This is a genomic window from Pseudomonas sp. PARCl1, from assembly GCF_947311875.1.
In the GTDB taxonomy this organism is placed as follows: domain Bacteria; phylum Pseudomonadota; class Gammaproteobacteria; order Pseudomonadales; family Pseudomonadaceae; genus Aquipseudomonas; species Aquipseudomonas juntendi.
Map to the genome: position 1 here is coordinate 1 of NZ_CAMZMX010000033.1, position 55815 is coordinate 55815.

58 protein-coding genes and 3 pseudogenes (1 of these 61 only partly in view) are annotated in these 55815 nt (G+C 56.1%); 26 read left to right on the forward strand and 35 right to left on the reverse strand.

Features of this window, described 5'->3' with window-relative positions; all coding sequences use genetic code 11:
- Positions 1-485: 485 nt before the first annotated feature.
- Complete coding sequence (gene rlmM / locus QME24_RS16920; protein ID WP_125855042.1) at positions 486-1550, reverse strand: 23S rRNA (cytidine(2498)-2'-O)-methyltransferase RlmM; 1065 nt, start codon at positions 1548-1550, stop codon at positions 486-488.
- A 224-nt stretch (positions 1551-1774) separates the two neighbouring features.
- On the opposite strand from rlmM, the gene acnA reads away from it, so the two are divergent.
- Together acnA and QME24_RS16930 are read left to right on the forward strand one after the other, a co-directional pair.
- Positions 1775-4516, forward strand: coding sequence for an aconitate hydratase AcnA (gene acnA / locus QME24_RS16925; RefSeq protein ID WP_232892864.1), 2742 nt, complete (start codon positions 1775-1777; stop codon positions 4514-4516).
- Positions 4517-4696: 180 nt separating this feature from the next.
- Complete coding sequence (locus tag QME24_RS16930; protein WP_029886187.1) at positions 4697-6262, forward strand: PAS domain-containing methyl-accepting chemotaxis protein; 1566 nt, start codon at positions 4697-4699, stop codon at positions 6260-6262.
- Between the two features lie 67 nt (positions 6263-6329).
- Here QME24_RS16930 and QME24_RS16935 read toward each other — a convergent pair whose 3' ends face one another.
- The 5 genes from QME24_RS16935 to QME24_RS16955 all read right to left on the reverse strand — a co-directional run bounded on the left by QME24_RS16935 (position 6330) and on the right by QME24_RS16955 (position 9693).
- Positions 6330-7214, reverse strand: a complete 885-nt coding sequence (locus QME24_RS16935) for a pseudouridine synthase (protein WP_054905084.1) — start codon at positions 7212-7214, stop codon at positions 6330-6332.
- A gap of 51 nt (positions 7215-7265) precedes the next feature.
- Complete coding sequence (locus QME24_RS16940) at positions 7266-7574, reverse strand: hypothetical protein (protein ID WP_009683997.1); 309 nt, start codon at positions 7572-7574, stop codon at positions 7266-7268.
- A gap of 65 nt (positions 7575-7639) precedes the next feature.
- Positions 7640-8071, reverse strand: coding sequence for a D-Ala-D-Ala carboxypeptidase family metallohydrolase (locus QME24_RS16945; protein ID WP_029886185.1), 432 nt, complete (start codon positions 8069-8071; stop codon positions 7640-7642).
- Positions 8072-8179: 108 nt separating this feature from the next.
- Complete coding sequence (locus tag QME24_RS16950) at positions 8180-8419, reverse strand: glutaredoxin family protein (RefSeq protein WP_009683999.1); 240 nt, start codon at positions 8417-8419, stop codon at positions 8180-8182.
- Positions 8420-8484: 65 nt separating this feature from the next.
- On the reverse strand, positions 8485-9693 hold the full coding sequence (locus QME24_RS16955) for an ammonium transporter (RefSeq protein ID WP_280091858.1): 1209 nt from the start codon (positions 9691-9693) through the stop codon (positions 8485-8487).
- 324 nt (positions 9694-10017) lie between these two features.
- On the opposite strand from QME24_RS16955, the gene QME24_RS16960 reads away from it, so the two are divergent.
- From QME24_RS16960 to QME24_RS16995, 8 genes are all read left to right on the forward strand, one after another.
- Complete coding sequence (locus QME24_RS16960) at positions 10018-10332, forward strand: YqjD family protein (RefSeq protein WP_009684001.1); 315 nt, start codon at positions 10018-10020, stop codon at positions 10330-10332.
- 9 nt (positions 10333-10341) lie between these two features.
- Complete coding sequence (locus QME24_RS16965) at positions 10342-10716, forward strand: phage holin family protein (RefSeq protein WP_009684002.1); 375 nt, start codon at positions 10342-10344, stop codon at positions 10714-10716.
- A complete protein-coding gene (locus QME24_RS16970; protein WP_009684003.1) occupies positions 10713-11042 on the forward strand; it encodes a hypothetical protein in 330 nt (109 codons plus the stop codon). Before QME24_RS16965 ends, QME24_RS16970 begins: the two co-directional genes overlap by 4 nt.
- A 156-nt stretch (positions 11043-11198) precedes the next feature.
- A complete protein-coding gene (locus QME24_RS16975; RefSeq protein WP_232892863.1) occupies positions 11199-12530 on the forward strand; it encodes a deoxyguanosinetriphosphate triphosphohydrolase in 1332 nt (443 codons plus the stop codon).
- Between the two features lie 444 nt (positions 12531-12974).
- Positions 12975-15116: a hypothetical protein gene (locus QME24_RS16980; protein ID WP_281690906.1), complete on the forward strand. Its 2142-nt coding sequence runs from the start codon at positions 12975-12977 to the stop codon at positions 15114-15116.
- The gene (locus QME24_RS16985) at positions 15109-17256 is read left to right on the forward strand and encodes a hypothetical protein (protein WP_281690907.1); all 2148 of its coding nucleotides are present in this window, start codon (positions 15109-15111) and stop codon (positions 17254-17256) included. The genes QME24_RS16980 and QME24_RS16985 overlap by 8 nt, the downstream gene beginning before the upstream one ends.
- Positions 17237-17791, forward strand: coding sequence for a hypothetical protein (locus tag QME24_RS16990; protein ID WP_281690908.1), 555 nt, complete (start codon positions 17237-17239; stop codon positions 17789-17791). The genes QME24_RS16985 and QME24_RS16990 overlap by 20 nt, the downstream gene beginning before the upstream one ends.
- A gap of 214 nt (positions 17792-18005) precedes the next feature.
- Positions 18006-19247: a hypothetical protein gene (locus QME24_RS16995; RefSeq protein ID WP_281690909.1), complete on the forward strand. Its 1242-nt coding sequence runs from the start codon at positions 18006-18008 to the stop codon at positions 19245-19247.
- A gap of 71 nt (positions 19248-19318) precedes the next feature.
- Here QME24_RS16995 and QME24_RS17000 read toward each other — a convergent pair whose 3' ends face one another.
- Both QME24_RS17000 and QME24_RS17005 read right to left on the reverse strand, forming a co-directional pair.
- Positions 19319-19738, reverse strand: coding sequence for a hypothetical protein (locus QME24_RS17000; protein ID WP_281690910.1), 420 nt, complete (start codon positions 19736-19738; stop codon positions 19319-19321).
- Entirely contained in the window at positions 19735-19932 is a 198-nt protein-coding gene (locus QME24_RS17005; protein ID WP_281690911.1) for a hypothetical protein, read from the reverse strand. Before QME24_RS17005 ends, QME24_RS17000 begins: the two co-directional genes overlap by 4 nt.
- Before the next feature lie 2657 nt (positions 19933-22589).
- Here QME24_RS17005 and QME24_RS17010 point away from each other — a divergent pair.
- On the forward strand, positions 22590-24200 hold the full coding sequence (locus tag QME24_RS17010) for a DUF6119 family protein (RefSeq protein WP_196185047.1): 1611 nt from the start codon (positions 22590-22592) through the stop codon (positions 24198-24200).
- 62 nt (positions 24201-24262) lie between these two features.
- Here QME24_RS17010 and QME24_RS17015 read toward each other — a convergent pair whose 3' ends face one another.
- Positions 24263-24472 carry a hypothetical protein gene (locus tag QME24_RS17015; protein ID WP_281690912.1) on the reverse strand — a complete coding sequence of 70 codons (210 nt, stop codon included), beginning with the start codon at positions 24470-24472 and terminating at the stop codon, positions 24263-24265.
- A gap of 579 nt (positions 24473-25051) precedes the next feature.
- Between QME24_RS17015 and QME24_RS17020 the strand changes: the two genes are divergently transcribed.
- Entirely contained in the window at positions 25052-25507 is a 456-nt protein-coding gene (locus QME24_RS17020) for a 3'-5' exoribonuclease (protein WP_281690913.1), read from the forward strand.
- Between the two features lie 27 nt (positions 25508-25534).
- On the opposite strand, the gene QME24_RS17025 is transcribed toward QME24_RS17020, so the two are convergent.
- Both QME24_RS17025 and QME24_RS17030 read right to left on the reverse strand, forming a co-directional pair.
- Positions 25535-25744 (reverse strand): hypothetical protein, encoded by a 210-nt coding sequence (locus tag QME24_RS17025; protein ID WP_196185044.1) that lies wholly within the window; start codon positions 25742-25744, stop codon positions 25535-25537.
- A gap of 62 nt (positions 25745-25806) precedes the next feature.
- Positions 25807-26037, reverse strand: coding sequence for a hypothetical protein (locus tag QME24_RS17030; RefSeq protein WP_196185043.1), 231 nt, complete (start codon positions 26035-26037; stop codon positions 25807-25809).
- Positions 26038-26312: 275 nt separating this feature from the next.
- Here QME24_RS17030 and QME24_RS17035 point away from each other — a divergent pair, with 275 nt between their 5' ends.
- On the forward strand, positions 26313-26543 hold the full coding sequence (locus QME24_RS17035) for a hypothetical protein (protein ID WP_196185042.1): 231 nt from the start codon (positions 26313-26315) through the stop codon (positions 26541-26543).
- A 198-nt stretch (positions 26544-26741) separates the two neighbouring features.
- Here QME24_RS17035 and QME24_RS17040 read toward each other — a convergent pair whose 3' ends face one another.
- The 5 genes and pseudogenes from QME24_RS17040 to QME24_RS17060 form a co-directional block, all read right to left on the reverse strand.
- Positions 26742-27032: a hypothetical protein gene (locus tag QME24_RS17040; RefSeq protein WP_108190524.1), complete on the reverse strand. Its 291-nt coding sequence runs from the start codon at positions 27030-27032 to the stop codon at positions 26742-26744.
- Between the two features lie 154 nt (positions 27033-27186).
- A pseudogene (locus QME24_RS17045) lies at positions 27187-28318 on the reverse strand (HAMP domain-containing sensor histidine kinase).
- A gap of 198 nt (positions 28319-28516) precedes the next feature.
- Positions 28517-28885, reverse strand: a complete 369-nt coding sequence (locus QME24_RS17050; RefSeq protein ID WP_196185041.1) for a histone-like nucleoid-structuring protein, MvaT/MvaU family — start codon at positions 28883-28885, stop codon at positions 28517-28519.
- Between the two features lie 151 nt (positions 28886-29036).
- A complete protein-coding gene (locus QME24_RS17055) occupies positions 29037-30212 on the reverse strand; it encodes a DUF3800 domain-containing protein (RefSeq protein ID WP_281690914.1) in 1176 nt (391 codons plus the stop codon).
- A 17-nt stretch (positions 30213-30229) separates the two neighbouring features.
- Positions 30230-30598 carry a hypothetical protein gene (locus QME24_RS17060; protein WP_196185039.1) on the reverse strand — a complete coding sequence of 123 codons (369 nt, stop codon included), beginning with the start codon at positions 30596-30598 and terminating at the stop codon, positions 30230-30232.
- Between the two features lie 202 nt (positions 30599-30800).
- On the opposite strand from QME24_RS17060, the gene QME24_RS17065 reads away from it, so the two are divergent.
- Complete coding sequence (locus tag QME24_RS17065) at positions 30801-31595, forward strand: OBAP family protein (RefSeq protein WP_281690915.1); 795 nt, start codon at positions 30801-30803, stop codon at positions 31593-31595.
- 666 nt (positions 31596-32261) lie between these two features.
- A pseudogene (locus QME24_RS17070) lies at positions 32262-32459 on the forward strand (general stress protein); the annotation flags it as partial.
- A gap of 296 nt (positions 32460-32755) precedes the next feature.
- On the opposite strand, the gene QME24_RS17075 reads toward QME24_RS17070, so the two are convergent.
- From QME24_RS17075 to QME24_RS17095, 5 genes and pseudogenes are all read right to left on the reverse strand, one after another.
- Positions 32756-33028 (reverse strand): PepSY domain-containing protein, encoded by a 273-nt coding sequence (locus tag QME24_RS17075; RefSeq protein ID WP_281690916.1) that lies wholly within the window; start codon positions 33026-33028, stop codon positions 32756-32758.
- Positions 33029-33085: 57 nt separating this feature from the next.
- Complete coding sequence (locus tag QME24_RS17080; RefSeq protein ID WP_281690917.1) at positions 33086-33520, reverse strand: NUDIX domain-containing protein; 435 nt, start codon at positions 33518-33520, stop codon at positions 33086-33088.
- 264 nt (positions 33521-33784) lie between these two features.
- Positions 33785-33973, reverse strand: a pseudogene (locus QME24_RS17085) (hypothetical protein); the annotation flags it as partial.
- A gap of 564 nt (positions 33974-34537) precedes the next feature.
- Positions 34538-34828 carry a hypothetical protein gene (locus QME24_RS17090; RefSeq protein ID WP_281690918.1) on the reverse strand — a complete coding sequence of 97 codons (291 nt, stop codon included), beginning with the start codon at positions 34826-34828 and terminating at the stop codon, positions 34538-34540.
- 379 nt (positions 34829-35207) lie between these two features.
- On the reverse strand, positions 35208-35597 hold the full coding sequence (locus QME24_RS17095) for an NUDIX domain-containing protein (RefSeq protein WP_281690919.1): 390 nt from the start codon (positions 35595-35597) through the stop codon (positions 35208-35210).
- Between the two features lie 226 nt (positions 35598-35823).
- Here QME24_RS17095 and QME24_RS17100 point away from each other — a divergent pair, with 226 nt between their 5' ends.
- Positions 35824-36204 (forward strand): NUDIX domain-containing protein, encoded by a 381-nt coding sequence (locus QME24_RS17100; protein WP_281690920.1) that lies wholly within the window; start codon positions 35824-35826, stop codon positions 36202-36204.
- A gap of 57 nt (positions 36205-36261) precedes the next feature.
- Here the strand turns inward: QME24_RS17100 and QME24_RS17105 are convergent, their stop codons facing one another.
- On the reverse strand, positions 36262-40404 hold the full coding sequence (locus tag QME24_RS17105; protein WP_281690921.1) for a CheR family methyltransferase: 4143 nt from the start codon (positions 40402-40404) through the stop codon (positions 36262-36264).
- A gap of 513 nt (positions 40405-40917) precedes the next feature.
- On the opposite strand from QME24_RS17105, the gene QME24_RS17110 reads away from it, so the two are divergent.
- From QME24_RS17110 to QME24_RS17120, 3 genes are read left to right on the forward strand one after another with little or no spacing between them, the layout of a single operon-like run.
- A complete protein-coding gene (locus QME24_RS17110) occupies positions 40918-42120 on the forward strand; it encodes a zinc-dependent alcohol dehydrogenase (RefSeq protein WP_281690922.1) in 1203 nt (400 codons plus the stop codon).
- 13 nt (positions 42121-42133) lie between these two features.
- Positions 42134-42367 (forward strand): PLD nuclease N-terminal domain-containing protein, encoded by a 234-nt coding sequence (locus QME24_RS17115; protein ID WP_196996714.1) that lies wholly within the window; start codon positions 42134-42136, stop codon positions 42365-42367.
- A gap of 32 nt (positions 42368-42399) precedes the next feature.
- Positions 42400-43725 (forward strand): SDR family oxidoreductase, encoded by a 1326-nt coding sequence (locus QME24_RS17120; protein ID WP_281690923.1) that lies wholly within the window; start codon positions 42400-42402, stop codon positions 43723-43725.
- A 57-nt stretch (positions 43726-43782) separates the two neighbouring features.
- On the opposite strand, the gene QME24_RS17125 is transcribed toward QME24_RS17120, so the two are convergent.
- Positions 43783-44061 carry a hypothetical protein gene (locus QME24_RS17125; protein ID WP_085677703.1) on the reverse strand — a complete coding sequence of 93 codons (279 nt, stop codon included), beginning with the start codon at positions 44059-44061 and terminating at the stop codon, positions 43783-43785.
- 266 nt (positions 44062-44327) lie between these two features.
- Between QME24_RS17125 and QME24_RS17130 the strand changes: the two genes are divergently transcribed.
- Both QME24_RS17130 and QME24_RS17135 read left to right on the forward strand, forming a co-directional pair.
- Positions 44328-44780: a response regulator gene (locus QME24_RS17130; protein WP_261240412.1), complete on the forward strand. Its 453-nt coding sequence runs from the start codon at positions 44328-44330 to the stop codon at positions 44778-44780.
- A gap of 136 nt (positions 44781-44916) precedes the next feature.
- On the forward strand, positions 44917-45135 hold the full coding sequence (locus QME24_RS17135; protein WP_004573951.1) for a general stress protein: 219 nt from the start codon (positions 44917-44919) through the stop codon (positions 45133-45135).
- A gap of 59 nt (positions 45136-45194) precedes the next feature.
- Here QME24_RS17135 and QME24_RS17140 read toward each other — a convergent pair whose 3' ends face one another.
- Entirely contained in the window at positions 45195-46538 is a 1344-nt protein-coding gene (locus QME24_RS17140; protein ID WP_196996717.1) for a cation:proton antiporter, read from the reverse strand.
- A gap of 166 nt (positions 46539-46704) precedes the next feature.
- On the opposite strand from QME24_RS17140, the gene QME24_RS17145 reads away from it, so the two are divergent.
- Entirely contained in the window at positions 46705-47121 is a 417-nt protein-coding gene (locus QME24_RS17145) for a low affinity iron permease family protein (protein ID WP_196996718.1), read from the forward strand.
- Here QME24_RS17145 and QME24_RS17150 read toward each other — a convergent pair.
- The 9 genes from QME24_RS17150 to QME24_RS17190 form a co-directional block, all read right to left on the reverse strand.
- Positions 47118-47552, reverse strand: coding sequence for a response regulator (locus QME24_RS17150; protein WP_196996719.1), 435 nt, complete (start codon positions 47550-47552; stop codon positions 47118-47120). The genes QME24_RS17145 and QME24_RS17150 overlap by 4 nt on opposite strands.
- An 82-nt stretch (positions 47553-47634) precedes the next feature.
- Positions 47635-48069 carry a DNA methylase gene (locus QME24_RS17155; RefSeq protein ID WP_281690924.1) on the reverse strand — a complete coding sequence of 145 codons (435 nt, stop codon included), beginning with the start codon at positions 48067-48069 and terminating at the stop codon, positions 47635-47637.
- Positions 48066-48290: a DUF2188 domain-containing protein gene (locus QME24_RS17160; RefSeq protein ID WP_281690925.1), complete on the reverse strand. Its 225-nt coding sequence runs from the start codon at positions 48288-48290 to the stop codon at positions 48066-48068. Before QME24_RS17160 ends, QME24_RS17155 begins: the two co-directional genes overlap by 4 nt.
- Before the next feature lie 16 nt (positions 48291-48306).
- Positions 48307-48465 carry a hypothetical protein gene (locus QME24_RS17165; RefSeq protein WP_280168064.1) on the reverse strand — a complete coding sequence of 53 codons (159 nt, stop codon included), beginning with the start codon at positions 48463-48465 and terminating at the stop codon, positions 48307-48309.
- 38 nt (positions 48466-48503) lie between these two features.
- Positions 48504-48797, reverse strand: coding sequence for a DUF6555 family protein (locus QME24_RS17170; RefSeq protein ID WP_060510441.1), 294 nt, complete (start codon positions 48795-48797; stop codon positions 48504-48506).
- 116 nt (positions 48798-48913) lie between these two features.
- Entirely contained in the window at positions 48914-50011 is a 1098-nt protein-coding gene (locus tag QME24_RS17175; protein ID WP_281690926.1) for a catalase family protein, read from the reverse strand.
- 55 nt (positions 50012-50066) lie between these two features.
- Positions 50067-51158 carry an alpha/beta hydrolase gene (locus QME24_RS17180; protein ID WP_281690927.1) on the reverse strand — a complete coding sequence of 364 codons (1092 nt, stop codon included), beginning with the start codon at positions 51156-51158 and terminating at the stop codon, positions 50067-50069.
- A gap of 72 nt (positions 51159-51230) precedes the next feature.
- On the reverse strand, positions 51231-52304 hold the full coding sequence (locus QME24_RS17185; RefSeq protein ID WP_281690928.1) for a M42 family peptidase: 1074 nt from the start codon (positions 52302-52304) through the stop codon (positions 51231-51233).
- A 32-nt stretch (positions 52305-52336) separates the two neighbouring features.
- Positions 52337-52861, reverse strand: a complete 525-nt coding sequence (locus tag QME24_RS17190) for a hypothetical protein (RefSeq protein WP_281690929.1) — start codon at positions 52859-52861, stop codon at positions 52337-52339.
- 196 nt (positions 52862-53057) lie between these two features.
- On the opposite strand from QME24_RS17190, the gene QME24_RS17195 reads away from it, so the two are divergent.
- Positions 53058-53915: an SDR family oxidoreductase gene (locus QME24_RS17195; protein WP_274072721.1), complete on the forward strand. Its 858-nt coding sequence runs from the start codon at positions 53058-53060 to the stop codon at positions 53913-53915.
- A gap of 53 nt (positions 53916-53968) precedes the next feature.
- Here the strand turns inward: QME24_RS17195 and QME24_RS17200 are convergent, their stop codons facing one another.
- Entirely contained in the window at positions 53969-54130 is a 162-nt protein-coding gene (locus tag QME24_RS17200) for a hypothetical protein (protein WP_162998278.1), read from the reverse strand.
- A 152-nt stretch (positions 54131-54282) separates the two neighbouring features.
- On the opposite strand from QME24_RS17200, the gene QME24_RS17205 reads away from it, so the two are divergent.
- The 3 genes from QME24_RS17205 to QME24_RS17215 are packed head-to-tail and all read left to right on the forward strand — an operon-like array spanning position 54283 to position 55757.
- On the forward strand, positions 54283-54786 hold the full coding sequence (locus QME24_RS17205) for a CinA family protein (RefSeq protein WP_281690930.1): 504 nt from the start codon (positions 54283-54285) through the stop codon (positions 54784-54786).
- Between the two features lie 11 nt (positions 54787-54797).
- A complete protein-coding gene (locus QME24_RS17210; protein WP_281690931.1) occupies positions 54798-55304 on the forward strand; it encodes a hypothetical protein in 507 nt (168 codons plus the stop codon).
- Positions 55305-55313: 9 nt separating this feature from the next.
- A complete protein-coding gene (locus tag QME24_RS17215) occupies positions 55314-55757 on the forward strand; it encodes a YetF domain-containing protein (protein WP_104886485.1) in 444 nt (147 codons plus the stop codon).
- 27 nt (positions 55758-55784) lie between these two features.
- On the opposite strand, the gene QME24_RS17220 is transcribed toward QME24_RS17215, so the two are convergent.
- Positions 55785-55815, reverse strand: the end of a protein-coding gene (locus QME24_RS17220) for a hypothetical protein (RefSeq protein ID WP_016711387.1). 110 nt of this gene lie beyond the right edge of the window; only the last 31 of its 141 coding nucleotides appear in the window; its start codon lies beyond the right edge, outside the window; it ends in the stop codon at positions 55785-55787.

Consider the following 55815-nt stretch of genomic DNA (forward strand, 5'->3'; position numbering starts at 1 on the left):
AGCAACAGCAGCACTTGCTTGGATTTCGCACCACGCAACCAAACCCCGCACAGCTTTTGATCTGGCTGTTGATCTTGATCTTGATCTTGATCTTGATCTTGATCTTGATCTTCGCGACTTCAGGAGGCCGAGCGGAGGGCATGCGGAGGGAGGTGACGGGCATGGATGCCCGTCAAGCGCTGAGGCCCCAGGGATGGGGCCTGCAGCGCGTACTCCCGGGAGCATGACCGTAGCGAGGGAACCCCGGAGCGCAGCGCAGGGGCCGGATGACGGGAGCGCAGCGTTTTTTGGTTACTTTTTGTCGCGTCTGACAAAAAGTGACTCGCCGTAAGGGCGAAAAGGTGACTATGCGTCGCTATCGCAGCTGGAGTTATCGCGCCACCAAAAACCAGCGCCCAGGATTCCAAGCTCTGCAACAATGTGGGCGTTGAAACCGCATAGGTATTCGTTCCCATCGGCCCCACCCTCAAGCACCAAGCACCGATTCAACGAGGTTTCAGATCAAGCCGCCGCAAATGGCATGTCACTTCCTCACGGTCGTGATACAGCTGCTTGCACGCAATCGAAACCCGTACCTTGCGCGCCTTGAACGTCGCCTCCATGCGCTCGAGCAGCCGCCTTACCTCGGCATAACGCTGCTTCATCGGCAACTTCAGGTTGACCACCGCCTCCCGGCATAGCCCCTCACCCAACCAGGTTTCGATCAGCGAAGTCGTCCGCGCCGGCTTCTCGACGATATCGCAAACCATCCAGTCCACCGGTTGCCTGGGTTGCCAGGTAAAACCATCGGCCATCAGGTGCTGGACCAAGCCGGTATCCATCAGGCTCTCGGCCATCGGCCCATTATCGATAGCCGTCACCAACATGCCACGACGCACCAGCTGGTAAGTCCACCCTCCCGGCGAAGCCCCCAGGTCGACGCCGGTCATATCATCGCCCAAGCGCTGCTCCCACTGCTCACGCGGGATGAAATGGTGCCAGGCCTCTTCCAGCTTGAGGGTCGAACGGCTGGGCGCCTCGCGGGGGAACTTGAGACGCGGGATACCCATGGGCCACAACGCGCTGTTGTTGGCCGCAGCGATACCCGCAAATACCCGCCGGCCACTGATGAAGGTCAGCAGCAAGCGTGGGCGGCTGGCGTCGTCAACCAGGCGCCCGGCCTTTTCCAGGGCCTTGCGCAAAGGCACTTCGAACTTGCGGCAGAACGTCGATAACGCCTTGCCCTCGTTGCTGTCCAGCACTTCCAGCCACAGGCTGCCGAACACCGGAAAACCAGCCAACTGCGCCAGCAGCACACTGATACGGTCACTTTCCGGCAGCTCGACAAACGCACCCCGGGCCCATTGCCGCGGGAAGATCAGCTGATTGAAACGCAGCTCCCCCATCAACCGCTCGGCACCGCCCTCCTCGCTACAGACAAACTCGGCGCTGGCACTTTGCGGCTTGCCTTTGGCATAGCCCGCGACACCCAGGCGGGCGGCATGTTCGCTGATCTCGGCGCACACCTCACCCTCGAAACCGGGCCGGCAATGCATGAACAGGGTATTCATCTCTCACTCCACTACGGCGGGCGCGTCACAGGCGCCGGCAGGGCGGCGATGATAAAGGAAGTTCGGAACCTGCGACACGCCCCGCCGGTCCAGAAAAGGGTCAGGTGGCCTAAACCGGTCTAACCTGACCTTTCAGCCAGGTCCGTGCCGTGCGGGCCGATACATAACGGTGCTACCGGCAAACCGCAATTCAATGCCGGGCACCGGCGCAGAAGGAGTTGGCAATGCCCTCGCTCGATAGCCTGAACACCCTCAAGCCGCTCAAGGTCGGCGACCAGACCTACCACTATTTCAGCCTCACCGAAGCCGCCCGCCAGCTGGGTGACCTGCAACGCCTGCCCATGTCCCTGAAGGTGCTGCTGGAAAACCTGCTGCGCTGGGAAGACGGCAAAACCGTGACCGGCGACGATTTGCGCGCCCTCGCCCAATGGCTGGGCGAGCGGCGCTCCGACCGCGAAATCCAGTACCGCCCCGCACGCGTACTGATGCAGGACTTCACCGGCGTACCGGCAGTGGTCGACCTGGCCGCCATGCGCGCCGCCATGGCCAAGGCCGGCGGCGACCCACAACTCATCAACCCGCTGTCACCGGTCGACCTGGTGATCGACCACTCGGTGATGGTCGACCGCTACGGCACAACGCAAGCCTTCAGCGAGAACGTGGAAATCGAAATGCAGCGCAACGGCGAGCGCTATGCTTTCCTGCGCTGGGGCCAGAACGCCTTCGACAACTTCAGCGTGGTACCGCCGGGCACCGGCATCTGCCACCAGGTCAACCTGGAATACCTGGGCCGCACGGTATGGACCCGTGAAGCCGATGGCCGCACCTATGCCTTCCCCGACACCTTGGTCGGCACCGACTCGCACACCACCATGATCAACGGCCTGGGCGTGCTCGGCTGGGGGGTCGGCGGTATCGAGGCCGAGGCGGCCATGCTCGGCCAGCCCGTATCGATGCTGATCCCGGAAGTGATCGGCTTCAAGCTGACCGGCAAGCTGCGCGAGGGCATCACTGCGACCGACCTGGTGCTGACCGTGACCCAGATGCTGCGCAAGAAAGGCGTGGTCGGCAAGTTCGTCGAGTTCTATGGCGACGGCCTGGCCGAGCTGCCGCTTGCCGACCGCGCCACCCTCGCCAACATGGCCCCGGAGTACGGCGCTACATGCGGGTTTTTCCCGGTCGATGACGTCACCCTGGACTACCTGCGCCTGTCTGGGCGGCCAGAAGCGACCGTGCAACTGGTCGAGCAGTACTGCAAAACCCAAGGCATGTGGCGCTTGCCCGGCCACGAGCCGCTGTTCAGCGACACCCTGGCGCTGGACATGCACGACGTCGAAGCCAGCCTGGCCGGGCCCAAGCGGCCGCAGGACCGGGTCGCACTGGGCCAGGTCAGCCAGGCCTTCGACCACTTCATCGAACTGCAACCCAAGCCGCTGGCCAAGGAAGTCGGCCGCCTGGAAAGTGAAGGGGGTGGCGGCGTGGCCGTTGGCAATGCCGACCAGGCCGGCGAGATCGACTACAGCCACCAAGGCCAGACCCACACCCTGCGCGATGGCGCCGTGGTGATCGCCGCCATCACCTCGTGCACCAATACCTCCAACCCCAGCGTGATGATGGCTGCCGGGCTGGTAGCCAAGAAAGCCCTGGAAAAAGGCCTGCAACGCAAACCCTGGGTGAAAAGCTCGCTGGCACCGGGCTCCAAGGTGGTCACCGACTACTTCCAGGCCGCCGGGCTCACGCCTTACCTCGACGAACTGGGCTTCGATCTGGTTGGCTATGGCTGCACCACCTGCATCGGCAACTCCGGCCCGCTGGATGAAGCCATCGAGAAGGCCATTGCCAGCGCGGACCTCACCGTGGCCTCGGTGCTGTCGGGCAACCGTAATTTCGAAGGGCGCGTTCACCCGCTGGTCAAGACCAACTGGCTGGCTTCGCCGCCCCTGGTCGTGGCCTATGCGCTCGCTGGCAGTGTGCGCGTGGACCTGACGCGTGACCCGCTGGGTACGGGCAAGGACGGCCAACCGGTGTACCTGCGCGATATCTGGCCCAGCCAGCAGGAGATCGCGGCGGCCGTGGCCAAAGTCGACACGGCCATGTTCCACAAGCAATATGCCGAAGTGTTCGCCGGCGATGCCCAGTGGCAGGCCATCGAGGTACCCCAGGCCGCTACCTACGTGTGGCAGGCAGACTCCACCTATATTCAGCACCCTCCCTTCTTCGACGACATCGGCGGGCCGCCACCGGCCATCACCGACATCCGAGGCGCCCGCGTGCTGGCGCTGTTGGGCGACTCGGTGACCACCGACCATATTTCCCCTGCCGGCAACATCAAGGCCGACAGCCCCGCGGGGCGGTACCTGCGCGAAAAAGGTGTGGAGCCACGCGACTTCAACTCCTATGGTTCGCGGCGCGGCAACCATGAAGTGATGATGCGCGGTACGTTCGCCAATATCCGAATCCGCAACGAAATGCTGGCGGGCGAGGAAGGCGGCAACACCTTGCACGTGCCCTCGGGTGAAAAACTGTCGATCTATGACGCGGCCATGCGCTACCAGCAGGAAGGAACCCCGCTGGTGGTGATTGCCGGGCAGGAATACGGCACCGGCTCCAGCCGCGACTGGGCGGCCAAGGGCACCAACCTGCTGGGCGTGAAGGCAGTGCTGGCGGAAAGCTTCGAGCGTATCCACCGCTCCAACCTGGTGGGCATGGGCGTGCTGCCGCTGCAGTTCACGGCCGGGCATGACCGCAAGGCGCTGGGGCTGACCGGCAAGGAGCAGATCGACGTGCTGGGGCTGGACGGCGCACCGATTCACCCCGGCATGCCGCTACAGGTGCGCATCACCCGCGAGGATGGCCAGCAGGAACAGATCGAGGTGCTGTGCCGGATCGATACCGTCAACGAGGTGGAGTACTTCAAGGCAGGCGGGATTCTGCATTATGTGCTGCGCCAGCTGATTGCGGGTTGAGGGCGCAGCCGCACCGAAAAACCTGCGACACCTGCCAATCGAGCGCCGCCCACACGGCGTTCGATTGCTCAGGCACCCTTGCACCAAAATCGAACACCTTTTGTCACGCATGTTAAATAATCACTCAATAATCCCGGTGGCTTGCCGATACCCATCCAAAGCCCTGCGGACTATCACCCCATGCGTAACAACCAGCCGATTACCCAGAGAGAACGGACTTTCCCTGCCCAGCAGCGGTTGATCTCCACCACCAACGCCAAGGGCGTGATTACCTACTGCAATGATGCCTTCATCGACATCAGTGGGTTCACCCGCGAAGAACTGACCGGTGCGCCGCACAATCTGGTGCGCCACCCCGACGTGCCGCCTGCTGTGTTTGCCCATATGTGGCAAACCCTCAAGCAAGGCCAGCCGTGGATGGGTATCGTCAAGAACCGCTGCAAGTCGGGCGATCACTACTGGGTCAACGCCTACGTCACACCGATTTTCGACAACAACCAGGTGGTCGGCTTCGAGTCTGTGCGGGTCAAACCCACCGCCGAACAGATCCGCCGCGCCGAGGCGCTGTACCAGCGCATCAATCAGGGCAAGCCGCCGGTACCGCGCCGTGACAAGTGGCTGCCGGTGCTGCAGGACTGGTTGCCGTTCATCCTGATCAGCCAGGCGGGCTTCCTGATTGGCAACTGGCTGGGCCATTCCTGGGGCTTCGCGTTGGCCGCCGCGCTTTCCGTACCGCTTGGGTTGATCGGCCTGAGCTGGCAGCAACGCGGCCTCAAGCGCTTGCTGCGGCTGGCTGAACAGACCACCTCCGACCCGCTGATCGCGCAGATGTACACCGACAGCCGTGGCGTGCAGGCCCGCCTGGAAATGGCCATGCTCAGCCAGGATGCGCGCATGAAAACCTGCCTGACCCGCTTGCAGGACAGCGCCGAGCACCTCAGCGACCAGGCGCGGCAGTCCGACGCCCTGGCACACAAGAGCTCTTCGGGGCTGGAACGCCAGCGGGTCGAAACCGAACAGGTCGCCGCCGCCGTCAACCAGATGGCTGCGACCACCCAGGAAGTTGCCAACCACGTGCAACGCACAGCCGATGCCACCCAGGAAGCCAACCGCCTGACCAGCCAAGGCCGGCAGATTGCCGGGGAAACCCGCGAGGCCATCGAACGCCTGTCGACAGCAGTGGGCGAAACCGGCCAGACCGTCACGCAACTGGCCAAGGACAGCGACGAAATTGGCGGTGTCGTCGATGTGATCAAGGGCATTGCCGACCAGACCAACCTGCTGGCATTGAATGCCGCCATCGAGGCGGCGCGGGCTGGGGAAATGGGCCGTGGCTTTGCCGTAGTGGCCGACGAAGTGCGCCAGCTGGCTCAACGCACCGCCGAGTCCACCGGGCAGATCCACAGCCTGATCGCCAAGCTGCAGCAAACCGCCAGCAACGCCGTACTGACCATGGAAACCGGCCACCGTCAGGCGCAGGAAGGCGTTGATCGTGTGATGCAGGCTGACGAAGCGCTGGTCGGCATCAGCGAAGCGGTCGCCAACATCACCGACATGGCGACCCAGATTGCCGCCGCGACCGAAGAGCAGACCGCCGTGGCCGATGAGATCAGCCGTAACATCAGCACCATCGCCGAACTGGCCGACCAGACCGCCGAGCAGGCACAGCACTCGGCGCTGTTGAGCGAAGAGCTGACCACTACGGCCGGGAGCCAGTACTCACTTGTGGAGCGCTTCAACCGCTGACCGCAGACCTGCGCGCCGCGAGGGGTTGCACAGCAGCCCCTGGCTGGCAACGCATGCCCAGGCAGGGTTACCAGTCCAGGCTCAAGCGGCTCTCGAAATAGCGCTCTTCGCCGCTCAACGGGTCGGTGAAACGCAGGCTCTGCGCCAGCAGTTTCAATGGCCGCTGGTAATCGTCTGCGGTGTCGAGCAACTGCGGATAGAACGGGTCATTGCTGATGCCCGCGCCCAACGCAGCCATGTGCACCCGCAACTGGTGGGTCTTGCCGGTGACCGGCGACAACCCGTACCGCCACAGCGCTCCGCGCTTCTCCAGCACTTCGGCCAGGGTTTCACTATTGGCCTCACCCTCTACCTCATGCATGCGGAAAAAGGGCTCGCCATGCACCAGGCGGCTTTTGTGCACCAACGGAAACGCATGTTGCGGCAAAGCGGCCGCGATGGCCTGGTAGCGCTTGTCGATACGTCGCTCGGGGAACAGCCGCTGATAAGCGCTACGCGTAAGCGGGTTGGCAGAGAACAGCACGAGCCCGGCGGTATGCCGATCGATGCGATGCAACGGCACCAGGTGAGGGTTATCCAGCCTGCGGATCAGGCGGCGCAGCAAGGTGTGCTCAACGTACTCGCCAGTCGGTGTCACCGGCAGGAAATGCGGCTTGTCCGCCACCACCAGGTGCTCGTCCACGTGCAGCACGTGCTCCTGCACCGGAATCGGTCGCTCGTTCGGCACTTCGCGAAAATAGTGCAAGCGCATGCCCGGTTTGTAAGGCAGCTCGGCAGCCACTGCCTGCCCCTGGGCGTCCAGCACCCGCCCCCTGGCAAAGCGGTCGAGCCACTGGGCACGGTCGATGGCCTTGAAATGGTCACACAGGCAATCGAGCACCGTTGCCCAGTGACCGGGTGGCAGGCACACGGTGCTGGCTTGCTGGCGGGCGGGGTCGAAAGGCGTGGACATGGCAGGGCTCGGAACAGAAACGGCCGCGCATTATCACCCAACCCCGCCCCATCAACCAGCCTGGGCCAGCGCCTCGCTGCGTTCCTTCAACCAGCGCAGCACCTGCACAGGCTCCCAGCGGCCAGGGTCGTAAAGTGCGTAGAGCGCCCCTTGGTACCCGACCACATCGAGCCCACGGTGGTAGCCGGCCCGCTGGAACAAGGCTTCGATCTCGGCAAAGCAGGTATTGAAGTGCACCTTGCCGAAGGGGGTGCGGTCATCGGTCACCAGGCCCTCGAGGCGCAGTTCCAGAACGGCGTCGGCCACCCGCTCCACAGGCATGCGGTTGACGCTGTACTTGAGTTGCTCGACGTTGAGCATGGCTTTACCTCGATACTGTATTTATATACAGCATACGAACATCCTCGCGTCGCAGTCAATGCGCTTCATTGCAGCCCCGCCAGATAGCCGCTGCCCTTGCGGATGGTCAACACCTGGCGCCGCGGGGTGCCCCGCGCCACCGACAGGTGCACCCACTTGTCGAATTCCAGGATGAGTTGATCGAAGGGCACCGTACTTTCGCTGATCCGTTGCACGGTCTCGCGCGGGCTGACCTCGATGACCGTGAAGTCAGCCGCCAGCCCTTGTACATGCTGGCTGTTGGCGGCACCGCCAATCAAGCGGTTGACTTTCTCGCTACGGTAGCCACTGCTGACAATGATGGGCACGCCGAACAGCGCGCGCACCTGCTCCAGGGCACAACACAGCAGTTGCAGGTTGGCCCTGGCTTCAGGTGGCGGGGTGTTGTCGAACCCATCCCTGGCCGCGAGCTGGGAAACGGTCAGTTCAGCGAGGGTGAAATGTGGTGTGATCAACATGGCAAGCGGTTCCGATGATGGCTAGGGGCACCGGCACTGGTGCGCCGGCGCCTGATCATCAGCGCGCATCACCTGCCATGGAGCAGGGTTGTACCTCCCCTGTCGGTGTCATTGCCCCAGGAACGCCACCACCTGCTCGGCATCGAACGGCCAGTGCAACTCGGCACCGTTGTCACAGCGCCGGAGCACCGGAATGACCAGCCCATAGCGTTCGAACAAAGGCTGGCTTTCGGCAACATCGACCAGCTCCACCAGCAGGCCATGATCGACGAAGGGCATCAGCACCGACTCGGCCACTTCACACAGGTGGCAGCCGAGGGTGCCGAACAGTTGGCATTCAGGCAGCATGGGGCGGCTCCCGATGTGGCATGCAGAGAAACCTATTCTAGGACCACCACGGCCATCGTGCACCTTCAATCCTGGCTGGTGGCGCCGATACGGTGCAGCGACAGGTCGGCGCCCTGGAACTCCTGTTCATGGCTCAGGCGCAGGCCATGCACGGCGCGCAGCGCACCATACACGGCAAAACCACCGGCGAGTGCCACCACCACCCCCATCAGGCTCTCCAGCAGCTGGCTGACCAGGCTCACGCCGCCCATGCCGCCCAGTGCCGTCTGGCCGAAGATGCCGCAGGCAACCCCACCCCACACGCCACACAGGCCATGCAACGGCCAAACACCCAGCACGTCGTCGATTTTCCAGCGGTTCTGGGCCGCGGTGAACGTCCACACGAACAGCCCGCCCGCCACCAGGCCGGTAGCCAGCGCACCGATCGGGTGCATCAGGTCTGAGCCGGCGCAAACCGCCACCAACCCGGCCAACGGCCCGTTATGCAGGAAGCCAGGGTCGTTGCGCCCTGCCAGCAACGCCGACAACGTGCCGCCAACCATGGCGAGCAACGAGTTGATCGCCACCAGGCCACTGAGCCCCTCCAAGGTCTGGGCGCTCATCACGTTGAAACCGAACCAGCCAATGATCAGGATCCACGAGCCCAGGGCGAGAAAGGGAATGCTCGAGGGCGCAAAAGCCACCAGCCGACCATCGCGATAGCGACCGCGGCGCGGGCCGAGCAGCAGCACCGCCGCCAGCGCCAGCCAGCCGCCCATGGCATGCACCACCACCGAGCCGGCAAAGTCATGGAACGGCGCGCCAAAGCGGTCCTGCAACCAGGCTTGCAGGCCCAGGTTGCCGTTCCACACCACGCCCTCGAAGAAGGGGTAGACGAATGCCACGATCAGTGCGGTGGCACACAGTTGCGGCACGAAACGCGCACGCTCGGCGATGCCCCCGGAAATGATCGCCGGAATGGCTGCAGCGAAGGTCAACAGGAAGAAGCACTTGACCAGCGCGTAGCCATGGTCGGCAGCCAGCGTTGCAGCAGGCTGGAAGAAGTTGACCCCATAGGCGATCCAGTAGCCTATAAAGAAATACACCAGCGCCGAAACGGCGAAGTCGCTGAGGATCTTCGACAAGGCATTGACCTGGTTCTTGTGGCGTACGGTGCCCACTTCGAGAAACGCGAAGCCGGCATGCATGGCCAGCACCAGAATGGCGCCCATGAGAAGGAACAGGGTGTTGGAACCGTGGACCAGGGAGTCCATCGCGCTGTGCATGTTATCCATGAAATAGGCAGACCTGCTGAAAAAGGCACCAGGACAGTTCAAGAACCTGCATCCCTGCACCGAATCGGTGCCAGCCATCACCCTGTTTCAGTTGCGTGGGCGCGACCTGCGTGGTTTTTTCTTGGGTTTGTCGAGGATTGCGTTAAGGTTTATCGATATTCGCCGCGTGGGCGCCCCGAATCGGCGCAAGAACAGCCTGAGGTGCCCCGCAACGTGGCAAACACATAGCAAGGCGCATACCAGCACACGCGGGTGTACGGTCACTTGAACCTTCCGCGCCTGCTATCACTCGAACTACCAACATTCATCGACAGGGAGAGACACATGGCCAGCAATTCGGCAAAGACTGCACAAGAGATATTGATGGCTGACTTCCAGGCTTTGGTGCGCGACACCGAAAAGCTGCTGGCCGACACCGCCAACCTGGCAGGCGACCAGGCCGAGGAGTTGCGCGGGCAGATTCACGAGCGCCTGGCCCAGGCCCGCGAAACCCTGCAGTTGACCCAGGAGTCGGTACGCGACCGCGGCCAGGCTGCGCTGGGCAGCGCCGAGCAGTACGTACAGGAAAACCCATGGCAGGCCATCGGCATCGCTGCCGGCGTCGGCCTGTTGATCGGCCTGCTGGCCAACCGGCGTTAAGGGGTTCCCATGGAGAACGAAGCCAACGGCGCCGGCGCATCGGGCAGGCGCCTGGGCGCAGCCGCGCTGGGGCTGCTGCACAGCCATATCGAGCTGTTCGGTATCGAGCTGCAGGAGCAGAAAGGCCGCACGCTGAGGTTGCTGTTGTTCGCCGGCCTGGCACTGGTGTTCGCCCTGCTGCTGCTCACTGCACTGTCGGGCTTGCTACTGGTGCTGCTGTGGGACAGCTATCGCCTTGCCGGCATCATCGGCCTGTGCGTGTTCTATAGCCTGGCTGCACTGTATTGCGGTGTACGGTTGAAGGCAGCGGTGTTCGACGAGTCATCTCCCTTCAACGCCACCCTCGAAGAACTCGCCAAGGACCGGGAGCGCTTGTTGCCATGAACCTGCCACAACTGCCGAACACACGAAACCCACGCGAGCTGCGCAAGGCGTTGCTGCGCCTGCGCATGGAAATGCACCGCCAGGAGATCCGCCACGAATCCGGGCAACTGCTGGCACCGTTGCAGCGCATGCGCGGCATGGGCAGCTCGCTGCACGACGGCTTGGGCATCAAACACGCGCCGCTGTGGGGCATTGGCGCTGTGGTAGCCCTGGGCTTCATGACCGGCAAGGGCGTGCGCAGCGGCAACCTGGGCAGGCTTGTGCGCCTGGGCACCAGCCTGCTGCCGCTGGTGCGCCTGTACCTGCAAGGTAGCCGTCGCCGCTGAAGGCGGTGCATGGGCGCAGGCTCGACCGCGAATGTGTCGGTGCCGCCACCGGCCATTCGCGGGTAATGCGTGCCAGCGGCCAGCGTTGCCCCTGCCACTTGCGCGCAGGCACAGCACACCAGAAGCTATAGCCTTTGACCCCCTGGAGACCGCGCCTTGGACTGGCACACCCTGCTCACCCGCGAACGTCTGGGCAAAGCCCTGTATAGCGCCGAAGAACTCGGGCGCAGCCCCTTCCACAAAGACCACGACCGCATCATTTTCTCGGGCGCCTTTCGCCGCCTGGGGCGCAAGACCCAAGTGCACCCCGTCACCAGTAACGATCACATTCACACGCGCCTGACCCATTCGCTGGAAGTCAGTTGCGTGGGGCGTTCGCTGGGCATGCGCGTGGGTGAAACCCTGCGCGAAAGCTTGCCAGACTGGTGCGCGCCCAGCGACCTGGGGATGATCGTGCAGTCGGCCTGCCTGGCCCACGACATCGGCAACCCGCCATTCGGCCATTCTGGCGAAGACGCCATACGTCACTGGTTCCAGCAGGCGGCCGGGCGCGGGTGGCTGGACGACATGGGTGATGACGAGCGTGCCGACTTCCTCAATTTCGAGGGCAATGCGCAGGGCTTCCGCGTGCTTACGCAACTGGAGTACCACCAGTTCGACGGTGGCACCCGGTTGACCTATGCCACCCTCGGCACCTACCTCAAATACCCCTGGAGCGCCCGCCATGCCGACGCCCTGGGCTACAAGAAGCACAAGTTCGGCAGTTATCAGAGCGAGCTGCCACTGCTCGAACAGATCGCCCTCAAGCTCGGCCTGCCACAGCTGGAGCACCAGCGCTGGGCGCGCCACCCGTTGGTGTACCTGATGGAAGCGGCCGATGACATCTGCTACGCGCTGATCGACCTGGAAGACGGCCTGGAGATGGACTTGCTGCAATACGGCGAAGTCGAAGCCTTGCTGCTCGACCTGGTCGGCGACGATCTGCCGGAAACCTATCGCCAACTGGGCGCCGGCGATTCTCGCCGGCGCAAGCTGGCCATCCTGCGTGGTAAGGCCATCGAGCACTTGACCAACGCTGCCGCCCAGGCTTTTGTCGAGCAGCAGCACGCGTTGCTGGCCGGGCAACTGCCAGGCGACCTGGTCGAACACATGCACGGCCCGGCCAAGCGCTGCGTCCTGCAGGCCAAAGACATGGCGCGCAACAAGATCTTCCAGGACAAGCGCAAGACCCTGCACGAAATCGGCGCCTACACCACACTGGAAATCCTGCTCAATACCTTCTGCGGCGCGGCGCTCGAACAACACGGCGGGCGCACACCCTCGTTCAAGAGCCGGCGCGTCATGGACCTGCTCGGCAACAGTGCACCAGACCCACACGGCTCGCTGTACAACGCGTTCCTGCGCATGATCGATTTCATCGCCGGCATGACCGACAGCTACGCCAGCGAAATGGCCAGGGAAATGACCGGGCGCTCGGGCCCGGGCTGAGCCATGGCGGTGCAGACCGGCCAGCGTGCCGGTCCTGCACCTGGGTTACAGGAAACTTCCTACATATACCGAGGGCAAATTAAACAACACGTTTAATTTGCCAACGAAAAGTTACCAAATGCACTTTGACATTGGGTCGCGCACGATTATCTCGTAGCCCGTTTTGCTTTATCTTGTAAGCCATTTCCCATATGGGGCAAACAGCCCTTCCTTGCATGCCCGTTGACTTCCAACTGCGATAAGGTGCCGCCTGTCACCCACAATTGACCGCAGGCAAGTTGAACATGCATTCTATTGGTTTTGTGGACACACGCACCAAGGTGGAATTTTATAATTTCTTATAATTCAGTATGTTACGCTATAAAAAAGCCGATTTTTGACACCTCAAATTTGACACCAAGCACATGACGGCTACGATTTCATCATGATCTCGGAGGCACGCCAATGTACTCGTATCGTTTGACTCCCCAGCAGGTTGTTTTCAGGACGGAATGGCCTAACAAACAAGGATACAGAGAGACGGTAGTTCCGCGTCCGAGCCAAGCCTCCGAGGAGAGCATGCATCTGATGTGCGGAGAAGTCTTAAAGCTCTGCAGGCGCGGCACAAGATTCAGTGGAACGGCGTGGATTGAAGTCGCAAAACGCATGTTTCAATACGCCTCCGAAAATAACAAGGACATTCCTCCACCTAAAGACCCCGAGTGGAGGAGATTTATTTACGAGCACTTCATACATCATCTATCCAACCCCGAAAAACTTAGGGGAAGTGGTGATAGAGATGAGATCACGATGCGCGCCCACTGGCGCAGAAACGCAGACCTTTATAAGCACTTGAAACAAGCAGCGATTGTTCCTTACAACATCCTGCTACCTTCAATGAAGCTTCCAGACGTTCTTGAAGATCGAAGCGATTCGAACATACTCGACTCTACCGAAGAGCAGCTTTGGGAGCTTACGGACACTGAAAATCTATGGCCAAAAACTTACCTTATCGACAAAGACCTTAACGTACCAACTGATAAGTTCCTTGAAAATTTGCAAAGCCAGTTGGAGACACGTTCCAAAGGTATAATCCGCGCCTGCCAGAAATACTGGGACAATGTGGTTGCCTGCCATGCAATTGGCGCCGAATTAATTGACTCAATTCCCCCCGAGAAAATTGATGAAGTTCTTAGCTCAGGAGAGTTTTACGCAAACGGCAAGCATCTTGCTGATCCAATAAATCCTGACGGAGTGGCATGGTTCTTAGCGGTTGTAGATTATTACTTTATGAAAACTGATAAACTGCAATACATCAACTACGAATTAATGAAGGAAATCCCATTCCTGCGTCCTATTTGCAACAACGCGAAAATTCAAGCCCGAATGAATGAAAGAATTAAAGAAGTCGCTGGTGGATATAGGGCACCAATGGCTCGCACCAATGAAACTCTGAATCGCTTGTTGGGGCACATATCCGCGAGAGATTGCGCTGCAGCGGCAGCAATCATTATAGCCGACAATCCAAAATTCACACCTATATCCCTTCAAGAAGCGGATTACTATTCTACTACGGATGTACCTATTCATTACTTCAATAGTGACTTAGATCGCCTGATGTGGAGCGTTAGCAAGCCACGCGCGAACAGTAGAAAAGTTTCCGCTTTATCACCTGCCAGCAGAGAAATGTATTGCGTTCTTGTTCGGGCCACTTCTAAAGCCCGACTCCGACTTATGCTTGATCGCGACCCAAATTATAGGAAGCTTTTCCTGACATCAACATTCAACTACGTCGGATTATGTACAAACATAGACAAAATATTCACTGGGCCGCTGGGAATCAACCTCTATACCGTGCTGGAAGATGAGCTGAGCAAGGCAGGAGTATCAAAAGATAGTTTTTCACTAAAGCGAATTCGCGGCACGCAAGGCCTGATTGCGTTTCTCAAAGAAGGAACTTATCAAGCAGCCGCTAACGCCTTAGGAAACTCCATCGCAGTAGTTAAGACCCATTACATCCCGAAGTGGCTAATACTGCGTTGGAATATACGAATCCTTAGGATCTTCCAAACTAAGTTGATTGTCCTAGCAACTAAGGGGCGACCATGGCGGGTGGAGGCTAGTGATTTCACTTGCGAAGAAGACCTTTTCAGGTTCGTAGTAAACTCTGCGAGAGAGGCAGAGACGTCAGACCCAATTTCAATTGACCTTAAAAAGTACGCTACCGAAATCACTGAAGATGCTTCTAACTTCTTGGCCAAGCCCCTGCTGGTTCATAATCTTTTGTTGAAGCTCTCACCCTTATCCCTAGCTGCTACTTTTCTTTTCGCAGAAACACACAATACCGCACACACCCAAAAGTCACAATACATCGATAAAAGATCTGGCATGTCGGCAGAGTCCATCATTACTCTTTCAAATCTTATCCATGCCGCTTATTCTTATACCACTGAATCGAATCAGGAAAACCCTATCATAAGAAATATTGCTGGGATTTCCGTACACAGCTTTCAACAAATATACAGAGAAGCGCTCAAAATAAAATCTGAGCTTTTCACTACAACCACATCAGTGGCACCTCACTATCACGAGGCGTTGAATGGCTAACAAGCGTGCAGACACTGAGCGATCTAGAGTTTTTTTTGCTGCTCTCATAGCTCATACCAAAGATAGCCTAGAAACTTCTATTGATTACACTGCCAACTGGTTGATCGAAGGAGGAATTGGATCGCCTTCATGGGTGGTGCGGGGAAATAACAATTCGATTGAAACAATTAAATTTTCTCACCCGCTTGGCAATCTTACGAATCTTACTGATCCTGAAAACACAGTCATCTTAGAAGCGATTCAAAAACAGGCATTTCTCTTAAGGGCAGGGTACCTTCAGAAGAAGATCGGGTTTGATGTCTGGATCAAACACATCCGGGCCTACATTAACATCGCGAGCTGGACATCTCTTCATGAAAAGCAGTACAACCCCCAAAAGTATGGCTTTCGACAAATCAATCAGAACGCATGCAAGCTGTTATGTGATGGCTACTCCAAAGGGGGATGGGCAGGTGTTTTGGAATTCGAAGACAGAATCAGTGAACTGCTTTGCCAAGCAGTGAGCGAATCGTACAACGGACACAAACTGACACCCAATCAAGTAGCAAAAATTTGCGAATTTCTGAAGAAAGAAAAACTATATATCAGCAACCACAACGGAGATTCAAGCGACTCAGGATTAGTCTCCCGCATATACCTTGCGGAATTACTGGGCACCAATCATTCAGCTTTTCAGCATGATTCTATGCGGGCCTTTCTGAGGCAGTTCGAAGATTCTCTACAAGGCCCGCTATTAGTCGAAGGGAAGACAAGGCGTGCGAAGCACCAGTCACAACGTGCCGCAACCTCCCAATCCGCTCATGCGTCTGTGACTAAAAAATCCCTTAAACAGTTCCTAATTATCCTAAAGTCTCTTGCCGCTGGGAATCAAATGCTCCCAGAAGTTATGCCGAACTTTGAATTCGAAATCAATGACCTTCTCAATGAGGCAAACCATAGATCCGATGGGCATACGAAAAAAATACCTCACTCAATTGGCATGCTCGCACTTGACAGGGCCATTGAGTGGGTGATGGTTTTTGGCAAGCCAATAGTCAATGCCACCATTGAGTTAGTGAAAGCCTTCAACTCTCAAGAATTCATAGATAGCACCACCCCCCGCTATATGACCTTAGAGCGTCAAAAATTATTCGAACTAATAATAACGCGCCATGATACATCACCATTCAACGAACTTCCCGCACAGCAATTGTCAAGCGCATTAGGCATTACGAAATTAACGAGCTCATCACCCAGATCCAATACAGCTGAAAGCATGACTTTTGCGGTAGCACTCGAATGTTTTGTTGCTGCCTGCGCGATTATCATTGGCCTAACCAAACCGATCCGAGTAACTGAGCTCGCAAAAATAAAGAGAAACGCTCTAGTCGCCAGAACCAACGGTGAAGGTGCTTTTTTAAACCATCCTTCTCTGAAAAAGGGATTGGAGAACCCACCCATCATCAGCCGTCCTATACCTTACATATCTTCGGTGGCCGTGGAGCTTCTCGCAGTTTTGGGTAACAACTTAAGCCTTATCTACAATGATACTTCTACGCACTCGAACGATCTGTTTTATTTCCCATCCTCTAAAGGTTTCAACCGTCCTGGTGGCCAAGAGGTGTCCGTCCGAATCGATAATGCGATCAGGTCTTTCTGCGACATCATTGAGATCCCAATAGATACGCATGGTCGACGTTGGTACATAAAAGTTCATGAGATGCGGAAATTCTTTATTTTATCAATGTATAGACACGAGCGGTTCTTCACTGAAGATGCGCTACGACATCATGTCGGGCACGCTGATAGAAAGCATTTAGATGACTATTTAAGTGGTGACATCCCAGACGAAGAATTTATTCAGTACACGGTTGAGTGCATTGAAGATAAACTCATTGATCTCGAACTAGGCCAAATCGATGAGAAGGATCACCAAGGGCTTTCAGCAGTATATAAACACGCCCTAGAAACCCTAGAATGCAAATCAATAAAATCAACTAACCAATACAAATTTGATCAATTCGTTAGAGCACTCTTGAACCATGATGGATTCTTAATTTCTACATACACGATACGCCTAACTACTTACGAATCCACCGTGATTGATACCGACATCGCCATAAAATTCGGAGATCTTCAAGATGAAAGCTTCGACAATTGAAAACATTCAAAAGCGCCATGAATGGTTAAATGGAGTTCTCAACGGGACGACCAGAGCTTCTCAATTGCAGCAGTCCAAGTTGACAGACATGAAATCATTTTGCGACCTAGAGATCTCTAACACTTTTCAGAAAATTAGTTATAACACGCTAAAAAAATTCTGCATCTCCAACCGGATACCAGGTGCTGATCCCAGTATTGAAAATCACTGGGAGCTTCTACTTTCACTTCGAGAAAAAATCTACACAACTTTCTCTACAAAGACATCGACAGCTTACAAATCATCGGAACCAACAAGCAACGAGAAAATAAACGAGGCATTCAACCAAGCTCATCTAGCGGCACTCGCATACTTGGAGTTATTCCAATTCGTCAAAAAAACAACTGAGTCTGACGTATCACTTAGCGACGCAACAAGGCAGAACCTTTCTAACTTTCTGTTTGAATCAAGTCTAAAATTTGATAATATTACATCTTACACCCAGCACAACCCAAAACCTTGGAGTGTCATTCAAGGGGGTAAGGCAAATGCCTAAATTTCAACTCTACCACACGGGAGTGCGCTTCACACTACCCTGGAGCGTTAATTATTCGAGGAAAACTGGCGAAGCAACCTTAAAAAGTCGAATCACAAACAATAACGTTCATACCTTCTGGCCTAATGGGGCTCCTTGTCTATTAATCAACTTGTGGCTTCAAAGCATCTCTTTGAATTCGACCGGCGCAAGCGCGGAGACTTTCGCCTCTCACATGAGTCACTTCATTCGCGATATCTACCACTTTAACATCCAGCTATTCGAAGTGGATGACCAGTATCTACACGATTTCGCCGAGCGACTCGAAAATGAAAAGAAGCTAAAGAGCAACACCTTACACAATGCGAGAAATAATAATCATATCGCGTACACCCTAAGGCGAGTCATTGACTTTTATATCTGGTATCAAGTCAACTACCGACTTAGCTCTCAACCAAAATTGATTGGCGAATTGGGCACTGGTGCTAAGATAACAGTCCAATGGAAAACAGACAGCATGGGTCGGCCATACCTTTACCATCCGGCAATCCCTACCAAAGCCCCTTTGGTGGGTGATAAAAAACCGATGCCTGACGATTTTATGGGGAAGCTCGCAGACGTCATTGAAGAGCTAAGAACCAAGCCGAGGAGGCCATTCGGCATTTCAAACGGCCCTAAAAGTGAAGAGCTTAATGCTCAAAATGAGTATCTCTACAGCAGGCGTAATATTACCCTAAAGCTTCAGAGCCTTACAGGCCTCCGGCCCGATGAGCTTAACAAAATACCTATCGACTTGAACTCTGACCCAGTTAAAACTCGAAAGCTATTAATACCTACACTGAAGCGTCGACAAAAATCTCCGCCCCTCAGGGAGTTTCCACTGACACTAGAGGACGCTCTCGAACTCTCTATATATCTTCATGACCGCCAGAGCTTCATAGAACGAATTGGTGCCAAAGTTGAGACACCAACAGCTTTTCTATTGAGCCAGAGCGGAACCGCAATCCAAACACGCTCAATCGCCAGAGACTTTAAAAGGCTTTGTGAGCTTTCAGGCCTGGGAGACGTCCAGGTGTGCCTTTCGATGTTTCGACATCGCTTCATCACCACTCGAATAGCATACGAAATAAAAAATGAACTTAGACGCGATATAGCACAAAAAGATCTGTGGCTAGAGGCAGTACAAAGAAAAATACTGTCCCGCGTAATAAAACTTACTGGTCATCTAGACCCAATGTCGTTAAAGCATTATTTTGATGAGGCCTTTGCCATCACCCTAACACTTGACACCAATCAAACCCCGAACAAAATTAAATCACTCTTAAGAACCCTAGAGAATGACGTAGCCGAAATAACAAAAACTTTCGACCTCACACAGAACCCAGACCTAGCCAGAAAAATAGCTTCAATGGAAAAAACAATAAATCAACTTAAGAACTTTCAGCTCCGAAGCCCGAATAAACCCACAACCACATAGATTTCAACTTCGAGAAATTCAATCAAGCGGTTCATACTCTCGCGTCAAGCATGCGAGAGGAACGCTATCACTCAGCTTTCTTTGAATTCAGGGGGCAGTCGACGTCGCCTCAACTCTTGCCGCTCATTTTCTATGAAAGCACTTTCTCTTGCAGTGCGATTTTTCTTGTCTATCGACCTCACGGCACTCAGTAACTTTACGCGCTTTTTATTAAACTCAATTCTAGATCGCAGCTCAATAGACATTGCCGTCGCTGGCCATGACATCAGCCGTGCGTTATCGAGGAACACAGCACCAGCGACCATTCCCCCAGCCCACAGGTTATCGATGTAATCGTCCACTGAACGGCAGGACAATGCGAACTCATAGGTGTCATATCCCAGGCAGTTAGCCACCATTCTATAAGCCAACATTTGCCGCAGCTTGCCGCCAAACGCTGCTACGAGCTTAATTATTTTTTTCCCCTGGTACTTTAACTGACCAACTGTCATGCCTTGGTGGTGCCAAGTAATATCAGTACGTCTGCGACGTTTTCATCTCTCAGCAGGTAGCTGTCATTTTGAGCCCAACTCGAAATATTATTAGCGTTCAGAAAAGCATCGAAATGTGCTCCTAAGTTCGCAATTGCCACCTTGGCTGTCAACTGTTTATCTACAGGCTGCGGAGCATACAAAACATGAACCATTACAACCACCTTTTCCCCGAGAGATTTTGCCAGCCTAGACAAACAGAAAACATCCGCAAGCACGAATTTTCCGCACCCGCCAATAAGTATCTAAAGTTTTCTATATATATTGTCAGCAGCATCGGCGGGCGCCACGCTAGAGGTCGAAATTGTGAGATAACCCTATAATCTGTGTCATGCTTCTGTACTATTAGATGGATCTTCTCCCCGTCCGATACCACAGCGAGCGAAAAGCCATGAATGTCCTAAGTAGATTATGGAGAAGGTTGTTCAGAGACCAGCGTTCGCAGTGGGAGGTTAAGCGGGAGCGGGAGTTTATCGAGGCGGTGAATGGACTAAAAAACTACACAGTGACGGATCACGGTGGCGTCTCGATGGATCCTGAGGAGATCAGGGATTACGTAATTGCTCGCCGGCAGGAGCTCAGCCACCTGGTTGACCCGAAGCATCGAGATACGCCCTCCTTCGGCACTGGTCATGTGTCCGGGGCATGTGTGGAAGTAATCTCCTGGCGTGGCTTGAGCGACCAGGCTGCCATTCGGTACGTGTGCCTGCAGGCGCTTGATGCTCGAGGTTTTTGCGTTGCGTCTGCCCGCTACTACTCAGCGGAGGACACGGTATCAGCCCCAGACGACGTTCAGCGGCAGGTTGCACAGAAGGTGATGGGCACGTCCGGCGAGTTGCCTCTAGAGTGGCACCCTACGCTTGCGGCTGCGCTAGAAGCTCACGAAAGGGCCATTTGAGCCTGATGGGTTGGGCGCGCCCGCTGGGCCGGCTGGCGTAAACCGAGCCCAGGCTGAAGCCCGGTCTCGTCCCTTTCGGGCTGCCATCCTCGCGCCTCCGGCACAAGGCCTCCGCGCTCCGCTTGGCAGGTATATATCTATGCCCCTCCCCACTTCCTAGACAAGCCTAGCTTCGATGATGACAGGCTAAGTCTGCTGCGCGTTTCTATGGCATTCCACATGGGCCATTTCTGCCTTCCACTCCGACACGAACTTCTGCCAGTTCTCTAGGTAGGCGCCTTCAGCTACTCGGGTCGAGCCTCGGCTCGCGCATTCGAATCGTTCTCGCCACGGCTGTGGGATGTTTTCATCTCGAACGATGGCCATGCCAATACGGTGCGACTCCGTGGGCACGAGATTCACAACCTCATCAGCGCCCAGGGCCTGTCTGTAGATGGGTAGGAATTGCTCTTGGCACTTAATGTCGTCTAGGGCTTGGATTACAGCGTCAGCACGTGGATCGCCGGGCATCAGGTGAGCGAGTGCCCAGAGAGCCTTCCGTCTTGCAACCTCGAGAAGATGCAGGTCGCCATCAGCAGCACTGCTGTGCAGCGTTTCTTGGACATCTCGGCTCATAAATCCTCGGACTCGTTTCCACTCACGACTCTGGGCGCGCGCTCCACTTACCGGAGGTGTGCAGTTCGAAATGCTGAAGCCCGCCTCTACACCTAACAATAGCTCGGTGGCCAGAACATTTGGGCGAGGTACTCGTGGTTGCATGCGCCCACATGCGCCAAATTGCCTAGAAATGGTCGTTGTAACGTACTTTTTGGAATGTAACAGCGACGACGTTACATTCCGAAAAGTACGTTACACAGGCTAGGATCACGAGAGGCATGATCATGACCTTGCGTTGTTTCCGGAGGCTCACCTACCAAGCTGTGAGCTGGTGTACTCTCAAAAAAACGGCAGATCATCGCTATTCATAATGATCCCATTTGGGGACATTAACCCATCAACACGCCATTAATGTTCCATTTTGGGAACATTACGGGAGACGTTGCGTCTTTGCTCAAACGCGGCAGAGCTTTGCAGAAAGCTTGCCGGCAAGCAGACTAGAACTTTGTTAGTCGACTGTTCTTTGGGGGATGGAATGGAGCTGGTCATGAGCAAGAGCCAAGCTCGGCGCCGGTGGCGTAGGATCATGAAGCTCGTCCAGCAAGGCGAGACGTTAGTGGTCACCAGGCTCGGCAAGCCAGTATGTAAGGTTTGTCCACCTGATTAAGCATCGGAGCACATTTGTACTCCTTCAGTGAACAAGCCCCCATCGACTGGCCGGTTCCAGATGCATTTACAGAACCTTGCTACCGAAAGCCCCACCCCGCAGGTATCCCACCCGCTTCCGCTTCATGGTCATTTTCTTACGTCGGGAGAGGCAGGGAGGTGTCGATGACGATGACCCGGTGCTTTTCAGTCCCAGGATCTTCAGGTTCCCCAGGGAACCAGCTCAGCGACTCGTAGCCCATGATTTGCCCTTCGCGGACTACATCCGGATAACACGCAACAGCGTCTTCCAGCGCTGAGCAGTCCGAACGAGGTATCAGAACGGGTAGGTCAGGGTCGTACTTTCGCAGCTCTTCGATCAACTCGCCCACGTTCACGAGGCTCTCCCTAAAGTTTCAACTACCAAGGTACACGATATTCGTTTATTTATACGCACCTGTCACCGCCAGCTCCAAATCTGGTACGCCTGTCCATCGTCTCGCTGCTGGAGGCGTCATGCTGGCTAAATCGGAACGCAGCAAGGAGGTGGCTGAAGCCTTCTAAGCATCTGATTTTACTGAGGAATATCCTTGTAAAAATTAGGGTATTGCGCTCCATGCTGGCAAATGGCAATTTCTTAATCGGATCAGGCCATCACCGAATGGAAACAACATGCCAAACACATACAACATTTACAAAGTTAAACACCACAAAATCAAAGAACTAAAGGACAAGCTTAAGTCCGTAGGCCTGGTCGAACAGAAGACACTTCCCACCCCAAATTACTCTAAGACATTCTATTTTTCTGAAAACATTAAAGGCAATGACGTCTGGTGGTGGAACACATACAGAGAGTTCTTCAACGACAACGTGAAAGAACCAAAAAACACCTTTAATTTTGGTATGCTATTATGCCAAAACTTAGAAAACGAAGAGCAAATCTATGCAGTGAGCCTGGGGAAGTCTCACTTTTATCTCTCCAAATTCATTCACCTAGATTTCGGGATTGATCTTGCGATACGCGTTGCGGATGAAAACTCAATCCTGCTAAAAAAAAGCCGCTACTTCACAGGTACAAAGCGTCAAGATGTGTCTTCGTATCAGCGCTTTCAGATAGATAGCTATGAAGCTGGCGAATCTGTCGATCACTTGAAACTCAAAGCCGCCAACAAGGAAATTTGGGGCGAGCGAAACATAATTTTTGCCGACTCCATCCAGATGGACATGGATAAACAACCATTAGAATTGTCGGCAATCTTTCAACAGATTGATGAGAGTTTTCGCGGTGAAAAAATCATCCATTTACCCAAGCTTGAATCTGTAGGCGCCGAAGCAGCAAGCGAACTTGATAACTTATTACTCAATCACCTAAAAAACGCGGACGGGCAAGTTCTCATTGAAGAGTTTCATGTTCACGGAATAGCCATATGCTTCAGCTTCCATGATTACGACTATGAAATCAAAGCAAAAGTAGACAAGGGCAATCATCGACAGGCTCTAGGCAATACCATTGATATCCAGGCTATCTCGAAATTCTTGAGCAACCACCCTGACATCACTGACATTAATAGTATTTCCGTTCAATTTAAAAACGAAGACTCTGGCCGTTTCACACGCCCTCTCAAGGAGATTCTTGACTGCCCGATTGAGTACGAAGACCAACAATACTTCCTTAAAAATGGTGAGTGGTTCGTCTTCAATCAAACATTTATGACTTATTTAAAACGATCTCTAGGCAGTATTGAAATCAAGCTGGAGGAGCCTCTGATCGAATCTGCGTTCATTGCCTGGCAAACAGAGAAGCGGAAAAATGCGAAGCCTGAAGATGACAAGATTGACTATCGAGAGGCTTATTTTAATCAAAAAATATGTAATGACCGGGACTACCAACTCTTAGACCGGGTTCTGACAGACATTAAGTCCCTTGAACAAAAAAGGCGAAACTACCAAGTAGAAGTCGCCGACCTTTACAATAAAGGAGAAATCATCTCAGTAAAAATCTCCAAGAAAAAGCCCGAGCTAATCTACAACATCGAGCAATCCCGGGACGCCATCACACTAATAAAAAACAAGACAATAAAGTTTGATAATGAGCTTCACAGTGCAGCCCTTTGGTTCGTATTTGAAGACGACGTAGAAAAAATTACCGACGTGAATTCCATCCAGTTCCTTTTAGCCGTAGAGTCTTGGCACAAATTAGTTAGAAACCATGGGCTCACCCCTAGGATCTACATATCAAAACATGAAAGAGATGTTGAGAAAAAAAGAAAGAAAAAACTGTAATCACCAACAAAGACTTTGGAGCTCATTAAAAGTCCCCCACGATTTTTTAAGCGTTACCACGCTCAATGTACAGGCTCATCGAGCGACCCGGCCTTAAAGAGCTGATAGTCAATAACAGTTTGGTACACGTGTTCAGCCTCAAGCCGAAGGCGCTCGATTTCAGCATCAGGCCGACCTTCGGCCTGCGCTGCGTGATAGGCACGGATGGCCTGGAGGGCTTGCTGCAAAAGCGGCTCTCCGACCTCAGCCACTCCCAAGATCGTTCTCTTCATTTTCAGCACCCATCCTGCCGGCTGTCACGGGGTGTATCCAGGCACTCCATCTCGACATTCCAGGTCATACCGAATTTCTCAAGGTCGAGGCCCGACAGCCAAGTGCGCAGAGCCAACGCTCGCTGCCACAAGATTTCCAGGCTGCGCAGTCGATGACGAATCACCACGTCCCGCCCCTCCTCCGTCACCAATATCAGCTTACATGCCCAAGTCATCATCGAGGCGATCTCCCCTCAGCTTTCTCGTGAGCTGCGTTAGCGGCAGTCGAGCCAGAAGCCCATCAGCCAGATCACTGGCGTGGCGTGAGTACAGAGTCACCGTCCCTGGTACCGCCTCACGAAGGGGGACGAACGCACCTACTCTGGTCTGGGCAATACTCACTATATTCAGCACCTGAGGGTTCAACGTAGCCGTAGAAAGGTGATCCACTGCCGTTCGCTGCGGAAATTCGAGTGCCCCCCAAAGCTCAACGACAATTTGAAGCAGTTGCTCAGGGCCAAAGTGGTTGAGTGCAATTTCCCAAAGCTGGCCTTCCTGTGCGAGTGTTAGGCGATTTCTAGGCATGATGGAGATTCAAATGTGAGGCTCTTTCTGGACTGCGAATTCACTCAGCTCACCGCACAGGCGAAGCTGATTTCCTTGGCGCTGGTCGCCGAGGATGGCCGGGAATTTTATGTCGAACTGCTCGACTCTTGGCGACTGGAAGACTGCAGCGATTTCGTGAAGGAGATTGTGCTGCCACAGCTCTGGGGCGGTGAGTACGCCATGCCGGTGATGGAGGCCAGGTCAGCGCTCCTACGGTTCTTGGCAACTTATGACGAAGAGCTCGAGGTAGTCACAGACGCACCTATCTATGACTGGGAGCTGTTTTGCGAGCTCGCTTACGACGCTGGGCGCTGGCCTCGAAATGTCCGAAATCGTCCGACTGATGCGACCACACTGTTTCCGACAGACGATGGAGAAGAGCTGCCGCATCATGCTCTTCTTGATGCCAGGATCATCGCCGGCATGTTTTCTAGTCCAACCCTTGGATAGAACTCGACTAGCTCGGAAGGTCAGGTGCTAATGGCCTTGCTCTGCCGGGCCGCCAAGGGCTCGGAGCTGGTAATCAGTGACGGCTTGAAAGCGATGTTCGGCCATCAGCTTGAGGCGCTCCAACTCCGCTCCAGCCACCCCATCAGCCTGGGCTTGGAGGTACAGCTTGAGCGCTTCCACAGCCTCGGTGTAAAGGGGGTGGTCAGGCATGAGTACCTTGCTCAGATCTCTTTTCACGACCTCTCCCTTTCACCATTGCTATCCCACGCGATGCCATGCCATCAAGGCGTGTGTTTAGCCTACCACTGCTGATCAGCTTGGACGGAGTGGGCGTACATCAACGCTTCATCAGCGAGCTCCAACATGTCAGCCAAGGTTCCTGAGTCTACGGAATGGGCATCACGTAGCGCATATGCGTGATGCAGAAGCTCCCTGTGATGTTTCTTAGGTGCGATGAGCAGAGCCTCGGTGTCGTTGAGCAGCTGCCGCCACTCTTGGATCGACATTACGGGCAGATTGGTGCCTGTCATGGCGGCATCCTCCAATGCTGTATGTGCATACAGTATTAGGAAAATGCCCGGCTGCATAGTTACTGCGGACGAAATGCGCCTCCGATGAGAACGGATCAGTCGCTGTAACCTGGCAGGTTTTCATTGGGAGTGGCGATGCCTCGCCCAAATCGAAAGATTGTTCCAGGTGACGGAACGTTACGCCGCAGTGGGGAGTGTAGGGTCGAGATTTGTCACGCTTCGATGGCGTCGATTTCAACGTGTTATGTTCGGGCTATCACCCAAGGAGCGGAGTCATGGATCAGATTACCCAACTCGACGACAGCATCGAGCGTTTGGCCCGTATCGCGGATGTGCTTGAGCAACAGGTCGCGCCGTGCCCCGCATCCCGATTGAGATTGATCACCTGGGTCACCGACTGGGTAGGTAGTCCATCAAAACTGGCAGAGCTTGAGCAGGGTTTACCAAGCATTCCGCAGAGCCTGGTTTCAGCTTACACATCTTGGATTCACTCAAACGGTGGGTAGTAGCCAGTCGCTTCCAATAGTCTTCACGGCTTTTTCACATGCAGTATGGGAGCGTTAGATATCCCTACGTGTGATAGATCTTGCCCGCCTAGCAGCGGGCTTTCTTTTGCCCGCAATTACCCTCATCGCAGGGCGGCCCAAGAATGCGTGATCACTGGCATCTGTGCACAGCGACCACCGGATTGCTGATTTTGACGTCTATGCCACCTGCTGCACAGCAGGCCGCTGATCGGTCGCGAGTCGTCTTGCACGCCCCACTCCCCAGGCCAAGGCCCGAGTCATCGACTCACCTGGCCGAGAGTCGAATGCCTCTTCGTGAAGAGCCATGCCACAGCCCGCATACACACCGATGAACATCTGTGTTTGGCCAGTTCGGGAAAGCCTCACCTGGACATCAATCGAGGTGCCGTCATCCAGCTCCTCGTCATGGCTCCGGTGATGAAGCACAGGATCGGCCCAAGCCCAAAAAACCTCACCGCGTATACGCATGCCGCCCTCCTACGACTTTAGTCTTATAGTCCATCAACCATAGCGCGGGATGATGACGTTTCAACCCGCCAGGAGATTGGCTGCCCTCATTCAGACAGTTGGTTGGAACCCTCTACAAACAAGGCCATATGCCCAAACCCCAGGCGATGAGTGATCACCCAGCTGAAGAGAGCAGAACTACCTCGAATGTCGTCCCGTCCTCAGCAGACGACTCGACCTCAATTCGGCCACCGTGGCTTGCGACGATTTCCGAAGCGATGAACAGACCGAGACCAAGCCCTGCCGCAGACCCGCGCTCCCCGGCTGAATAGCTTGAATACCTCCCCTCCGGTTTGAAGAGATACGGCATCACCTCGGCAGGAATAGGCTCGCCAGAATTCTGAACGCTAACCCGTGGGACACCATGCGCACTGGCTACCGTCACCTTGATGGGAGCCGTTGCATCACCATGTCTCAGAGCGTTACCTATCAGGTTGGAGAACACCTGGGAAATACGGTCAGGGTCGAATTGACCAATGATGTGAGCCTGCTCCTCCAGGAAGATCTTGGCCTGCGGGAACGCCGTGCGAAGCTCGTCAATCACAGCACGGCAGATCGAGTTCAACTCGACCCTCCGCAAGTCCACCGGAATGCCAGTACCCAGATTGCAGCGGGCGAGATCCAGCAGATCGTTGATCATGACGTTTGCCCGGCGTGCGCTGGTAGAGACCAGGGAAGCTAGTACCTTGCCCTTGTCATCTAGACCCGCCTGCCGCTGGATCATATCTCCTGCCATGAGAATGGCGCTCAGAGGAGATCTCAAATCATGACCAAGCACGGCGAGTACCATTTTTCGCGTCGACTCGACTGCCGATCCATACGCGGCTATTGATTCTGCCAGTGCTTGGTCAATGGCCTCGTTGAACCGGATCATGTCTCGGATGTGATCGGCCTGGCCGAGCGTTTCCTGGTTCAGCCACAGCGACAAGACACTTGCACGAAGCGCCCTGTATTCGGACACCATCTGATCCATTGAAAATCCAGTTACCAGACGAGCAACCGCGTGAATTTCCGCTGCTGTATCGCTGGACTCTCTGGGCCCTCTCCCCTGTGCCTTCTCGGTTTGCTCGTACCTGGTCTGGGGCGTTCTCATGTCAGCTGCGACAGTGCGCAGCATCTTCTCGGCATGGTCTCGCAAACCCACAGAGTCCTGCTTCGGCAGGTCTGTTTCAACCGAACGAGCGTAGTTCTCCCAAAGCCTGGAGAATGGACTCCATGCTGTTCTCAATAAAATCGGACAGTCTCATAAGGGCCGAACCCTGTTCTCAAAGGCGTCAGCAAAGCCTAGTCCATTAGGAAAACAGGTGGAATCGCGGCCAGCCAACTGTGTGATGGCAATCGTCCATCGAGCACCTCGGATCAGCTACAGGGCTGGTAACAGGTGGCTGGCTCACCAAAGAAAAAGCCCCCGTGAGGGGGCTTTAGCAAACCATCTGTGGAGCGTGTTACTGGGCGAGCCAGCCTTCCACCACATCAGAGCCGTACTCGGCTTTCCATTCCTTGAGCAGCTTGTGATTGCCGCCCTTGGTCTCGATGATTTCGCCGTTGTGCGGATTCTTGTACTGCTTTACTTGGCGGGCACGACGTGGGGCTTTCTCTGCAACAACAGGAGCGGCGGCGCGACGGCTAGCCTGGGGATCCAGGATGTTGATGATGTCACGCAAGCTGTAGCCGTACTTGTTAAGCAGGTCACGAAGCTTGGTTTCAAATTCGATTTCTTTCTGCAGTTCGGAGCTACCTTTCAGCGCTTCCAGCTCTGCGAGTTGTGCTGCGAGTTGCTGTTCAAGCTGACGAAATTCTGCCAGACGAGACATATTCGATCCTCAAAGTTAAGGGAAACAGGCGGAACATCCTAAAGCATCCCGCGAGCGATGTCCTTTAATAGGACGTTGATGCTGGATTTTCGTTCGGTTTAACTAGCCTGGAAACTTCTCGAGACGAGGAAATTATGCCTGGCCTTATCAATCATTTGTCTGGGGCGAAGGCATCAAGTGAGGATAAGAGCTTCTCCAGATCCATAAGCCTTGACACCTTGATGATATCGTACTCACCACGACTACTCAGCTTATAGACCTCACGGGCCTTTTTGACACGCTCAAGCAATGGCACGACCACGCCAGATGCCATCTCCAAAAAGTCATTGATATCGGCTCTTGTCTGCGGGATTTTGTAGCCTTTGGACGTACTTGTGATGATGACATCGGCGTCCCGCAGCTTCGCGATACCACTTGATCTGACCCGCTGCTCCGAGAGATCGCCAAAGCCTTTGTCACCGAGATGGGCCAAGATCGCGGCTGTAGGAATGTAATCCTTCGTGACGAACTCACTCTGAAATCTCAGGTAATCCAGGATGCTGACTTGTAGACGTTCGTCCTCGTCCGGGTGTTGGCCGGCCTTTTCGACGAAAAGTTCTGCTTGGCGGAGAGCTTCCTGATGCACCTGGTAGTCCGCGTAGCTGGACTCATCCATCGGCGGAGCAAGCAGCGAATTGAACTTGGGTGGCCACTCCAGAAGGCCGAGGGTCTGCTCGCGAAGGATCGTTTTATAGACCTCAGCAATATCGCCAACAGCCTTCTCCTCATAGATCTGGGCTACAGACCCCGCGAAAAAATCAGCGACCTGAATCAGGACATCATCCCTGCTGGATTTCGTCTGGAACGCATGGTCATCCCCGAAGAGATCATCGACGTAGCGATCTTGTACGTAGGCCTTCAGACTCTCCTGGAACTCAACTCCGCCATGCTCATCCACCGTCATCTGTAGATTGCGGCAGTTCCTGAAAAGCCGGCTGTAGAGCAATCCGTTGATATGCTTTACGAACGAGGTCTTGAATTGCAGTCCCCCGTCCTTGTAGATGCGCTCCTTGTCCACGACCACGAAATAGAGCTTGATCGGAAGCTTCGCCAGGTCGGTTAAGATGCGGACGCGCCGGTCAGCATCCTTCGCACGCACCTTACTGGACTTGATTTCACCTGTCTGGAAGTGCTGCCGGCGAAGCTCCTCGGCACGCTGGTAGGCGTCCCGCAGATCTTTCTCAGCCACAAGGATGGAGCACACTACGAAGAAGCCAGAGCTCCCAGCCTTGGATGTGTCTAAGTCAGAATTACCCGACTCATCAACATAGGCATACGTTCTGTCCAATCAGGAGTTCCCCCTCATCAGTAGGTGGCAGTGCTGCTACCTGGTGCGGGGCCTTCACTGAAGGTGTAATTGATGACCACATCATCGCGGATCAGGACATCTAGGGTCTTCTGCGTGCCAGTGGTGGTCACCTTCATAGTCACCACATAGCTCTGAGCATGGGCAGAGGCATTCGTGTACGTGTACACCCATTTCTCATCGGTCTCGCTCACGGCGCTTTTCGCGTAAGGCTCTCCAAAAAGCGCCTTTAGCTCAGTCGTCGTGGTCTTTCCTTTGGTGATGCTCGCCACACTTGCCGATGGGAAGTCGCGCCCTGCAGTGTAGTGGGAGGTCGCACACCCCCCGAGTACAAAGCAGATACCTACAGCAGCCAGGAATCTTTTCATTTGTCTTCCTTGATTTGTAAGCATTGAGCTTATCCCGCAAATAGGCCAAATGCCATCATTGCGACCAGCGTTTGAGAGAACCCGCCTGGCAGCGGGCTTTCTTTTGCCCGCAATTCCTCATCCACGCTGGCCATCCGTCCGTTGGGCTGTCCGCTTCATCGGCCAAGGCTGTCCTCTAAGGACACCAGCCAGAGCCTTCCTCATGCGACAGCTATTCCAGACGATAAACCTTCCCCTCGCCTGCACTCTGCTGTGGGCCTGCTCCGCTCCCGAAACGAAGTCTCCTGTGGAGTCACCAGGCAGGCCCGAGTCTGCTAAAACCCAACTACTGGAAGCCGGCGCCGCGACGCTGCAGTCGAAGCCGCCGATTGAGGCCATCAACGCCTACTTGGATGGCTTCCATTTTTACAACGGGCATCCGGACGTGCAAATGGAAGCGCACCACTACTGCTCCATCCTCAACGAGGATGTGATTCAGTGTGTGATATTCGACGGCAATACCAAGGGTGCGAAGATCATGGGCGTCGAGTACATCATCGACGAGAAGCTTTTTTCCGGATTATCTCCCAAGGAGAAGGCGATGTGGCACAGCCATGGCTATGAGGTCTCCTCTGGGCAGCTGATTGCACCAGGCATTCCAGCACCTGCTGAGCATGTCCTGATGGATCGCCTGGCGCATACCTATGGGAAGACATGGCATACCTGGCATACCGATCAGGACAAAGCGCTGCCAGTGGGTGTGCCGCAGTTGATGATGGGCTTTACCGCAGACGGGCAGGCTGACCCGGCGATGGTCGAACAGCGCAATCGGCGCTTGGGGGTGGATGCTGCGAAAACCAAAGCCGAGCGGGCTGACATTCGTATTCCTGATGCAGATCCACAGGCGGATGGCTGGCAGCACGGTAATGTCATTCAAATTAACGATCCAACCGGCGCGCATCTGCACCGCCCCGCTGCATCGACTCCAGCGAATAACAACAGCCGCTCCAGCCAATAGCACTTGAGACAGTCGTATGTAGCTATGCCTTGGGCGTGCCCCTATGGGGACGGCTGTCGTAAACCGAGCCGGGCTTGCCGGTCTCGGCCCTATCGGGCTTCCATCCTCACGCCTATGGCCCATCCTTGGGCCGGCGCGCTCCGCTTGCTAGTTGCCATCACCCAACGCCCGGCCTTGTGTCCTGGTCTCAAAGTGAACGTTCAGCAATCCACACCACTCCATGTACCGCACCGTGTTTCGCGACTACACGGCAAGGGAAGGATCCTGATCGGCATTCATGGAGAACAAAGCGGTGAGCGTCACTTTGAGATGTCTTAAATGCGGTGGGCAAGACCTTGTGAGACCACTGAGGTTGAACAAGAAGGCCATCCTAACGTGCCGAGGGTGTGCCGCCATTGCCAATTACGGCGATCTGATGGAGGCAGAAGGTCGGCGGCTCATCGCCGACATCCGGCAACGCCTGCCTCTCTTGGAAGCTGGGTAGTCGTACACCGAGCGCGGACAACCGCCCAAGCTTATGCAGCAATCTTTATTACACGATTCGTTGCGCTCCAGGATCTTTCGCGCACCCGGTCAGCTAATTCAAAGGTAAAGGGAGCGTCCCGAATTCGCTCAGCATCTGAACAGAACACAGGCTCTCTGTGTGAACACACGAGGTGCGAGATCATGGCGAACGATCAAGACAAGACAGGTCAGCAAGGCGGCACCGCACAAAACAATCCTGGTAATTTTGCAAACGACCGTGAGAAGGCTTCGGAGGCCGGTCATAAAGGCGGCCAAGCCTCGGGCGGCAATTTTGCCAATGATCCTCAGCGGGCATCGGAAGCCGGCCAGAAAGGCGGTCAAATGTCCGGGGGGAGATCTGAGGATCAACAAACAGGGCAAGGTAGCGGCAGTAACCTTCAGGAAGACGATCCTCAGCGTGCCGGTGGCGCAAGTCAACGCGGGGGTCAGGGAGGACATACCACTGGCAGTAAAGCTGACCGGGAGCAAGGCATGGATGAAGGGTCGCAAGCTATTCAGGATGAAGACAGCGGGATGACGGAAGACAACCGCTGAGCAAAGAGCCAGGCAAACGGATAGGCCTGGTTTACCCAATTGATAGCCGAAAAAAGCCCGCGCAGGAGGCGCGGGCCGCTCAGAGAGCAAACCCGCCCTGATTAGTTATCCAGCTCGTCTTTGATGATTTTCCCGTCGTGTGGGTCGACCTGGAACTCATATTGCTTGCCGTCAGCTTTCATGCCCTCACCTTCCCAATGCCCATCATCGGCCTCGATCTTGGTGATCTGTGTGTAGCCGGCACCTTTCAAGGTGGCTTCGGCCTGATCTTTGGTTACCTTCCAATCAGCCCCAGGCTGATCCGCCCATGCTGTCGTGGCTCCCAAGGCACCCACCAGAGCCAAACAGGTGAACAGTCGAGTTATCGCTTTCATCGCTACCGTCCTCTTTCATGGCATTTAACGATCCGACCGGCTCGATGATCTCGCCGTTCAGTTTGTGTTGGATGCCAATTCGGAGGCACTGGGCTCATCACGATGGACAAGCGCTGATAGATCTCGTGACAGCAAAGCAGCGGCTGTAGGCTTCAGCATGGTTGAGCTCATGTCCTCCCAGCCGATCCACTTACACTCGACAATGCCTCTGCCAAGCGAAACACTGCATCCGTCAGCAAAATCGGTGGTGAAGATATGGTGGAGAACACTGCCAACCTCAATGGTGCCCACGGCGTTCAGATGCGAGCAATGCATCGATAGCGCCTTCCAAAGCTCTCTAGCAGCAGCCACGATTGGGGCCTCACCTGTCGCAAGCAGACCGCTTGGAAACTTCCATTTGGCGCCCCTCCTGCGAACCAGAAGAACCTGGTCATTGCGAGAACAGATGATCGTTACCTTTGCCTTGGTTGGACGATGCTTGATGACGCTCATGAGGGATCGCACCTGGAGAATGGGCGACATCCTGAACGTTGACGTGGGCTTCCTTATGGTGATGACCAGCACGTTCGAAAACGCGTTCCGGACGCCTGTCCGGGCATAACCCTGAGGTCGTTTCGGGAATGATCGCCCGGGTGCAAGTACGCCCCATTATCCATGCCCTGCACACCTGGAACCTCGCCCTTCAGGGCTCGACTCGCGTTCCACGCACCTTGATCCCGCTTCTGCATTGCTCGACCCGCTCGCGCTGCTCTGGCCGTTACGACGAGCACATTCGTAATCCGCCTCGGCACGCGTGGGGCAGTTCAAGGCAAGCCGTGTCTTGCAATGGGTATCGTACAGGTCGAATCCTGCCCCAGAAGCGCCGGGGACGCCGATTGGACGCGGGAAAGTCTCTCTTTCCGTGGGTACAGCGGGAACGACGACGAAGCGTGTCTGCATGATGATCCCTCTTCCGGCAGACCTAAGTATTAGTCTTTTTATATATAACCATCAAGTTAACTCATGTTTATTTGCACACCAGAATTTTGGGTACCCAATGACGCTAATGAGGTAGATTGCAAGTTGTTAGCGAAGCCAGGTAGCGGCGTAGCCGCCGGTCGGTATAGGGTCGAGAGAACGAGAAATTTGTCCGGTAACTGTTAGTGTGGACAGGACTGAACCCGAATCGCTTAGTCCTCTGGAGGCATCTGAAAATGACTAAGGCGGACTCGATTCGAATAACGGCACAGCTGAACGCCTGCAGCCAGGCCATGAGATCGCTGCGAGCCTATGAAAGGGGACTATCAGACAGCTGTTGTACGGATCTTGAGAAACTGCGCATCCGAGCGGAGTTCCAGTTCAACGCCTTGAAAGCGTTGGACGACGCTGAGAGACCAGCTGACCCCACCGCCGCTGGATGGGCTTGGCTTCTGGAAAAATTAGAGTGAAGTCCAAGTGAGTTGCTTTGAGAACAGCGGTCGGTGTTACCTGTTGACAACGACCGCCGTTGAGATCCTGTGCTTGTAAAAGCTACGCAACCTGTTTCACTGCAGGCTGCTGATCTGTCGCCAAGCGCCTTGCCCGTTCCACGCCCCAGGCTAAGGCCCGAGTCATGGACTCGCCTGGTCGAGAGTCGAAGGCCTCTTCATGACGAGCCATTCCACAGCCCGCATAGATTCCGATGAACATCTGAGTCTGGCCCACCCTTGAGAGCCTGACCTGCACATCGATTGAAGTGCCGTCATCTAAGTTCTCGCCGTGAGACCGATGATGAAGCACTGGATCCGCCCAATCCCAAAAAACATCACCACGAATACGCATACCGGCCTCCTACGACTTTAGGCTTATAGTTGTGAACCCTCACCATAGCCGATGAACGCGACCATTCAATGACACCGGCAATGAATCGCGGGAGGAGTTAGGGATTTCGCCTTGAGTCGGGCCCCTCCCGTGAGGGGCTAGGTCAATGAAAAGTGCTGAAATAGAGCGGTTTTGTGCACGTTACATTCTGAAAAGATCCGCCACCCTGCGCGCGCCAAAAAATCAGCAAGGAGCAGGCGGCTGGCCTAGACAGAGGTTGAGCTGAAGAAACTGCAGAAACTGCTACCGCCACTGTCGAAGAAAACCCGTCCAAGGCCAGCACCCGCCAATGGAGAGGCCTCTCAACACAGGTTTCGTAACCAACGGAAAATTGAACCTATCAGGCACAGCGTTTAAGGATCGTCTTGATCGGTCGCCGCACCCGACGCTTCGAGACGTCCCTGGCCTTTATCCAGCGGCAGGCATCAATCTCATTCCGAGGGCGTGGCTTGTCATCCGTTCTCCGCGCTTCAAACAGGTAGTGGATGACCTTGTCCTCGCGGTACATCGTGAGGTAGCGAAGCTCATCGAAGGCAAGCCCGGTTTCCTCAGCCATCTCGCGCATCGCCGCCTCTAGCGGTGTCTCGTCTCGCTCGACACGCCCACCTGGCAGATTCCACTTGGCGTTGCGTTTGCGTACAAAAAGGACTTCTCCGTCCTTGCGATAGATCACAGTGGCGCGCAGCTTGATGCCTTTGCGTCTAGCTGTAGCAGTATCCATTCCCTTCATGCTCTGACCCTTATTGTTGTCTCGAGTGGATACGGCAGGTTCCTTCCGAGCCTAAGTCGTACTAGCGTCGCTTAGATGACCATCAGGGCGGCGCCAGGGTTCAGGTTGATTAAGGCGCTTGGAATTATGTTCTTGAGGGTGGAGGAACGAACCATCAGGCCATTCACCGAGCGGAGTGAACTTCGGTGTGCAGGCATGGCCTTCCGTTCATACGGGAGGAGCCGTCATGAGCCAATCGAAAGAGCTGCACTCAACTGTCATTTGCCTGCAAGCCGGCAAAATTCTAATGGTGCGCAAGGAAGCCCCTGAGTGGTCACTACCAGGAGGGAAGATTGATCCTGGCGAGACCCAGTTCGAAGCGGCATGTCGAGAGTTGCGTGAAGAAACTAGCCTACAACTTACCGACGGCCAGTTTCTGGGACACAGCGTGCTGTCAGAGGAGGAGCACTGGCTCTATCGAATGACCGTCCCGGCGTCTATTCAGCCTCGAGCGTCACACGAAATCGTGGAATGTCGATGGTTCGCTGCCGCAGAACTCAATCAAGTGGCGGTAAAGCCAACGAATATGGAATTACTCAGACGAGAAGGCTTCTTGGAGCCCGAATAGATGGGCCCTGCTCCCCCCCGCTCTGAGAGTTCAGAGCGAAGGGCTTGCTGATACACGTCAGGACGATGCGCTTTTACACAGCGACTCGATGGTACCCACCAGGTCGTCATACTGCACAGGCTTGGTGAGGTGTCGGTCGAACTGCATGTCCTTGCCCTTGTGAGGATCCGTCGCCACGCCATAACCGCTCAGTGCAATCGCAGGCGTGTACTTATGAACCTTGCCGGCCCTAAGGGCACTGATCAGCTCATGTCCATCCATCTCCGGCATTCCGATGTCGGTAAGAATGACATCGAAGCGCTCCTGGAGTGAATGCTCAAGCGCCTGGGCAGGATCGCTGTAGCTCTTGACCTGGGCACGCTCCATTTCAAGCAGCATACGCATCACCTCCAGGACTTCTGGCGAGTCATCGACCAGCAAGACTTTGAGACCCTTCAATCGTCCTTGGGGCTCGCCGGCTTCATCCCCATCCTTCGGCTCTTTGATCAGCTCCTGAGAAAGCGGCAGCGAGACACTGAACGTACAGCCATGACCGATACCCGCAGATCGGGCAACGACGGAGCCCCCATGCGCCTGTACCAGCTGGCGAACCAGCGACAGGCCGATACCCAGGCCGTCTCGCTGGTGGGTGGCATGCTTGGGTCTGGCCTGCTTGAACAGGTCGAACACGTTTTCAAGTTCGGCAGTAGGCAATCCTACACCGTTGTCGATGATATCGATGTGGGCGTGCTTGTCCGCCTTGCTGAGCACAATACGTACCTTGGCCGCTTCACCGCTGAACTTCAGCGCATTTTGCAGAAGGTTCCAGATCACCTGTTCCAGGCGGGTCGGGTCGCCGTCGATAATCATCGCCGGCACTTCCGCGCTCGGTTTCTCTAGGGTGATCTCTGCGTTGGGATACTCGTCGATAACGATTGAATGGATTTCATTCAGCATGGCACCGATATCGAGCAAGCGGGTCTTCAACTTCAGTTTGCCGGTACGAATGCGAGCGACATCGAGCAAGTCATCGATAATTCGAGCCTGGCTTGTAACAGCCTCGCCAATGGCGCCGACCGCCTTGCTGGCATTCTCGGTGTTGCGAACGGAAGGGAGCCTTCGAAGAATTTCTGCGTTCAGTTGAATCAGGTTGAGCGGGTGCTTGAGCTCATGGGACATGATGGCAAAGAATTCATCCTTCATGTGGATGGTGCTCTGTGTCTCGGCAAGCTTTCTGCTCTGCTCATCGTGCAGCCGTTTATGCCCCGTCAAGTCACGAGCGATCTTCACGTAACCAAGAGCGCTTTCGGCACGCAGCAACGCGATTTCTCCACTGCAGAAGAACCGACTACCGTCCTTGCGCACGTGCCAACGTTCATCCTCTCCGCGCCCATGCTCACGGGCATGACGCATCTCGGTCTGGGGGACACCCGCGCTGCGGTCTTCAGCGGAGAAAATCAGCTCGTGGGAGGAGCCGATGACCTCTTCAGCGGTGTAACCGAAGATCAGCTGAGCACCGGTGTTCCAGTCCGTGATCTTGCCGTGCTCATCCAGGATGATGATGGCGAAATCGTGGGTACTTTCGGCGACCAGGCGCATGCGTTCCTGCCCCAGGCGCAGATCTTCCTCGGCCTCGCGACGCTTGGTGATATCGATGAATGTCAACACCGTGCCATCGATATGGTCTTCGCTGGAGCGGTACGGAAGAAGGCGGGCAATGTACCAGCGGCCATCGGCGCTGCTGACTTCCCGCTCTAGCATGGTCAGCGATTCGTATACGGAAGAAGCGTCTTCGGCCAACTCCGGATAATTGAGGCGATGGGTGATGTCCAACAGCGAGCGCCCGGTATCTACCGGGAGCATGCTGAAAATCTCCTTGGCGCGTGGCGTGAACCAGCGGATATGCATATTGCGATCAACGAACACCGTGGCGATATCCGTGGAGGCAATGAGGTTCGCCAGGTAGTCGTTGATCTTGTCGGTTTCTTCGACCTTGGTCTTGAGCTCGTAGTTGACCGTGAGCAGCTCTTCGTTGATCGACTGAAGCTCTTCCTTGCTGGTTTCCAGCTCTTCCGTCGCGGAGCGCAACTCCTCGTTGATGGCCTGCATTTCCTCGTTCGACGCCTTGAGTTCTTCGCTCGAGACCTCCGATTGTTCGATGGTTTCCTGCAGGTGAGTCTTGGTTCGCTGCAGCTCGTTCTCCAGGCTGGCCAGCACCTTGTTCTCGGTTTGCAAATCCAGGTCGAGCAGATCGGCGCCGGGCTCGATGCACGTGACGTTGAACACGATGGTACGCACATCCTGATCGGTAGCTTCGTCTTTGAAGGGACGCGCCGTGATATCGACCAGGTAGTCGCCTTCAGGATCGTTCACCCGGATCTTGCGGGACAGCGTGGCTTTACCACTTTGCTGGGCCTGGTACAGCGTGGTGCGAAGCTCCAGGCGCAACTGCGGCATGATCAGCACCAGGACGTTTCGTCCAACTTCCCCCGTGACGTAACGCAAGAATCTGCCAGCCCCCTCGTTCATGTGCAGGATGTCGCCATTGGGGTCGACAATCATGCTCGGCGGCATCTGCTCGGCCATCGCCCGCTGATGGATATCGGCGTACGAAAATTTGCGCGTGGGCGGCAGCATGGGCGGCGGCGCGGCAAGGCTGGACAGTGCAAAGCCGCCACGAGGCATAGAAGATGCCCGGCGGTTGATATTGGCGCCCGCTCGCGCACGGAAAATCCGGTTGCGCTTGTCGACCGGTGTGAACAGGTCTGGGCAGGCATCGGCGGACTCGGACGAGCCCATGAACAGATAACCGCCCGGCTTGAGGGCAAAATGGAACATCTGCAGCATTTCTCGCTGGATGTCGCGATCCAGGTAGATCAGCAGGTTGCGGCAGACGATGAGGTCGATTTGTGAGAATGGCGGGTCGGACAGCAGGCTGTGCTTGGCAAACAAGACCTTCTCGCGGACTTCCTTACGGACGCGGTAGTGCTCACCTTCTTTGAGGAAATATTGTCGCAGACGCGTGGGTGGCACGTCGGTGATGATCGCTTCCGGGTACGCACCAGTCCGACCGACCGCAATGGCGCGCTCGTCGATATCCGTGGCAAATACCTGGACTTTGACCGGGTTGGCCTCAAGTTTCTGATGCTCGGTACACAGGATTGTCAGGCTGTATGCCTCCTCGCCTGTCGAACATCCAGCAGACCAGATGCGCACCTCATCTGGGCGAGCTTTATCCTCGCCTGTGGACATCAACGGGCTCAGCACGTGGCGCTCAAGTGCCTCGAAGGCCTCTCGGTCACGGAAGAAGTTGGTCACACCGATCAGCATGTCGCCCAGCAACTGCTTGGCTTCGTCAGGTGTGCTTTCCAGATACTGGTAGTACGCGGGCAGATCGGGCTGAGCCGTCACCTGCAGGCGCCGTTCGATACGCCGGAGTACCGTCGCTCGCTTGTAGTGTTTGAAATCATGCCCGGTGCGGGTTCGCAAGAGCAGCAGGATATCCAGCAGAACCCGCTCTGCAACCTCACGCTCTAGCTCTGGAGAGGACGAGGCGACCTTCATATCATGTGGTGCTGGGATTTTGATGGCTCTGGTATTGCGCCATATCTCGAGAAGTTTGTGAGGGATTTCTGCGATAGGTAGGACGGCGTCGACCATACCCGTTGCTATCGCTGCCAAAGGCATCCCATCGAATTCTGCGTCGTTGGGACTTTGCACGATGGTGATCCCACCCTGCTCTTTAATACGAGAAAGGCCCACGGCCCCGTCGCTTCCCGTGCCGGTGAGCACAAGACAAAATGCGAATTCCTTGTGAACATCTGCCAGATCACGGAAGAAGAGATCGATGGCGACGTGGCTTCCCGCCGGACGATTAGCAGGTGTGACCTTCAGATAGCCATCATTCATGGCCAATTGACTGGCCGGCGAGATCACATAAACGCTGTTCTGCTCAATGGGTGCGGTATCCGTTACCTGCATTACAGGCATCGACGTACAGGCCTGGATAATCTTGTCGGCCACGCTTTCGTGGTCTGGCGACAAATGCAGAATAATGACAAACGACATTCCACTGTCTGCAGGCATCTGCTCGAAGAATGTCTTCAGCGCCGCCAGACCGCCCGCCGATGCACCTATACCGACCACCGGGAACCGCAGGTGGCTAGGCAAGATGCCTTCTCGCTCCGGCATGGATGTTGGTCGCTTTGTAGTCGGTTTCATCGTGGGTCTCGAGTCTTATCGTGAGCTGAGAAGGACGGCTTCAGGGCGTCGAAGTCCAGTGCTGCAATGGGCTCCATCACGGGAAGCCAAGCGGCACTAGCAATATGGTGGGTTAGGCTTCGGGAAGCTGGAACAAAGGGCTACGATTGTGAAACGCCATCATATTGATCCCTGAGGAACATCCCAAAGTATAGTGCCTACCATTTGCAAAGTGGTCGCAAGATTCCCCTACCTCTCCTCATTCCCTCATTAGTCTTGCGCTTGGATGTCTTCAACCACTGATCACTTGCGGTCTTAGTTCATATCCTAGGACGTGGTTTTCTGGCCACCTCTTAACTGAGGGGCATCCATTATCATCGTGTTCCTTCAAGACGAAGTAGTCGAACGAATGGCCGAGGTACGTCCTCGCCGAACGTCAAGGTCACCATTGAACAGGTTGCTCTGAACTTTGCCACTCTTCAGAGCTTCCCCTGCATACCCAAGGATTTTTTTGCGGCTGCAGGAGAGAACACCATGAGAGCACTGACCTACCACGGCGCAAACGATGTCAGGGTCGATAACGTTCCTGATCCCATCATCGAGCAAGAAGACGACATCATCCTCCGGGTCACCGCCACAGCCATTTGCGGCTCCGACTTGCATCTTTACCGAGGCAAAATTCCCGAAACCGAAGCGGGCGATATCTTCGGTCATGAATTCATGGGCATCGTCGAAGATACCGGCAGTGCCGTCACCAATCTGCAGGTCGGCGACCGCGTAGTGATTCCCTTTGTGATCGCGTGCGGCAGCTGCTTCTTCTGTCAGCACGATCTGTTCGCTGCCTGCGAAACCACCAACACAGGTCGTGGCTCGATCATCAACAAGAAAGGCATTCCACCGGGCGCCGCATTGTTCGGGTATAGCCATCTCTATGGCGGTATCCCTGGCGGCCAAGCGGATTACGTCAGGGTGCCCAAGGGCAACGTAGGCCCATTCAAAGTGCCCACCGACCTGGCCGATGACAAGGTGCTGTTCCTCTCGGACATTCTGCCCACCGCTTGGCAGGCAGTCATCAATGCCGAAATAGGCCAGGGCTCATCGGTGGCGATCTACGGCGCCGGGCCGGTGGGCTTGCTGAGTGCCGCCTGTGCGCGAATGCTCGGGGCACAGACCATCTTCATGGTCGATGACAACGACTACCGCCTGGCCTATGCCCGCGAGGCTTATGGCGTAATACCGATCAATTTCGAGCAGGACGACGATCCAGCCGACAGCATCATCCGCCAGACACCTGGCATGCGAGGGGTCGATGCGGTGATCGACGCGGTCGGGTTCGAGGCCAAGGGCAGCACTGCGGAAACGGTGATGACGGCCCTGAAGATTGAAGGCAGCAGTGGCAAGGCATTGCGCCAGAGCATTGCTGCCGTGCGGCGTGGCGGCATCGTGAGTGTCCCCGGTGTGTACGCGGGCTTCATTCACGGGTTCATGTTCGGCGATGCGTTCGACAAAGGCCTCACCTTCAAGATGGGCCAGACCCATGTGCAGAAATACTTGCCTGAACTTCTTGAACACATCGAAGCAGGACGCCTGCAACCAGAGCTGATCGTCACCCACCGCCTTGCACTCGAAGAAGCGGCCATGGGCTACAAGATGTTCGATCAGAAGCAGGACAACTGTCGCAAGGTCATCCTCGTGCCAGGCGCGGCAGCGGGCACCTTGGGCCCTGACTACGTGTAAAGGAGGCAAGCACATGAACGGTCTCGCCAGCTATTTCTGGATTGCCGTGGCGGCAATCCTTTTACTCATCGATCTGTGGGCCATCGTCAGCGTCTTCAGAAGCGACAAGTCAGATGCAGTCAAAGCGGCCTGGGCCCTGCTGATCGTCGCGCTACCGGTAGTTGGCCTAGGTATCTGGGGCGTTGCTGGCCCGCGCGGTATCAAGCGAGGTACCGGGCCCACTTCCGACGAGCACAGCAAAGGCTGACATCTCCGAGCTCCACTTACAGGGGTTTCAACATGATCAATCAAGCGACAGGCATGAAATCAGGCGAACGCTATCGCGTGGAAAACGTGGAGCGCGCTCATCAGTTTCCAGGCTTTTTTCAAGACGGGAAATATTACCTGGGCCCTGAGCTTCTCACCGCCGTGGGCTGGCTCGAAGGTACGCGCTTCATCTACGACAGCCTGGATGCCGAAGGTGAGCCCGTATTTCCAAACCGGGAGGCAGGCACGGTCGAAGGGCTGACGTTGACCCTGATCGATGGCACCTCCCTTGAGCTCTCGCGGATCGAGGCCAGCGAAACCGTTGCCCCCCTTGACCCCAGCGCCTCGGGTGCGCAACGAGAAGCGCCTGACCGTGGCGCTCCGCTCAAAGGGCCTCTGCGCGGCAAGGTCGTGGTCATCACCGGCGCATCCAGCGGCATAGGCCGAGCCGCCGCGCATGCCTTTGCGTGCAAAGGTGCTCGCCTGGTACTCGCCGCACGCGATGAAGAGGCGTTGTTCGACGTGCTGGATGAGTGCACCGATTGCGGTACGGATGCCATAGCGATCACGACCGACGTCACCCACAGCGACCAGGTTCAAGCGCTGGCCGCTCAGGCCGCAGACTTTGGACATGGACGGATCGATATCTGGGTCAACAATGCCGGGGTCGGCGCGGTCGGCAATTTCGACGAAACGCCGTTGGAGGCGCACGAGCAGGTCATCCAGACTGACCTGATCGGTTACCTGCGAGGTGCCTACGTCGCCCTTCCCTTCTTCAAGGCACAGGGCAGCGGCATTCTGATCAACACGCTGTCGCTGGGCAGCTGGGTGGCCCAGCCCTACGCCGCCGCTTATTCGGCGAGCAAATTCGGCTTGCGTGGACTGACCGAGGCATTACGGGGCGAATTGACTGAGTTTCCCAACATCCATGTTTGCGATATCTATCCAGCAGTCATGGACACACCAGGCTTCCGAGACGGCGGTAATTACACCGGGCATGCGCTGACACCGCCAGGCCCCGTGTACGATCCCGAAAGGGTGGCGAAGGCTATGGTGGCCTGCGCAATCTCGCCTCGGGCTCACACCACGGTTGGCGCTGCGGCGCGCCTCGCACATTTGGCCAGCTACCTGATACCAAACCTGCCACTGTTGTCAGGGAGGCTGACGCGCTGGGGGATAAATCGCAGCCCCATAGCCGAAGCATCGTCAGGCAACCTCTTTGAGCCTCCGAGTGGCAGGAGGGGTATCGACGGAGGTTGGAGGAAGCCAAAAGATAAAACGCCGCTGCTGATCGGCGCAGCGGTGCTGGGAATCCTTTTGGGTTTTAGCCTCACACATTCACGACGCGGGGATAGATAGAGAAGGTCTGCTTACAGAGGAATGAGCGTGGTTTCATTGCGAGATCACGTTCGATCCCTACTTTGCTAACGAACTCGTGGGATTAACATGGCGATAGTCCTCCCCTGCTACCGCTCTCAAGTAAGCAGCGTCAGCCTCCAGACGAAGATCGCGCCATTCCTGCCAGCAGATAATCCCTCGACGATCCATCTCATCGGCCTGGCGAAGCAGTTCCTCGTGATAGTCGTCAGGCGAGTCCATGCGCAATGCCCTGTCTTCAAGCACCCGATACCAAACCGCCAGACAATTGAGCTTCAGCAGTTGGGCGGCAGACAGGTTTTTCTCGAGCGTTCGCATCAGGAGGCCTCACACGCTGATGGAGGGTTGAGTCACGAAGATTCCAGAGGTTCAGTAAAGCGGTGTCAGCGGCGTCGATGTTTCCAGAGGGTCGCCCCGTTACAGTTCCGCTCACGGATGGAAATGGATGGCACTGACTCTAGTTGGAGTGAATTTCTTGAACGCTGGCGATGTCGTAGTGATGGCGCGCTGCTACGTCTTGCTGGAAGAAAGCAAGCAGACCTGGATGTCCCTCCCTTCCTGCAGCCGCATGTCCGAGTACCCGTATGAAAGAGCTGCATTCCGCTGCGAAGATAATCCGCCCAACTGTTCTCATCGTGGAGGACGAACCCATGATCCGAGAGCTTCTAAGCCTGTACCTAGAAGACTGGGGAGCCATGGTGACAGCGGTGGCGACTGCCGATGACGGCAATGAGGCGTTGAGGAAGCAAGATTGGACGCTGCTGATAACGGATGTACAAACACCTGGTTTATTCAATGGGGTTGATCTTGCCTGGATGGCAAGCCAGCAAAAACCTCAGACGCGCATCATTGTCATGAGCGGATACTACGAATTTGCAGGGAGAGTGTTGCCGCCAGGTGCGGAGTTCCTTCCTAAGCCGTGGCCAATAACCCAGCTCCAGGAACTGCTCTGCGCTCAGCTTAACCACGCCGACGGGGCTGGAAGGTCGGCGTCTGCCAAGCTTGATCCTTTCCAAACGTTCGCGAACAAAGCTTAAGGACGCCACACACGCCTGCACCGGTTCTTTCGCGCAACCCGTCGGCCTCGGCCAAAACCCACGGAGTAAACACCCCGCGCCCCGACGTCCGAGTTGAACACAGACTTTCCTGTGTGACGACATGAGGTGAAAGATCATGGCTAACAACCAAACCAATCGTGGCCATCAAGGTGGTACTGCTCAGAACAATCCTGGCAATTTTGCCAATGATCGCGAGAAAGCGTCGGAGGCAGGTCGCAAAGGCGGCCAGAGTTCAGGCGGCAATTTTGCCAACGACCGTGAGCGTGCCTCCGAGGCGGGCCGTAAAGGCGGGCAAAACAGCCACGGCGGCGGTCGCGGTAGCGAAAACCGCTAACTGGCGGTGATCCAGTGCCAGGGCAATAGCTGCCCTGGCACTTTTCTCATGAACGGCCATCAGGAGACCCTCTCCTTCCACGCTTCGTATCTGGCAAGGAGCGGCTGGACGCTCAACCCATGCAGCAGAATGCTCAACGCCACCACGGACAGCACCAGGTTGATGCTCTGCGCGGCCAAGGTGGGAAGCAGCCCATGATTGAGGGCATAGAACAGGTAGTAGAAGCTGCCGATACCCCGGATACCAAACCACCCTAAAAGCCCGCGCTGGCGGATATCAAGCATTCCTCGAGCCGGGAACAGCAGGATGCTGATGGGGCGAATGACAAAAAACAAAGCGCCGGCAACCAGCACTGCCCGCCAGTCCCAATGCTCAATGAGCACTACCCCGAGCATGGTCACCAGAAATACTTCCATTGCCCGTTCGATCAGGCTACCGAACGCCAGCATGTCACCCAACATGATCCCCGCTGCTACCTGCGAGTCGTCGAGCCCCTTCACATCGCCTTTGACGGCTAGCTCCGGCGCTACGTGCTGGTGACCCACCACAGGCTGTACCAGATGTTCAGCAGCCGGCTCTTCCGGGCTATTGGCGGTCTGCACCTCCGCCTGCCGTAAACCGAGGCCCGCAGCGAACACCGCGAGGAACCCATAGGCCTGTATCGACTCGGCGCTCACGTATGCCAACGCAATCAGGGCAAGGGCCAGATAGTCATTGGGCGAGACGGTGCTGTCGTCGTTGCGCAGACGCAAGAACAGCGTGAGTTTGCCCAGGCCGCGCCCCATCCAGTAGCCAAGCAACAGGCCTGCGGTTACTGCCCACAGCATGTCCTTGAGCAACCAGTCACTGAACCAGGCCTGGCCATTGTCCTGTTGCAGGAACAGTCCAAGCATGACGAAGGGAAACGCCACGCCGTCGTTGAGCCCTGCCTCACCCGACAAGCTGAAACGGACAAGATCATCGTCTTGGGCATCAACCACCTGCACCAGAGTTGCGAGAACAGGGTCAGTGGGTGCGAGGATCGCCCCGATCAGTAGCGAGACACCCCACCCCAGGTTCAGGCCGTAATGCAGCACCAGCGTTACCCCACCGATGCAGATCAACATCACCGGCCCCGCTAGAAAAAAGGCGCTGCACCAACGGTGGTTGTGCAAAGGCACGCGCAATTTCAAGCCACTGAAGAACAGCGAAAACAACACGGCGACCTCTGTGAGGTGCTCCATCCACCCGCTCGACTTGCTCAAGTCCAGTTGAAGAAAACCCAGCCCCGATGTACCCAGCCCGATACCCAAGGCAAGGCACACCACAGACGAGGTCACAGGGATCCAGCGCAGGTAGGAGGATGAGAGTGCGAGCAGCAGCAAGACTGCGCCCAGCATGGCGAACCAGACGATGAAGGTCATCTGCGCAGAAGCCTTGGGAAAGTTTTCGAGTATTTTTTTGACTTTCCGTCACGCCACGTCGTTCCGCTGCGCTTAGTGGGTTCACCCAATACCTGAGGTAAATGTAAAAAAAGATTTCAGCCCTTCACTGCGGTCAAACCCTATAGATCGCAGTGGAGATTACGTCATGAAATTCGCCCAGTTCTGCCAATGGCTCGCCAACCACGCCGGTAAGCCGAGCACCTTTTTGATCGCCGTGGTGTTGATCGCCATGTGGGCTGCCTCTGGGCCCTGGTTTCACTACAACGATACCTGGCAACTTATCGTCAACACGTCGACCACCATCATCACATTCCTGATGGTTTTCCTGATTCAGAACACCCAGAACCGGGATAACGACATCATCCACGTGAAGCTCGACGAGCTGATTCGCGCTACGAAATCTGCGGAGCAGTCGGTATTGGATCTCGAAGCGCTCGATAACCGGGAAATCCATAAACTTCGCAAGGAATATCAGGCGATGGGCAGCGAATGTGATCCCCACCATCAGGCGCCTGCTGAACATCAGACGGACGATGCTGCTCGGGATAACCTGCAGCGCTAGAGACCTTGTTGGTCGGACGGCGGGAGAGTTGAAGGTACATTTGCAGGGTGAAGCGCCTGGCCAATTGCTTGAGCGAGCTCGTCTATCGACCACGGTTTGAAGAGGTAGGTAACGGGTGGTGTCACCTGAGAAGCATCAAGCTGGTAGCCAGAAGTCAGAATGGCGGGTAGTCCAGGCCACCTTTCGTGTGCCATGGAGATGAACTCCATGCCTTTGATGCTTCCCGGAACACCATGGTCGACAACGATCAACGAGCAGTCGCTCTTGAGTCCCATCAAGTGAATCAAGGCATCTTCGGAGTTATCGAACGCATCACAGGTAGCGCCCAGCTCGATCAGGATGTCCACCAGTAGGGTCTGAAGCGTTGGATCGTCTTCTACCACAACTACCGCCTTACCTGACAACGACAAACCCTCGACGTCGAGCTTCATCACCTTCTCCAGTCCATGGTTAGATTTTCGAGTGTTTCACTCATCCGGACATGCGTCGATGGGGGCTAAAGGCCACCCATGCTCAATGGCCTTCCAACTTCGTCAAATGAGCCAAGCCTTCACGCATGAAAATCTCCACGGTCTTTGGGCCTACGCCCTCGAAACTCAGTAGCCAGCGCTTGAATCCCTCAGCATTTGATTCTTCCTGCAGTGCCTCAAGTTGAGCAGCAAGTTCCACTTCTACCTTGTTGCCAAGATCATGCAGTCGTCGGGCAGTGGATTCATCGTAGCGCGCATAGCCGGCCTGCCCGAGCAGTCTGACCAGTGTGGAATGAGAAGTCTGGGCAAGCTTAATCGGCGTATCCAGGCCCTGCTGATCGACAAGCATCCGGTACGCCTGCACTGCTACGGTGGCGCGGATGCGCTTCCCCATGAGAAAGCTGGCCAACAACCATCTGAACACGCCAAGGGCATCCGTGACCTCAATGCCGAGGTCACAGGCAGTTATAGTCTTCAACCTTTACTACGGCGCGGATCAGCAGATCGTGGGTAGGTGCGTTCCTCTTCGATAGTGCCATCCGCTTTATGGATCTTCACCGACGCCGTCTTTCCATCAAAGAAATCCGCAAGGGCGCTGACGAGCTCGTGCTTCGTCGACGCTCGTTTGGAGGCGCGTTCACCACCGGCTTTCTTCAATTCCCATCCTTCTGATGTCGGGCTGAGGTGGTAATTGTCCATCGTGTGCTCCTCTTGGTTAAATGGATTCGCCGTCATCCTGGATGTCTTCCTCTGCCTCGGCTGCCTCCGTTGCATCAGCGTCATTGAGTGGCGGCGACGTGGGCTTTTCCGGATCGTTAATGAAGGGCACGTCGCTTGGCCCTTTTTCTTCGGAGCCTTCGGTTTTCGGCTGCATGGCAATACCTCAAAACAGATGGATCGGGGCGCCGGGCTTCAAGTACCTTCAGCAACCCCCGAGAATTTTTTGACATCGATAGGTTGCGCTACGAATTCAGGGCCATCGCCGGCGAGCCGCCACTTCACCTTAGCGATGCCATAGCGCTCGGCCATCGGTCGACTGACCAACTTGATTTTCTGCTGACTGAATCTTGGGATGATGCCAACGCCGGCATCGCAACTGGCCCAGTGCCAAGCCACGGCGTTGTCCATTTTCTCCAAGCGGATGATGAACGTCCGATGGTCACCGTGCAGGTCATACTCGATTACGTACAATTGAAGTGCTGGCACAAGATCCGCTCCCTAGTTCATACGCTATTGAGCAAGCCGTAGAAGAGATAATTCCATCGGATTGCCAGGGGGCATGCACGTCGCTCATGGATGGAAAATCTGCCAACTGCGTGAATTCAACGCGGTTCGTGAATCGGGCACCCATTGTGCGTAGCGCGAAACTGCGCTGACATTTCGTATGAGGGCCTGCGCACCCGCATGATGCCTCCCAGGGGACGATGCGCAGCCAACCCATGCCAGGGGCTGAATGCCATGCCATCATCGATGGCGCGTACCTTTTCATCATCCCAGGCGGCCTGCGGTTCGACCTCTACCCTGGCAACTGTCACGTAGGGGCTCAACGCTTCCGACCATTTCACTGATGCGTCCTCGATGGGCATCTTCTCGATGTCAGTGGCCAGCTGCACACGCAGCTCCCAGGTGCCGCCGTTCTGCCTGAAAAACGCCTCGACGGCATGGCGAAGCCCGTCCGGGTCGCCCTTCAGCTCCACTTTGAGATCAGTCAACTCGGTTAGCGAGGGCGACACAGGAACAATGGCCAGCTTGGCGTAATAAGGGCCGTAGAGGATCGGCACCACCGTGGTGAAGGTCTCGCCCAGAATATGCGTCTGGGGATGGCCACCGAGGCTCTTCAGCGTAGCGCTTTCGCCGCCCACCGATTCGACCAGCGATTCCACTCCCCGCAGTGCGGCTGACAGTGCCTTCTTCAAGCCAGGTACCTTGTCCGTCGTCTTCGCGAGCATCTTCAGCGTTTTCAGGAACGCCTTGGGCGTTGCCGAGGTGAAGGCTTTGGCATTCTCGGTGACGAAGTCCTGGGTCACCTGCCCCTCACTGCCAGGCAGGCGGGAGCCTTCGACACCCACGATCTTGAGGGCCAAGCCCCTCGGGGTCGATACCTTGTCATCGAGCACATCCCCTGGGTTGGTGGAAAACCGCAGATAGGCCGGCAGTGTACCGGGCTTGGCAAAGGCACCTTGTGCCAGTTCCGCTGGCAGTCCTTCAAGGATGGTCACTTTCCCGCGCAGCAATCCGTGTCCCTTGGCATGGACACTGCGGTTGGCGTGGCCGTTGTCCTTGAACGTGGTTTCCATGATCTGCCGCAGGGTTTCAGCCAGCTCCCTGCTCGTCTCGGCTTCGTCATCCGGAATTTGCTCGAAAGAGGGTTGGAAGCGCAGCGGCACAACTGCAACGGGTGTATCCGGTTGTTTATTCATCAGGATTCTCCGGCTGCCTCAAGGGCACTGATTGGCTTCAACGCATGCGTGCGCTCTATTTGGCGAGGTCAGTTTTCAGGCGCTGACCCGCATAGGCCTGTGCGTCCTCAGCCTTCTTCACGACGGCGGCAGTGCCGAAGAACTCGTGCGTCACGCCGTCGTAGACTTTGCGATCTACCGCCACACCTGCTGTGCGTAGCGCCTGTTCCAACTGGGCGCCATCGTCGCGCAGCGGATCGATTTCCGCGTTGATGATGGTCACCGGAGGCAAGCCATGCAGGTCAGCCTTGACCAGGTTGATACGTGGATCCTGGACATCGGCAGGCGAACTGGTGACCTGGCCGATGAACCACAGCATCATCGGACGATTCAGCGGCATGGCATCGGCGTACTTGAGGTAGGAAGCTGTATCGGTGCTCGACTGCGCAACCGGATACACCGAAAGGACGTGTTTCGGTGCTGTCAGGCCAGCATCTCGGGCGCCCATTGCAGTAGCGACGGCGAGGTTGCCGCCTGCGCTTTCGCCGGCCAAAGCCAGGCGCTCTGGATCGCCGCCAACGGAGGCGGCGTTTCTCGCCAGCCAACGGTAAGCCGCCAGGGCATCGTCATGCGCAGCGGGGAATTTGTGCTCTGGCGCCAGACGGTAATCGACCGATACCACCACGGCATCGGCTTGCTTGGCCAACCCGCGTGCGCCGCCATCGTAAACTTTCCGATCTGCTATCACCCAGCCGCCGCCGTGGAAGAACAGCACCGCTGGGTGAGGGCCATTGCCTGGCGGCGTATACACCGTGGCCGGCATGGAGCCTGACGGGCTGGGTATCGAGATTTCCCGCGTGGTGACGCCGGGCACCAATGACTCGGGGCTCGAACTGCGTTTCTGATCTTCCAGCACGCCCTTCACAGCATCGGCCATGCTCGGCTGCTGACGGGCCTCCTGTGGAGTGGTCTTCTCGATGGCCTTGGCATCGAAGCTGGCAAACTTGTTCAGCAGCTTCTGCATGTCGGAATCCGTGCGAAAAAGACTTTTGGTGCCACTCACAGCAAGCTCGGAGACCGAGCGCTTTTCAGGATCGCGGGCGCACCCGCCCAGCGCTATCGAGACCCCCAAGACCGAAACCGCAGCTACCCAATGGCACTTTTGCATAGGACACTCCCAAGGCGAGGGCGAAGGTTTCTTCGCCTGTCTTAAGCTCAGGGCGCCCTACTCCAATGGCGTTCAGCCAGTTCTTGAAATGTCGGACAGATGGGCATCCAGCATGAATTCGACCAGTGTTGCGGCGCAGGCCGTAATCCCCTCCAGAAGCACCATTTCGAAGCCATGGGTATTCTCGGTCGGTATCGCAATGCAACCAGCCCGGGCATCGATCCCGGCGCTCATCACCGCGCTTGCATCGGATGCAAAATCGACGAGCAATGCCGACTGGGGCTTAAAACCGGCCTTCAGGCCAGCGGCGATCAGGCCCTGCACCACGGTGCGGCTGTAGTATCCCTTCTGGTCGCCGGTATTGATGATCGGATTGGCCGAAAGCTCCGTGCCATATTCCTCAAGTACAGGGCCAACCTCGACCGCGATTGTGGTGTCGCCGGGCAGCCGGGAAGCTGCGTACATGGCGCCAGCATTCGATTCTTCCTCCAGCGTCGTAAGCACAAACCAAACGTCCTGCTTCAGTTTTTCTCGGCGTTCACTCAGCAGCTTCGCGCAGAGAATGACCGCGCTCAGCGGAGCTCGGTCGTCGAGGAAGTGAGCGGCAATACAGTCATGTACCTTGAAGGGCTTACGCCAGTGCTGACTGAGCACGACTCGAGTACCAGGCCGAACGCCAAGTTGCTGGAGTTCCGACTGGCTCTTGCGCGTGACGATGTAGACATCTTTCCACTGAACATTACCTGTCAGCACGTCTCTTCCATTCGAAGTCCGACCGCTGTTGTGCATTGAGCCGTAGGACAAAACACCCGGCAGGATGTGTTCATCGCCCAGGATATCGACAGGGCACACGCCGAAGCTTATCGGTTGCGAACCACCTAGAGCGAGCACCTCCAGGGTGCCGTTCTCCAGCACATTCTTGACGATCATCGCGATCTCATCGAGATGGGCCATAACGCGTATGGCTGCCTCTGGGCTACCAGCACGGCCCCCACGAATCACCCCCACCACATTGCCAGCAGGGTCGATGTGCGTGTCATCACAGAATAGGCGCAGCTCGCGCAGACAAATGGCCCGTACTTCATCTTCTTGTCCGCCCGGCCCTCGGGCGTTGAGGAGCTCGGTCAGTAATGCCTCAGTCTTCAAAACGTTACCTCCCTGTTTGCACGCAAACGTGTTCAGGCCAGCTGGATGTACACCGAGTAGCTACCCAATAGCACCCAGAACACCAGAAAGATCCACGGCGTCCGTAGCGAGAACAGCAATGACTTTCGATGCCCTGCACGTGAGGTTTCCACCTCACAGAACAGCGGCGACTCGTCGTAAGCCAACCCCATCAACGGCTCGCTGCGCAGCAGGTGGCTCTGCTTGAGCTGCCAGTGATCGATGATGTTGTATGCCGCCCTGATGCCAGGCCAGGCGTTGAGCGAGCTCAGCACCCCGAGCAAGGCGAGGAACGCGGGCACGATCAGGGTGAACATCTCGCCCCATCCTTGATTGAGGTTCCCCATGGAGGAGACGAAGGCGATGACCAGGAATGACTGCGCCGCCAGGTAGGCGTCCGTGCGGTTGGCCAGGATGCTGGTTTCGTACTGGATCTCACGCCGGTAAAAATCCAGACGCTCCTTGGGAGAGCCAAACATCCTGGCATTGTGCTCGCTGATCTCGTGCTCAGGGGTCGCTGGGGTAATGATTCGAGGCACTCGCTACTCCGGGAATTGGGCTCCGAGCGAAGAGATGAGACTGGAGCTGAGTTCGGTAGAACAGGCGGTGGGGCATGAAATTCAATTGGATTGATATCCCGCACCGCTCGTCGTACCAACCGCAGATTGAAACCAACACGAGCAGGTCGGGCCTTTCGAACCGGTATGAACGTTCTCAACTGCAGGAGCTTCTACCATGCGCGACTTCCCTACCCCACCCTTCCCTTCGCAGCCTCAAAATGTCCCCGGCTCACAACGCAAGATGGAGCCCTACCCGGATTGTGGTGAGCAGTCGTATACCGGCCACAATCGACTCGAAGGCAAGATTGCCCTTATCACCGGAGCAGACAGCGGCATCGGGCGAGCAGTGGCGATTGCCTATGCCCGTGAAGGCGCCGACGTCGCCATCGCTTATCTGAATGAGCATGAAGACGCGCAAGAAACCGCGCGCTGGGTTGAGTCCGCAGGCCGTCAATGCCTGCTGTTGCCCGGAGACCTGGCGCAGAAACAGCACTGCTACGACATCGTCGAAAAGACCGTCAGCCAGTTCGGGCGTATCGACATCCTGGTCAATAACGCGGCGTTCCAGATGTCCCACGAGACCTTGGAAGAGATCGACGATGATGAATGGGTGAAAACCTTCGATACCAACATCACCGCCATCTTCCGGATTTGCCAGGCGGCGCTGCCTTCCATGCCCAAGGGCAGTTCGATCATCAATACCAGCTCGGTCAATTCCGACGATCCATCCCCCAGCCTGCTGGCCTACGCCACGACCAAGGGGGCCATTGCCAACTTCACTGCTGGCCTGGCTCAGTTGCTAGGCAAAAAAGGTATTCGGGTCAACAGCGTTGCGCCAGGGCCTATCTGGACGCCTCTAATTCCTTCCACCATGCCAGAGGAAGCGGTCACACACTTTGGTTCCAAAACACCATTGGGTCGTCCCGGACAACCGGTGGAGGTCGCTCCGATCTACGTGCTGCTGGGCTCCGACGAAGCCAGTTACATCAGTGGCTCACGTTACGCAGTGACTGGCGGCAAACCGATCCTCTAGTGAAAAGAGGCTCGCCGTGCTGGCGAGCCTGACCCTCTTTTTGCGTGACAGTTTCAGCGTTTGTGCTGATCGTGATCACGGGCCGTTTTTTGCGCTGTCGAGTCATGTGATGTGCCGGTGGATCCATCCGGACGATGAGCATCGTTGTCTCGCTCCTCTTCCCCATGCGGCCTTGTCTGCGCACCTTCTTTTTGGCTGACGCTCACTTTCTTCATGTTGCTCTCCTCCCATTGCCTTTGAACAAGGGAAGCCAATCTACGGGGCAAAGTTCAGGTCAGTGACACTCAGGAGATGGGCGGGCAACACGGGCGATGAACCAATTACCCCAGGCTCGCGTCCACCGCAAAACAAGCGAGTCGATTCTGGAATGGAAAACGACCCTGTACTGGCCGCCCTCGGCTATCTCAAAAACAACAAACTGGTTTTGAGCACAGCAGAATCGTGCACTGCAGGCTGTCTTGTGGCTTTGTTGGCGGCGGTACCGGGTACCGGAGAGGTGCTGGAAAGCGGCTATGTCGTCTACTCACCCAGCGCCAAGAAGCGGCTGCTGGGGGTCAGCGCCGAAACCATCGAACGATACGGCCTGACCAGCGAAGCAGTAGCCTGGGAAATGGCCTTGGGCGCCTTGCGAGACAGCGATGCCAATGTGGTGATCGCCACCACCGGGGTAGCCGGGCCGGCGCCCGAGTCCGGGATACCACCGGGGACGATGTGCTTTGCTTGGGCTTTTGCCGGCGAACCCGTTGCCGTTTTCACGCGCACTCAACGTTTCTTCGGCGAGCGGTCTGAGGTCATGCGCCAAGGCGCCCTGTTCGGGTTGACCCGGCTTTCCCACTACCACCAGCGCTGGCTACGCGGCGAGCGCGCCTGAGGGCTGTGATCATGTTGGAAGATGAACGGGTATCGAGGCGTCACCCTGTTCAAGAAGACATGCCGATGCAGCAGCGTGTTTGGCGCTTCGAGCGCGTGGGATGGTATGTGCTTGTGGCCATTGTACTGCTTGCCTTGGCAGGCCTGTTCGGTAATGGCCCGTTAAGCGATGCCGAGGTGGTCAGCCAGGATGGCCGGGTACGGGTTGAGTATCAACGCCTCAGCCGAAGCGGCACGACAGACAGCCTTTTCATCACCGTTCAGGGTATCCCTGGTCAGCCGGTGGAGGTGCAACTCGAGGGATCATTGCTCCGTGACGCCAGTATCGAGACGTTGCAACCGGAGCCACAACAGTCGATGTCGCATGGCCAGGCCATGCTGTTCCAATTGGGTACTAAGCAAGATGGGGTCGCCACCTTGTACTTGACCCTTCGAAGTGAGCACGTAGGCACTCTAGAGGGCAGCGTCAGGGCTGGCCCTGAAAGCGCCGTTCACTTCTCCACATTCCTTTACCCCTAGGAGTGCGTCATGGATTCGATCCTCCGCGCAGCCGGGATGTACGTCGCACTTATGCTGCTGTTTCGCGTAGCCGGACGGCGCTCACTGGCCGACCTGACGACCTTTGACTTCGTCTTGTTGCTGATCATTGGGGAAGCCACCCAGCAGGCACTTCTGGGCGAGGATTTTTCATTCACCAATGCCATGCTGGTAATTGCCACGCTGATCGTTTTGGACGTCGGCCTTTCACTCGCGAAGCTCAACTCCAAGCCCTTGGCCAGGTTTCTGGATGGGCACGCTACCCTGGTTGTTGAAAATGGGCGCTTCCTGCATCACCGCATGCGTCGCGCACGACTCACGGAGGACGATATCCTTGAGTCAGCGCGGGACAGCCAAGGCATCGAGAACATTGAGCAGGTAAAGTTCGCTATCGTCGAACGCAATGGAAAGATTTCGATCATTCCTGCCGAATAAGGCACGGAGCTCCACCTCTCAGGCCTTTTAGAGTGCAAATATCGCCTGGCTATGGTCG

Excerpts from the sequence above, each read along its gene's own strand:
- rlmM (WP_125855042.1), bottom strand. The coding sequence starts at position 1,550 with ATGAATACCCTGTTCATGCATTGCCGGCCCGGTTTCGAGGGTGAGGTG.
- acnA (WP_232892864.1), top strand. The coding sequence starts at position 1,775 with ATGCCCTCGCTCGATAGCCTGAACACCCTCAAGCCGCTCAAGGTCGGC.
- QME24_RS16930 (WP_029886187.1), top strand. The coding sequence starts at position 4,697 with ATGCGTAACAACCAGCCGATTACCCAGAGAGAACGGACTTTCCCTGCC.
- QME24_RS16935 (WP_054905084.1), bottom strand. The coding sequence starts at position 7,214 with ATGTCCACGCCTTTCGACCCCGCCCGCCAGCAAGCCAGCACCGTGTGC.
- QME24_RS16940 (WP_009683997.1), bottom strand. The coding sequence starts at position 7,574 with ATGCTCAACGTCGAGCAACTCAAGTACAGCGTCAACCGCATGCCTGTG.
- QME24_RS16945 (WP_029886185.1), bottom strand. The coding sequence starts at position 8,071 with ATGTTGATCACACCACATTTCACCCTCGCTGAACTGACCGTTTCCCAG.
- QME24_RS16950 (WP_009683999.1), bottom strand. The coding sequence starts at position 8,419 with ATGCTGCCTGAATGCCAACTGTTCGGCACCCTCGGCTGCCACCTGTGT.
- QME24_RS16955 (WP_280091858.1), bottom strand. The coding sequence starts at position 9,693 with ATGGATAACATGCACAGCGCGATGGACTCCCTGGTCCACGGTTCCAAC.
- QME24_RS16960 (WP_009684001.1), top strand. The coding sequence starts at position 10,018 with ATGGCCAGCAATTCGGCAAAGACTGCACAAGAGATATTGATGGCTGAC.
- QME24_RS16965 (WP_009684002.1), top strand. The coding sequence starts at position 10,342 with ATGGAGAACGAAGCCAACGGCGCCGGCGCATCGGGCAGGCGCCTGGGC.
- QME24_RS16970 (WP_009684003.1), top strand. The coding sequence starts at position 10,713 with ATGAACCTGCCACAACTGCCGAACACACGAAACCCACGCGAGCTGCGC.
- QME24_RS16980 (WP_281690906.1), top strand. The coding sequence starts at position 12,975 with ATGTACTCGTATCGTTTGACTCCCCAGCAGGTTGTTTTCAGGACGGAA.
- QME24_RS16985 (WP_281690907.1), top strand. The coding sequence starts at position 15,109 with ATGGCTAACAAGCGTGCAGACACTGAGCGATCTAGAGTTTTTTTTGCT.
- QME24_RS16990 (WP_281690908.1), top strand. The coding sequence starts at position 17,237 with ATGAAAGCTTCGACAATTGAAAACATTCAAAAGCGCCATGAATGGTTA.
- QME24_RS16995 (WP_281690909.1), top strand. The coding sequence starts at position 18,006 with ATGAGTCACTTCATTCGCGATATCTACCACTTTAACATCCAGCTATTC.
- QME24_RS17000 (WP_281690910.1), bottom strand. The coding sequence starts at position 19,738 with ATGACAGTTGGTCAGTTAAAGTACCAGGGGAAAAAAATAATTAAGCTC.
- QME24_RS17005 (WP_281690911.1), bottom strand. The coding sequence starts at position 19,932 with ATGGTTCATGTTTTGTATGCTCCGCAGCCTGTAGATAAACAGTTGACA.
- QME24_RS17010 (WP_196185047.1), top strand. The coding sequence starts at position 22,590 with ATGCCAAACACATACAACATTTACAAAGTTAAACACCACAAAATCAAA.
- QME24_RS17015 (WP_281690912.1), bottom strand. The coding sequence starts at position 24,472 with ATGAAGAGAACGATCTTGGGAGTGGCTGAGGTCGGAGAGCCGCTTTTG.
- QME24_RS17030 (WP_196185043.1), bottom strand. The coding sequence starts at position 26,037 with ATGACAGGCACCAATCTGCCCGTAATGTCGATCCAAGAGTGGCGGCAG.
- QME24_RS17035 (WP_196185042.1), top strand. The coding sequence starts at position 26,313 with ATGGATCAGATTACCCAACTCGACGACAGCATCGAGCGTTTGGCCCGT.
- QME24_RS17040 (WP_108190524.1), bottom strand. The coding sequence starts at position 27,032 with ATGCGTATACGCGGTGAGGTTTTTTGGGCTTGGGCCGATCCTGTGCTT.
- QME24_RS17050 (WP_196185041.1), bottom strand. The coding sequence starts at position 28,885 with ATGTCTCGTCTGGCAGAATTTCGTCAGCTTGAACAGCAACTCGCAGCA.
- QME24_RS17060 (WP_196185039.1), bottom strand. The coding sequence starts at position 30,598 with ATGAAAAGATTCCTGGCTGCTGTAGGTATCTGCTTTGTACTCGGGGGG.
- QME24_RS17065 (WP_281690915.1), top strand. The coding sequence starts at position 30,801 with ATGCGACAGCTATTCCAGACGATAAACCTTCCCCTCGCCTGCACTCTG.
- QME24_RS17075 (WP_281690916.1), bottom strand. The coding sequence starts at position 33,028 with ATGAAAGCGATAACTCGACTGTTCACCTGTTTGGCTCTGGTGGGTGCC.
- QME24_RS17080 (WP_281690917.1), bottom strand. The coding sequence starts at position 33,520 with ATGAGCGTCATCAAGCATCGTCCAACCAAGGCAAAGGTAACGATCATC.
- QME24_RS17090 (WP_281690918.1), bottom strand. The coding sequence starts at position 34,828 with ATGCGTATTCGTGGTGATGTTTTTTGGGATTGGGCGGATCCAGTGCTT.
- QME24_RS17095 (WP_281690919.1), bottom strand. The coding sequence starts at position 35,597 with ATGAAGGGAATGGATACTGCTACAGCTAGACGCAAAGGCATCAAGCTG.
- QME24_RS17100 (WP_281690920.1), top strand. The coding sequence starts at position 35,824 with ATGAGCCAATCGAAAGAGCTGCACTCAACTGTCATTTGCCTGCAAGCC.
- QME24_RS17105 (WP_281690921.1), bottom strand. The coding sequence starts at position 40,404 with ATGAAACCGACTACAAAGCGACCAACATCCATGCCGGAGCGAGAAGGC.
- QME24_RS17110 (WP_281690922.1), top strand. The coding sequence starts at position 40,918 with ATGAGAGCACTGACCTACCACGGCGCAAACGATGTCAGGGTCGATAAC.
- QME24_RS17115 (WP_196996714.1), top strand. The coding sequence starts at position 42,134 with ATGAACGGTCTCGCCAGCTATTTCTGGATTGCCGTGGCGGCAATCCTT.
- QME24_RS17120 (WP_281690923.1), top strand. The coding sequence starts at position 42,400 with ATGATCAATCAAGCGACAGGCATGAAATCAGGCGAACGCTATCGCGTG.
- QME24_RS17125 (WP_085677703.1), bottom strand. The coding sequence starts at position 44,061 with ATGCGAACGCTCGAGAAAAACCTGTCTGCCGCCCAACTGCTGAAGCTC.
- QME24_RS17130 (WP_261240412.1), top strand. The coding sequence starts at position 44,328 with ATGAAAGAGCTGCATTCCGCTGCGAAGATAATCCGCCCAACTGTTCTC.
- QME24_RS17135 (WP_004573951.1), top strand. The coding sequence starts at position 44,917 with ATGGCTAACAACCAAACCAATCGTGGCCATCAAGGTGGTACTGCTCAG.
- QME24_RS17140 (WP_196996717.1), bottom strand. The coding sequence starts at position 46,538 with ATGACCTTCATCGTCTGGTTCGCCATGCTGGGCGCAGTCTTGCTGCTG.
- QME24_RS17145 (WP_196996718.1), top strand. The coding sequence starts at position 46,705 with ATGAAATTCGCCCAGTTCTGCCAATGGCTCGCCAACCACGCCGGTAAG.
- QME24_RS17150 (WP_196996719.1), bottom strand. The coding sequence starts at position 47,552 with ATGAAGCTCGACGTCGAGGGTTTGTCGTTGTCAGGTAAGGCGGTAGTT.
- QME24_RS17160 (WP_281690925.1), bottom strand. The coding sequence starts at position 48,290 with ATGGACAATTACCACCTCAGCCCGACATCAGAAGGATGGGAATTGAAG.
- QME24_RS17165 (WP_280168064.1), bottom strand. The coding sequence starts at position 48,465 with ATGCAGCCGAAAACCGAAGGCTCCGAAGAAAAAGGGCCAAGCGACGTG.
- QME24_RS17175 (WP_281690926.1), bottom strand. The coding sequence starts at position 50,011 with ATGAATAAACAACCGGATACACCCGTTGCAGTTGTGCCGCTGCGCTTC.
- QME24_RS17180 (WP_281690927.1), bottom strand. The coding sequence starts at position 51,158 with ATGCAAAAGTGCCATTGGGTAGCTGCGGTTTCGGTCTTGGGGGTCTCG.
- QME24_RS17195 (WP_274072721.1), top strand. The coding sequence starts at position 53,058 with ATGCGCGACTTCCCTACCCCACCCTTCCCTTCGCAGCCTCAAAATGTC.
- QME24_RS17200 (WP_162998278.1), bottom strand. The coding sequence starts at position 54,130 with ATGAAGAAAGTGAGCGTCAGCCAAAAAGAAGGTGCGCAGACAAGGCCG.
- QME24_RS17205 (WP_281690930.1), top strand. The coding sequence starts at position 54,283 with ATGGAAAACGACCCTGTACTGGCCGCCCTCGGCTATCTCAAAAACAAC.
- QME24_RS17210 (WP_281690931.1), top strand. The coding sequence starts at position 54,798 with ATGTTGGAAGATGAACGGGTATCGAGGCGTCACCCTGTTCAAGAAGAC.
- QME24_RS17215 (WP_104886485.1), top strand. The coding sequence starts at position 55,314 with ATGGATTCGATCCTCCGCGCAGCCGGGATGTACGTCGCACTTATGCTG.